52 protein-coding genes, 3 tRNA genes, 1 other RNA gene and 1 pseudogene are annotated in these 56,049 nt (G+C 60.7%); 36 read left to right on the top strand and 21 right to left on the bottom strand.

Going from position 1 to position 56,049, the window contains the following annotated elements; all coding sequences use genetic code 11:
- Window positions 1-123: 123 nt before the first annotated feature.
- Window positions 124-2,874, top strand: coding sequence for a DNA polymerase I (gene polA, locus ACQRC0_RS02795; protein WP_427727593.1), 2,751 nt, complete (start codon window positions 124-126; stop codon window positions 2,872-2,874).
- 272 nt (window positions 2,875-3,146) lie between these two features.
- Here the strand turns inward: polA and ACQRC0_RS02790 are convergent, their stop codons facing one another.
- Window positions 3,147-3,974, bottom strand: coding sequence for an HAD family hydrolase (locus ACQRC0_RS02790; protein WP_427727591.1), 828 nt, complete (start codon window positions 3,972-3,974; stop codon window positions 3,147-3,149).
- A gap of 553 nt (window positions 3,975-4,527) precedes the next feature.
- Between ACQRC0_RS02790 and ACQRC0_RS02785 the strand changes: the two genes are divergently transcribed.
- From ACQRC0_RS02785 to ndk, 4 genes are all read left to right on the top strand, one after another.
- Window positions 4,528-5,754, top strand: coding sequence for an argininosuccinate synthase (locus ACQRC0_RS02785; RefSeq protein ID WP_035138001.1), 1,227 nt, complete (start codon window positions 4,528-4,530; stop codon window positions 5,752-5,754).
- Window positions 5,755-5,986: 232 nt separating this feature from the next.
- Window positions 5,987-6,157, top strand: a complete 171-nt coding sequence (locus tag ACQRC0_RS02780; protein ID WP_154515301.1) for a hypothetical protein — start codon at window positions 5,987-5,989, stop codon at window positions 6,155-6,157.
- 118 nt (window positions 6,158-6,275) lie between these two features.
- On the top strand, window positions 6,276-7,706 hold the full coding sequence (argH, locus tag ACQRC0_RS02775; protein WP_427727590.1) for an argininosuccinate lyase: 1,431 nt from the start codon (window positions 6,276-6,278) through the stop codon (window positions 7,704-7,706).
- A 385-nt stretch (window positions 7,707-8,091) separates the two neighbouring features.
- Window positions 8,092-8,496, top strand: a complete 405-nt coding sequence (gene ndk, locus ACQRC0_RS02770; protein WP_055251725.1) for a nucleoside-diphosphate kinase — start codon at window positions 8,092-8,094, stop codon at window positions 8,494-8,496.
- Between the two features lie 228 nt (window positions 8,497-8,724).
- Here ndk and rpiB read toward each other — a convergent pair whose 3' ends face one another.
- Window positions 8,725-9,192 (bottom strand): ribose 5-phosphate isomerase B, encoded by a 468-nt coding sequence (rpiB, locus tag ACQRC0_RS02765; RefSeq protein WP_427727588.1) that lies wholly within the window; start codon window positions 9,190-9,192, stop codon window positions 8,725-8,727.
- 269 nt (window positions 9,193-9,461) lie between these two features.
- On the opposite strand from rpiB, the gene ACQRC0_RS02760 reads away from it, so the two are divergent.
- Window positions 9,462-10,784 carry a serine dehydratase subunit alpha family protein gene (locus ACQRC0_RS02760; protein WP_427727586.1) on the top strand — a complete coding sequence of 441 codons (1,323 nt, stop codon included), beginning with the start codon at window positions 9,462-9,464 and terminating at the stop codon, window positions 10,782-10,784.
- Between the two features lie 366 nt (window positions 10,785-11,150).
- On the opposite strand, the pseudogene ACQRC0_RS02755 reads toward ACQRC0_RS02760, so the two are convergent.
- The 5 genes and pseudogenes from ACQRC0_RS02755 to ACQRC0_RS02735 all read right to left on the bottom strand — a co-directional run.
- Window positions 11,151-11,321, bottom strand: a pseudogene (locus ACQRC0_RS02755) (helix-turn-helix transcriptional regulator); the annotation flags it as partial.
- A 146-nt stretch (window positions 11,322-11,467) separates the two neighbouring features.
- Window positions 11,468-11,821 (bottom strand): hypothetical protein, encoded by a 354-nt coding sequence (locus tag ACQRC0_RS02750; RefSeq protein ID WP_427727584.1) that lies wholly within the window; start codon window positions 11,819-11,821, stop codon window positions 11,468-11,470.
- Between the two features lie 100 nt (window positions 11,822-11,921).
- Window positions 11,922-12,542 carry a helix-turn-helix domain-containing protein gene (locus ACQRC0_RS02745; protein WP_427727582.1) on the bottom strand — a complete coding sequence of 207 codons (621 nt, stop codon included), beginning with the start codon at window positions 12,540-12,542 and terminating at the stop codon, window positions 11,922-11,924.
- A 346-nt stretch (window positions 12,543-12,888) separates the two neighbouring features.
- Window positions 12,889-13,080 carry an Arc family DNA binding domain-containing protein gene (locus tag ACQRC0_RS02740; RefSeq protein ID WP_117734980.1) on the bottom strand — a complete coding sequence of 64 codons (192 nt, stop codon included), beginning with the start codon at window positions 13,078-13,080 and terminating at the stop codon, window positions 12,889-12,891.
- A gap of 64 nt (window positions 13,081-13,144) precedes the next feature.
- Entirely contained in the window at window positions 13,145-14,164 is a 1,020-nt protein-coding gene (locus ACQRC0_RS02735) for an SPFH domain-containing protein (protein ID WP_117734981.1), read from the bottom strand.
- 394 nt (window positions 14,165-14,558) lie between these two features.
- Between ACQRC0_RS02735 and ACQRC0_RS02730 the strand changes: the two genes are divergently transcribed.
- Both ACQRC0_RS02730 and ACQRC0_RS02725 read left to right on the top strand, forming a co-directional pair.
- The gene (locus ACQRC0_RS02730) at window positions 14,559-15,809 is read left to right on the top strand and encodes an MFS transporter (protein ID WP_117799207.1); all 1,251 of its coding nucleotides are present in this window, start codon (window positions 14,559-14,561) and stop codon (window positions 15,807-15,809) included.
- Between the two features lie 257 nt (window positions 15,810-16,066).
- Window positions 16,067-17,179 (top strand): hypothetical protein, encoded by a 1,113-nt coding sequence (locus tag ACQRC0_RS02725; RefSeq protein ID WP_427727580.1) that lies wholly within the window; start codon window positions 16,067-16,069, stop codon window positions 17,177-17,179.
- A 37-nt stretch (window positions 17,180-17,216) separates the two neighbouring features.
- Here ACQRC0_RS02725 and ACQRC0_RS02720 read toward each other — a convergent pair whose 3' ends face one another.
- From ACQRC0_RS02720 to trpS, 3 genes are read right to left on the bottom strand one after another with little or no spacing between them, the layout of a single operon-like run.
- Entirely contained in the window at window positions 17,217-17,549 is a 333-nt protein-coding gene (locus ACQRC0_RS02720) for an MGMT family protein (RefSeq protein ID WP_427727578.1), read from the bottom strand.
- 51 nt (window positions 17,550-17,600) lie between these two features.
- On the bottom strand, window positions 17,601-18,431 hold the full coding sequence (locus tag ACQRC0_RS02715) for a Cof-type HAD-IIB family hydrolase (RefSeq protein WP_427727576.1): 831 nt from the start codon (window positions 18,429-18,431) through the stop codon (window positions 17,601-17,603).
- A gap of 1 nt (window position 18,432) precedes the next feature.
- The gene (trpS, locus tag ACQRC0_RS02710) at window positions 18,433-19,482 is read right to left on the bottom strand and encodes a tryptophan--tRNA ligase (protein ID WP_427727574.1); all 1,050 of its coding nucleotides are present in this window, start codon (window positions 19,480-19,482) and stop codon (window positions 18,433-18,435) included.
- A 298-nt stretch (window positions 19,483-19,780) separates the two neighbouring features.
- On the opposite strand from trpS, the gene ACQRC0_RS02705 reads away from it, so the two are divergent.
- Window positions 19,781-20,170 (top strand): hypothetical protein, encoded by a 390-nt coding sequence (locus ACQRC0_RS02705; RefSeq protein WP_233543837.1) that lies wholly within the window; start codon window positions 19,781-19,783, stop codon window positions 20,168-20,170.
- Between the two features lie 87 nt (window positions 20,171-20,257).
- Here the strand turns inward: ACQRC0_RS02705 and ACQRC0_RS02700 are convergent, their stop codons facing one another.
- Window positions 20,258-21,016 (bottom strand): HAD family hydrolase, encoded by a 759-nt coding sequence (locus tag ACQRC0_RS02700; protein ID WP_427727572.1) that lies wholly within the window; start codon window positions 21,014-21,016, stop codon window positions 20,258-20,260.
- Window positions 21,017-21,329: 313 nt separating this feature from the next.
- Between ACQRC0_RS02700 and rpsA the strand changes: the two genes are divergently transcribed.
- The 3 genes from rpsA (at window position 21,330) to ACQRC0_RS02685 (ending at window position 24,196) form a co-directional block, all read left to right on the top strand.
- Window positions 21,330-22,496, top strand: a complete 1,167-nt coding sequence (gene rpsA, locus ACQRC0_RS02695) for a 30S ribosomal protein S1 (RefSeq protein WP_154515317.1) — start codon at window positions 21,330-21,332, stop codon at window positions 22,494-22,496.
- 344 nt (window positions 22,497-22,840) lie between these two features.
- An RNA gene (gene rnpB, locus ACQRC0_RS02690) (RNase P RNA component class A) lies at window positions 22,841-23,202 on the top strand.
- Window positions 23,203-23,557: 355 nt separating this feature from the next.
- On the top strand, window positions 23,558-24,196 hold the full coding sequence (locus tag ACQRC0_RS02685) for a YigZ family protein (protein ID WP_427727570.1): 639 nt from the start codon (window positions 23,558-23,560) through the stop codon (window positions 24,194-24,196).
- 67 nt (window positions 24,197-24,263) lie between these two features.
- Here the strand turns inward: ACQRC0_RS02685 and ACQRC0_RS02680 are convergent, their stop codons facing one another.
- Complete coding sequence (locus tag ACQRC0_RS02680; protein WP_427727569.1) at window positions 24,264-24,770, bottom strand: C-GCAxxG-C-C family protein; 507 nt, start codon at window positions 24,768-24,770, stop codon at window positions 24,264-24,266.
- Window positions 24,771-24,940: 170 nt separating this feature from the next.
- Here ACQRC0_RS02680 and ACQRC0_RS02675 point away from each other — a divergent pair, with 170 nt between their 5' ends.
- From ACQRC0_RS02675 to ACQRC0_RS02665, 3 genes are all read left to right on the top strand, one after another.
- On the top strand, window positions 24,941-26,224 hold the full coding sequence (locus tag ACQRC0_RS02675) for an O-acetylhomoserine aminocarboxypropyltransferase/cysteine synthase family protein (protein ID WP_427719685.1): 1,284 nt from the start codon (window positions 24,941-24,943) through the stop codon (window positions 26,222-26,224).
- Window positions 26,225-26,711: 487 nt separating this feature from the next.
- The gene (locus tag ACQRC0_RS02670) at window positions 26,712-27,290 is read left to right on the top strand and encodes a xanthine phosphoribosyltransferase (protein ID WP_427727567.1); all 579 of its coding nucleotides are present in this window, start codon (window positions 26,712-26,714) and stop codon (window positions 27,288-27,290) included.
- A gap of 83 nt (window positions 27,291-27,373) precedes the next feature.
- Window positions 27,374-27,754, top strand: coding sequence for a peptide chain release factor family protein (locus ACQRC0_RS02665; protein WP_427727566.1), 381 nt, complete (start codon window positions 27,374-27,376; stop codon window positions 27,752-27,754).
- Between the two features lie 87 nt (window positions 27,755-27,841).
- Here the strand turns inward: ACQRC0_RS02665 and ACQRC0_RS02660 are convergent, their stop codons facing one another.
- The gene (locus ACQRC0_RS02660) at window positions 27,842-28,804 is read right to left on the bottom strand and encodes a diacylglycerol/lipid kinase family protein (RefSeq protein ID WP_427727564.1); all 963 of its coding nucleotides are present in this window, start codon (window positions 28,802-28,804) and stop codon (window positions 27,842-27,844) included.
- 87 nt (window positions 28,805-28,891) lie between these two features.
- Window positions 28,892-30,313: a chloride channel protein gene (locus ACQRC0_RS02655; RefSeq protein WP_427727563.1), complete on the bottom strand. Its 1,422-nt coding sequence runs from the start codon at window positions 30,311-30,313 to the stop codon at window positions 28,892-28,894.
- Window positions 30,314-30,523: 210 nt separating this feature from the next.
- Between ACQRC0_RS02655 and ACQRC0_RS02650 the strand changes: the two genes are divergently transcribed.
- The 14 genes from ACQRC0_RS02650 (at window position 30,524) to ACQRC0_RS02585 (ending at window position 41,831) form a co-directional block, all read left to right on the top strand.
- On the top strand, window positions 30,524-31,786 hold the full coding sequence (locus tag ACQRC0_RS02650; RefSeq protein WP_427727561.1) for a molybdopterin molybdotransferase MoeA: 1,263 nt from the start codon (window positions 30,524-30,526) through the stop codon (window positions 31,784-31,786).
- A gap of 10 nt (window positions 31,787-31,796) precedes the next feature.
- Window positions 31,797-32,276 (top strand): MogA/MoaB family molybdenum cofactor biosynthesis protein, encoded by a 480-nt coding sequence (locus ACQRC0_RS02645; RefSeq protein WP_427719679.1) that lies wholly within the window; start codon window positions 31,797-31,799, stop codon window positions 32,274-32,276.
- A 205-nt stretch (window positions 32,277-32,481) separates the two neighbouring features.
- Window positions 32,482-33,354, top strand: a complete 873-nt coding sequence (modA, locus tag ACQRC0_RS02640) for a molybdate ABC transporter substrate-binding protein (protein ID WP_427727559.1) — start codon at window positions 32,482-32,484, stop codon at window positions 33,352-33,354.
- A 115-nt stretch (window positions 33,355-33,469) separates the two neighbouring features.
- Window positions 33,470-34,951 (top strand): molybdate ABC transporter permease subunit, encoded by a 1,482-nt coding sequence (gene modB / locus ACQRC0_RS02635; protein ID WP_427727557.1) that lies wholly within the window; start codon window positions 33,470-33,472, stop codon window positions 34,949-34,951.
- Window positions 34,952-34,954: 3 nt separating this feature from the next.
- Window positions 34,955-36,025 (top strand): sulfate/molybdate ABC transporter ATP-binding protein, encoded by a 1,071-nt coding sequence (locus tag ACQRC0_RS02630; RefSeq protein ID WP_427727554.1) that lies wholly within the window; start codon window positions 34,955-34,957, stop codon window positions 36,023-36,025.
- A 108-nt stretch (window positions 36,026-36,133) separates the two neighbouring features.
- Window positions 36,134-36,484 carry a 2-hydroxyacyl-CoA dehydratase gene (locus ACQRC0_RS02625; RefSeq protein WP_427727553.1) on the top strand — a complete coding sequence of 117 codons (351 nt, stop codon included), beginning with the start codon at window positions 36,134-36,136 and terminating at the stop codon, window positions 36,482-36,484.
- 28 nt (window positions 36,485-36,512) lie between these two features.
- Window positions 36,513-36,932 (top strand): BadF/BadG/BcrA/BcrD ATPase family protein, encoded by a 420-nt coding sequence (locus ACQRC0_RS02620; RefSeq protein ID WP_427727551.1) that lies wholly within the window; start codon window positions 36,513-36,515, stop codon window positions 36,930-36,932.
- Between the two features lie 84 nt (window positions 36,933-37,016).
- Window positions 37,017-38,066 (top strand): selenide, water dikinase SelD, encoded by a 1,050-nt coding sequence (selD, locus tag ACQRC0_RS02615; protein ID WP_427727549.1) that lies wholly within the window; start codon window positions 37,017-37,019, stop codon window positions 38,064-38,066.
- A gap of 57 nt (window positions 38,067-38,123) precedes the next feature.
- Complete coding sequence (yedF, locus tag ACQRC0_RS02610) at window positions 38,124-38,750, top strand: sulfurtransferase-like selenium metabolism protein YedF (protein WP_427727548.1); 627 nt, start codon at window positions 38,124-38,126, stop codon at window positions 38,748-38,750.
- Window positions 38,751-38,769: 19 nt separating this feature from the next.
- Window positions 38,770-39,021, top strand: a complete 252-nt coding sequence (locus tag ACQRC0_RS02605) for a DUF3343 domain-containing protein (RefSeq protein ID WP_427727546.1) — start codon at window positions 38,770-38,772, stop codon at window positions 39,019-39,021.
- A complete protein-coding gene (locus ACQRC0_RS02600; protein ID WP_427727545.1) occupies window positions 39,018-40,157 on the top strand; it encodes an aminotransferase class V-fold PLP-dependent enzyme in 1,140 nt (379 codons plus the stop codon). The genes ACQRC0_RS02605 and ACQRC0_RS02600 overlap by 4 nt, the downstream gene beginning before the upstream one ends.
- 67 nt (window positions 40,158-40,224) lie before the next feature.
- Entirely contained in the window at window positions 40,225-41,583 is a 1,359-nt protein-coding gene (gene brnQ / locus ACQRC0_RS02595) for a branched-chain amino acid transport system II carrier protein (RefSeq protein WP_427727543.1), read from the top strand.
- 91 nt (window positions 41,584-41,674) lie between these two features.
- Window positions 41,675-41,751: transfer RNA gene (locus ACQRC0_RS02590), tRNA-Pro, on the top strand.
- Between the two features lie 6 nt (window positions 41,752-41,757).
- Window positions 41,758-41,831 (top strand) — tRNA-Gly (locus ACQRC0_RS02585).
- Window positions 41,832-42,907: 1,076 nt separating this feature from the next.
- Here ACQRC0_RS02585 and ACQRC0_RS02580 read toward each other — a convergent pair.
- From ACQRC0_RS02580 to ACQRC0_RS02550, 7 genes are all read right to left on the bottom strand, one after another.
- On the bottom strand, window positions 42,908-44,638 hold the full coding sequence (locus ACQRC0_RS02580) for a phage/plasmid primase, P4 family (RefSeq protein WP_427727541.1): 1,731 nt from the start codon (window positions 44,636-44,638) through the stop codon (window positions 42,908-42,910).
- Window positions 44,617-45,267, bottom strand: coding sequence for a hypothetical protein (locus ACQRC0_RS02575; RefSeq protein WP_427727539.1), 651 nt, complete (start codon window positions 45,265-45,267; stop codon window positions 44,617-44,619). Before ACQRC0_RS02575 ends, ACQRC0_RS02580 begins: the two co-directional genes overlap by 22 nt.
- Complete coding sequence (locus ACQRC0_RS02570) at window positions 45,260-45,508, bottom strand: helix-turn-helix domain-containing protein (protein WP_427727537.1); 249 nt, start codon at window positions 45,506-45,508, stop codon at window positions 45,260-45,262. Before ACQRC0_RS02570 ends, ACQRC0_RS02575 begins: the two co-directional genes overlap by 8 nt.
- A gap of 371 nt (window positions 45,509-45,879) precedes the next feature.
- Entirely contained in the window at window positions 45,880-46,683 is an 804-nt protein-coding gene (locus tag ACQRC0_RS02565) for a hypothetical protein (protein WP_427727535.1), read from the bottom strand.
- 144 nt (window positions 46,684-46,827) lie between these two features.
- Window positions 46,828-47,055: a hypothetical protein gene (locus tag ACQRC0_RS02560; RefSeq protein ID WP_427727533.1), complete on the bottom strand. Its 228-nt coding sequence runs from the start codon at window positions 47,053-47,055 to the stop codon at window positions 46,828-46,830.
- Window positions 47,056-47,067: 12 nt separating this feature from the next.
- Window positions 47,068-47,289: a hypothetical protein gene (locus ACQRC0_RS02555; protein ID WP_427727531.1), complete on the bottom strand. Its 222-nt coding sequence runs from the start codon at window positions 47,287-47,289 to the stop codon at window positions 47,068-47,070.
- Window positions 47,290-47,301: 12 nt separating this feature from the next.
- A complete protein-coding gene (locus tag ACQRC0_RS02550) occupies window positions 47,302-48,585 on the bottom strand; it encodes a tyrosine-type recombinase/integrase (protein ID WP_427727530.1) in 1,284 nt (427 codons plus the stop codon).
- Between the two features lie 519 nt (window positions 48,586-49,104).
- Here ACQRC0_RS02550 and ACQRC0_RS02545 point away from each other — a divergent pair.
- The 7 genes from ACQRC0_RS02545 to gdhA all read left to right on the top strand — a co-directional run bounded on the left by ACQRC0_RS02545 (window position 49,105) and on the right by gdhA (window position 55,859).
- Entirely contained in the window at window positions 49,105-49,359 is a 255-nt protein-coding gene (locus ACQRC0_RS02545; RefSeq protein WP_427727528.1) for a hypothetical protein, read from the top strand.
- A gap of 11 nt (window positions 49,360-49,370) precedes the next feature.
- Window positions 49,371-49,580 carry a hypothetical protein gene (locus ACQRC0_RS02540; RefSeq protein ID WP_427727526.1) on the top strand — a complete coding sequence of 70 codons (210 nt, stop codon included), beginning with the start codon at window positions 49,371-49,373 and terminating at the stop codon, window positions 49,578-49,580.
- A gap of 39 nt (window positions 49,581-49,619) precedes the next feature.
- Window positions 49,620-50,459, top strand: a complete 840-nt coding sequence (locus tag ACQRC0_RS02535; protein ID WP_427727524.1) for a formate/nitrite transporter family protein — start codon at window positions 49,620-49,622, stop codon at window positions 50,457-50,459.
- A gap of 140 nt (window positions 50,460-50,599) precedes the next feature.
- The gene (gene selA / locus ACQRC0_RS02530; protein ID WP_427727522.1) at window positions 50,600-52,057 is read left to right on the top strand and encodes an L-seryl-tRNA(Sec) selenium transferase; all 1,458 of its coding nucleotides are present in this window, start codon (window positions 50,600-50,602) and stop codon (window positions 52,055-52,057) included.
- Complete coding sequence (gene selB, locus ACQRC0_RS02525) at window positions 52,054-54,021, top strand: selenocysteine-specific translation elongation factor (RefSeq protein WP_427727521.1); 1,968 nt, start codon at window positions 52,054-52,056, stop codon at window positions 54,019-54,021. The genes selA and selB overlap by 4 nt, the downstream gene beginning before the upstream one ends.
- A 36-nt stretch (window positions 54,022-54,057) precedes the next feature.
- A tRNA-Sec gene (locus ACQRC0_RS02520) sits at window positions 54,058-54,154 on the top strand.
- 349 nt (window positions 54,155-54,503) lie between these two features.
- Window positions 54,504-55,859 carry an NADP-specific glutamate dehydrogenase gene (gene gdhA / locus ACQRC0_RS02515; RefSeq protein ID WP_154515369.1) on the top strand — a complete coding sequence of 452 codons (1,356 nt, stop codon included), beginning with the start codon at window positions 54,504-54,506 and terminating at the stop codon, window positions 55,857-55,859.
- Window positions 55,860-56,049 lie beyond the last annotated feature (190 nt).

The raw sequence follows: 56,049 nt of genomic DNA, 5'->3' as shown, positions 1-56,049 counted from the left end.
TGAGCCATCGTATCACGCGCGGGCTCACGGTGGCGGGGGAGCTTGATGCGCGGTGGCCGCGGGGCGGGGAGCGTGTAAACTGGAGTGAGCAAGCCGTGCCCAGTCCAAAGCGAGGTATTCAATATGTCTGACAAGCGCCGCACCTTTGCCGTTATCGACGGCAACTCGCTCATGCACCGCGCCTTCCACGCCGTGCCGCCGACCATGAACGCGCCGGACGGTCGCCCCACCAACGCGATCTTTGGCTTTCTGAACATGTTTCTTAAGATGATCGATGCCTTTAGCCCCGACGGTGTGGTCGTGGCGTTTGACAAGGGCAAGCCGCGCGTGCGCATGGAGATGCTGCCGCAGTATAAGGCGCAGCGCCCGCCCATGGACCCCGATCTGCATGCGCAGTTTCCCATGATTAAGGAGCTGCTCACGGCGCTCAACGTGCCAATTCTGCAGTCCGAGGGCTGGGAAGGCGACGATATCCTGGGAACCATGGCGCGCCTGGGTGAGGAGGCCGGCTGCGACATGCTGCTGGTGACCGGCGACCGTGACATGTATCAGCTTGTGACCGAGCACGTCAACGTGGTCTCGACTCGCAAGGGCCTGTCCGACGTGGCGATCATGACGCCCGAGAGCGTGGACGACCTGTATCACGGCATTACGCCGGCGCTCGTGCCCGATTTTTACGGCCTGAAGGGCGATACGTCGGACAACATTCCCGGCGTACCGGGCATCGGCCCCAAAAAGGCGAGCGCGCTCATCGCGCAGTACGGCAGCTTGGACGAGGTCATTGCGCATGCTGACGAGGTCAAGGGCAAGATGGGCGAGAACCTGCGTGCACACATCGACGATGCGCTGCTGAGTCGCAAGGTTGCGACCATCCGCACCGATGCACCTGTCGAGCTCGACTTTGACGCGACGTCCTTCCCATCGTTTTCTGCCGATGAGGTGTCCGCGGCGCTGGGCGCACTTGGCATTACGGCCATGCAGAACCGCTTCCTGGCGCTGATTGGCGGCGAGGGCGGGGTCGTGCCCGCTGCCAGCGCGCTCGAGATACCCGCGGTTTCGCGTGCCGCCGCCGGCGATGCTGAGGCACTTACTGCTGTGGCGGCCGAGATCTCTCGCGCGATTGAAGCGGGCGAGTGGGTCGCCGCCGTGGTGGACGATGACAAGGAGGAGGGTGCGCTCTTTGGCCTGACGCGTACGCTGTGGCTGGCGACGTCCAAGGGACTCTTTGCGCTCGAGGAAGCCGATGACGGCACGCCTGCCGCTGTCGAGGGCTTCAATTCTGCCCACGGCGTTATCGCTGGCGTGCTCGCGCGCCTGTTTATGGAGGGCCGCGTGGCGAGCCCGGACATGAAGGCGTTGCTGCATGAGCTTTCGCCCATCGATTCTTCTGAGCCCGAGCTCATGGACCCGCTGGCAGTCGATTCCGTGCGCATCTTTGATACCGTGGTTGCCGCGTACCTGTTGGATTCCGACCGCTCCGAGTTTGACGAGGCATATCTGGCCGATACCTATCTGCAGATGGCGCTGCCTGCGGCGCGCGGTGCGGATGGTGCTGGCGAGGACGCTCCTGCTCCTGCTGCCCGTACCGTGGCGTTGACGCTGGCACTCGTGGCGCCGCTTCGCGACCGCATGGCCCGCGAGAACGCCGCCAACGTGTTCGATGGCATTGAGATGCCGCTCGTGCCGGTGCTTGCCAAGATGGAGCGCGCGGGCATGCTCGTAGATCCTGACCGGCTGCGCAGCCTGTCCGAGGGCCTGGCGACCCAGATCACCGAGGTCGAGCGCAGCATTCGCGACCTGGCAGGTGATGAGACGTTTAACATCGGCAGTCCCATGCAGCTCTCGCACGTGCTCTTTGACGTTATGGGGCTTCCGACCAAGGGCCTCAAAAAGACCAAGCGCGGGTACTATTCGACCAACGCCAAAGTGCTGAGCGACCTTGCGCGCGACCACGAAATCGTGCGCCTGATTTTGGACTGGCGTGAGAAGTCCAAGATCAAGTCGACCTATCTGGACACGCTAGGTCCGCTGCGCCGTGGTGACGGTCGCGTGCACACCACGTACAACCAGACCATCACGGCAACGGGTCGCCTGTCCTCGAGCGACCCGAACCTGCAGAACATCCCGACGCGCTCTGAGCTGGGCCGTACCGTTAAGACGGCGTTTTCGGCAGGCGAGGGCAGTGTCTTTTTGGCGGTGGACTACTCGCAGATCGAGCTGCGTCTACTCGCGCATCTCTCGGGTGACGAGCACCTGGTGCGCGCCTTTAACGAGGGCGAGGACTTCCATGCCGAGACGGCCGCGCGCGTGTTTGGCGTTCCCGTATCCGAGGTAACGCCCGACTTGCGCAGTCGCGCCAAGGCCGTGAACTTTGGCATTGTGTATGGTCAGCAGGCGTACGGTCTGTCGCAGTCGCTACATATCTCGATGGCCGAGGCGCGTGGCATGATCGATCGCTACTACGAGGCCTACCCGGGCGTGCGCACGTTCCTCGACAACGTGGTGGCGCGCGCCAAGCAGACGGGCTACGCCGAGACCATGTATGGCCGTCGTCGCCATATTCCGGAGCTCAAGGCCAAAAACCCGCAACTCCGTGGCTTTGGTGAGCGTACGGCCATGAACCACCCCATGCAGGGCACCGCCGCCGACATCATCAAGATCGCGATGGCCCGCGTAAGCCGCCGCCTGGAAGAAGAGGGCTTTGCCGCCCACATGATCTTGCAGGTGCACGACGAACTGGACTTTGAGTGCCCCGTCGACGAAGTCGAGCGCCTCACCGCCATGGTCCGCGACGTCATGGAACACGTAGTAGACCTCCGCGTACCCCTCATCGCCGAAGCCAGCACCGGCATAACCTGGGCCGACGCGAAATAGGAAAGCAACCACAGTTCCAAAGTAACTAAAGGCAGAAGGGGGCTCCTTGCCAACAAGGAGCCCCCTTCATTCCAAAAAATCAGCCAAGTATCTAGACACCCAAGACGCCATCTAGGCGGCAAGCAAGTCAACATAGCCATGCCCGGGGCCGGCCGTTTGATTTTTGTAGATTCCGCACGAGCCGAAGGCCACTTAATGTGGCCTTCGAGCGAGCCCAGGACCTGACCGAGCAAAAATCAAACGGCCGGCCCCGGGCATGGCGACGAGATAGATTACCGAGCCGCCAAGATGGCGTCGATGAGCGTCAGTACGCCCCCGTCGTTGTTGCTCGGAATGCGCCACTTGGCGTGCGCGTTCATATGCTCCTCGGCATTGTCCACGATAAAGCTATGCCCGACGCGCTCGAGCATAGGGATATCGTTGTAGGTGTCGCCCACGGCGGCGGCATCGGCGATATCGATGCCCAAGTGCTCGCACAGGTGCGCGACGCCGGCGCCCTTGTCGACGCCCAGGTTCATAAAGTCGATCCACTCGCGGCCCGCATTGGTGACGTAGAGCTGATCCGAGAACGCGGGGTTATAGGTCTCGCGGAACGCAGGCTCGGCGTCGTAGGCGGGGAAGAAGATCGAAATCTTGTTGGATTCGACGTCAAGACCCTCAAAGGTGTCGATGTAGTTGATGGCAGAATAGTAGATGCTGATCTCGTCGTGGTACTTGTGGTCGCGCGCCAAAACGTAAGCATCGTCATAGCAGCACAGGACGGGAACGGCACGCGGGTCCTCCACGGCATGTGCCAGGACCTTGTGGTAGAGCGCCACATCGATGTTGCTCTTATAGATATAGTTGCCGCGATATATCACGCACGCGCCGTTATCGGGGCAAAAAGCGAGGCGGTTCTTGATGTCCTCGAACATCTCCTCGAGCTTGGGGGCGGGACGTCCGCTGGCGGGGCAGAATACGATGCCGGCTTCGGCGAGCTTGTCCAGGCGTTCGTCAAGGCCTTGCGGCAGCACGCGCTCGTCGGTCAGCAGCGTCTTGTCCATGTCGACGGCGATGAGCTTAATGTTTCCGATATTGGCGTCCGATTCGTAAGTTTGCATAAAACGCGCCTTTCGTTTCGAAATTGTTTCAGACGTTATAACCATCAACTCGTAACCAGGCGTATTTTCGCAGGAACGGAGCGTATTTGCACTGCATTTCACAAACTAATGAAAAAACTTTTCAGAAATTTGAATTTGTCGCTTGTGCAGCAGGCACTTTAGCGTAATATAGCGACCATCGAAAACGGAGGCGGCAAAAGAGCCGCTTACCGAGGAAAAGGTACCGTTTGCGATATTAGAATTGCGCCCGGCGATAGGTGAAAGGAGAGGCAGATGCAGTTCGTAAAGATCATCACCACTGCAGACAATGCCATCCGACGCCAGCGCGCAATTTCCCGACGACGATAACAATCGTCTCTGTCCGCATGGGGCGAATTGCCTCAACAGAGTCATTTTAAGGTCGTTGGGTTTTAGCACGACATTGCTGCATGTTTCTAGGGCATGTATGTGCTGATTTTTGCTATTTAACCTGATATTGCACGGTACGTGACCTTGAAATGACTTGCAACTGACCGATGTTCTAACTAGCTACCAAGGGCGAAAGGAAACAGCCATGAGCAAGGAAAAAGTCGTTCTCGCATATTCCGGTGGTCTTGATACATCCGTATGTGTCAAGTGGCTCCAGGACGAGAAGAATCTCGATGTCGTTTGCGTCTGCGGCAACGTGGGCCAGGAGGAGACCGGCCTGGATGCCAAGAAACAGAAAGCGCTCGACCTGGGCGTTCTTGATTGCCAGGTGCTCGACCTGCGCGATGAGTTCTCCGATGAGTTCCTGACCAAGGCCATCGCCGCAAATTCCATGTACGAGAACAAGTACCCGCTGCTTTCCGCTCTGTCTCGCCCGCTGCTCGCCAAGAAGCTTGTCGAGGTCGCTCACGAGTTTGGCGCGACCTACGTCGCCCACGGCTGCACCGGCAAGGGTAACGACCAGGTTCGTTTTGAGGCTGCCGTCAAGGCCCTCGACCCCGAGCTTAAGGTTATCGCCCCGGTTCGCGAGTGGGATCTGAAGTGCCGTCCCGACGAGGTCGCCTATGCTCACGCCCACAACGTGCCGGTTCCCGAGGGCGCTAACGACAACCCCTATTCCATCGACGACAACCTGTGGGGTCGTGCCATTGAGTGCGGCCACCTGGAGGATCCCTGGAACGAGCCGCTCGACGACGCCTGGGTTATGACCAAGAATCCCGAGGATACGCCCGACACCCCGACCTACACCGAGATTGAGTTTGAGGCCGGCAAGCCCGTCGCCGTCGACGGCAAGAAGATGAAGCTCTCCGAGATCGTCATCGCCCTCAACAAGATTTCGGGCGATAACGGCTTTGGTCGCCTGGACCTGGTCGAGGATCGCCTGGTGGGCCTCAAGAGCCGCGAGTGCTATGAGGTTCCCGGCGCCCTGACGCTTATCACCGCCCACAAGGCGCTCGAGGATATTTGCGTCGAGGGCGATCTGCTCAAGACCAAGATTAAGCTCGAGCAGGATTGGGCCACCGCCGTGTACAACGGCCAGTGGTACAGCCCACTCAAAAATGCACTCGACGCCTTTATGGCCGATACCCAGAAGTTCGTGACCGGTACCGTTCGTCTGAAGTTCTTTAAGGGCAACTGCCATGTTGTCGGCCGCAAGAGCCCCTTCAGCCTCTATGACTACGGTCTGGCCACCTACGACCGCGACACCACGTTTGACGAGAAGGCCAGCGCCGGCTTTATCGAGATCGACACGCTGTCGCTCAAGACGTGGGCTAAGGTTCAGGGTCCCAGCTCTGCTGCCGCGCAGGCTTAAGTCTTTCTCCCTTGGTATTCGCGCGGCCCATCCGCGTGATACATAACGGGCGCATGGGGTCCCTACCTTTCGTTATGCTTGCTGACACTTCTTAACATCGGTGGCCCCTACATTCCGCCCGCATATATGATGCCGCGTCTGCGGCTGAGTCCGAGCCCCGCCGGGGTTGTCCGGCGGGGCTCCTTCTATCAATTTGGCGGCTCTGCGCCTATATATATGAGGAGTATCCATTATGTTCAATGCTATCGCGCATGCTTTACTTGCCCTCGCGCCCGAGTTCGATGCTGCAAAGGTCGAGGATGTCCCTATGAGCCTGAAGGCATGGATTGACGGCTCGGCGAGCAACGGCTGGCGGGAGTCGATGGGCGCCAAGTGCCTGGTGCGTCACTTCTTTGCAAATTAGCCACATGGTCTCGCGCACGGCGGGGAATGTGCAAAACTAGCGGTTGATAAATCGCTTTAGCGACATGGCGCTTTGCTTTGGGCGCTTGTTTTGGTATTTGGAGAAAGGGGACGGTTCCATGGCTCTTTGGGGCGGTCGTTTTGAGACAGGCGTGGCCGAGGTCACGCAGGAGTTTGGCGCGTCGCTGCCGGTCGACAAACATCTCTATAAGCAGGATATCGCTGGCTCTAAGGCACATGCCAAGATGCTGGCGGCCCAGGGCATTATCAGTGCAAAGGACGAGCAGGCGATTGCCGAGGGTCTGACCGCAATCGAACAGGATATCGATGCCGGCAACTTTACCTTCGATATCAACGACGAGGACATTCATATGTCCATCGAGAGCGAGCTGACCCGTCGCATCGGCGAGGCGGGCAAGCGCCTGCATACCGGGCGTTCGCGCAACGACCAGGTGGCGACCGATACGCGCCTGGGCGTCAAGGCGCTGGCCAAGGAGCTCATGGAGGCCAATCTTGAGCTGCGCCACGTGCTGGTGAATGCGGCCAAACAGTACGACAAGGTGATTCTGCCGGGTTACACGCACATGCAGCATGCTCAGCCCGTGCTGCTGTCGCATCATCTGCTGGCGTATTCTTGGATGTTCGCGCGCGACTTTACACGCCTGAAGGCCGCCTTTGATGCTGCCGACAACTGCCCACTGGGCGCTGCCGCGCTTGCCGGTACGAGCTATCCGCTCGATCGTCAGATGACGGCCGCCGAACTTGGCTTTGCGGGCGTGATTCCCAACTCGCTCGATGCGGTTTCCGACCGTGATTTCCTCCTCGATCTGCATTACGCCGGCTCCGTCATGGCGATGCACCTGTCGCGTCTTTCCGAGGAGATCGTGCTGTGGTCGAGCTCCGAGTTTGGCTTTATCACGCTTTCCGACTCGTATTCCACTGGCTCGTCCATCATGCCGCAGAAGAAGAACCCCGATTTTGCCGAGCTTATCCGCGGCAAGAGCGGCCGAGTCTATGGCAACCTGGTGCAGCTGCTCGTGACCATGAAGGGCCTGCCGCTCGCTTATAACAAGGACTTGCAGGAGGACAAGGAGGGCGCGCTCGATACCGCCCATACGCTCATGCAGTGCCTGTCCGTTATGGCCGGTATGATTTCGACCTGGACCGTCAACGAGGATGCCATGGCGCGCGAGTGCGGCGTGGGGCACCTTGCCGCCACCGATGTTGCCGATTACCTGGCCAAGCGTGGCCTGCCGTTCCGCGAGGCCCACGCCGTGGTGGGCCATTTGGTCCTGATGTGCGAGAAGCGCGGCTGCAATCTTGAGGACCTGCCGTTTGAGGTGTTCCAAGAGGCTAGCCCGCTCTTTGAGCACGACATTACCGAGGCGCTCGACATTCCGTCGATTGTCGCTGCACGCACGACCGAGGGCGGTACCGCCCCTGCCGCCGTTGCCGTGCAGCTGCAGCGTGCCCAGGCACAACTCGTTGCCGACGAAGGTGTGCTTGGATCGCTGACCAAGGTCGTCGAGATGGGCCACGGGGCAAAGTAAGGGTTTAGTTGAAGCGGCTTTGGCCATTTATTGATAAATCGTTTTTGCTTTTACGGGCGTCTGTTGCTGCGGGCGCCCGTATTTTGTTGTAATGGGGAAGGGGCTTGTCGATAACTTCTGTAGGACCTTTGGGCAGGTTGTGAAGGGGCTACGTTCACGGGCGGCAACCGACCGTCCGCTCGGTTCGGTGCGGTTGATGCGCGGTCGGATGGTACTCTAATCGGGCTTCGAAACAGAAGTGACACATATGGAACGTTTTAATAAATTGTAGTGTTTCAATAAACAGTTTTTTGTTTAACTGCAGCTAAAACTCTGTTACGATGCAGTCCAGGCGGGTGCCGGAATGGGACTTGGGCACGCGCGAACCTACTTGAAAGGCTACCTTATGGCTATCGAGAAGACCTTCATTATGATTAAGCCCGACGCTGTGCGCGATCGCAAGATCGGCGAGATCGTCGCTCGCATTGAGCGTAGCGGCCTTGTCATCGAACGCATGGAGATGACCACGCTCGAGCGTGCTACCGTCGAGGAGCACTACGCCCATCTGGCCGACAAGCCCTTCTTTGGCGGTCTCTGCGACTTTATGACGAGCGGTCCGGTCGTCAAGATGGTCGTTTCCGGTCTCTCCGCCGTCTCCAAGATGCGCACCCTTATGGGCGCTACCAACCCGCTTGACGCTGCCCCCGGCACCATTCGCGGCGACTTCGCTGTCGATGTCAACGCCAACGTGATCCACGGCTCCGACTGCCTGGAGAACGCCGAGATCGAGATCAAGCGCTTCTTTGGCTAAACCAGCTTTGACTCCTCAAAGCTGTTAGCGTGTGGCTTTGGCGCCGCGGAATTCCATCCGCGGCGCCCTTTTTATTCCAGTAGATTTCTAGGTATATCCCAAAAATCTACTAAACAGCCCCCGTCCGGAACACACTGAACTGCCTCCCATTTCTCATGTCCAAGAAATGGGAGGCAGTTCAGTGTGTTCCGGACGGGGGCTGTCGTTAACGTATGGTGTTGTAGGTCTTTAAGCCTCGTCGACGACCTTGAGTCCGCGGGTCTGGTCAATCTCGTTGATGAGATTGACGCGACGCTCGTGGCGGCCGCCCTCAAACTCGGCGTCGAGCCACTCGTCGACAATCATCTTGGCGAGCTCGGAGCCCACGACGCGGGCACCAAAGGCGAGCACGTTGGTGTTGTTGTGCATGCGGGAGAGCTTGGCGCTGAAGGGCTCGGAGCACACGACGGCGCGTACGCCCTCGACCTTGTTGGCAGCCAGGCTAATCCCGACGCCGGTGCCACAGATGATGATGCCCAGGTCGACGTCGCCGTTGGCAACGGCCTTACCCACCTTGTAGCCGGCGATGGGGTAGTCAAAGCTCTCGGAGGTGTCGGTGCCAAAGTTCACGACCTCGCAGCCGCGCTCCTTCAGGTGCTCGGAGATGATGTTCTTGAGCTCGACGGCGGCGTGGTCGTTACCGATACCGATCTTCATGGATGCTTCCTCTCTGGTCTGTGCGGCGAGATTGCTAAAGGTTTTACCGCGTTCGACTGCATGATAGCGCGACTTTTGTGTAAACGCTCGGGCGTTTTTTGCTCAAACGCTTTAGCATGCAATAAGACCGGCTTATCATAAATAATGCCGCCAATTTGTGCTCGAGCGCCGTCCGCCGGAACCATGGTTGTGGTTTTTGATGCATTGTTATCAAATAAAATAACGAACTATTTTGAGAGCCCAGCCCGTTATACAAGTAGGAGATACCTATGCCTGCCGATTCCCTTCGTGATACCGCGTTTTGCGATGTTTTGAACCGCGAGCTTGTCTGTGCGCTCGGCTGCACCGAGCCCATTGCCGTTGCCTATGCAGCGGCGCTGGCGAGCCAGACGCTCGGCTGCGAACCCGACCATATGGATGTTGCCTGCTCGGGCAACATCATCAAGAACGTAAAGAGCGTGACCGTGCCTAACTCGGGCGGTATGCATGGTATTGAAGCCGCGGCCGTGCTGGGTGCTGTGGGCGGCGACGCCAAGAGCGCGCTCGAGGTGCTCGAGAGTGTTGACGATAAAGACCGTGCTCGCGTGGCCGAGCTCCTCGCCGATGCCGGCTACTGCGATGTGTCGCTTGTCGAGGGCGTGCCCAACCTCTACATCAAGGTGACTGCCACGGCCGGGGGGCATACCGCGGTCGTCGAGATTACCGACCACCACACCAATGTTACGTGCCATACACTCGACGGTATTCCGGTGTGCGGCAAGTCGGTGGGGGAGTGTGCCGCCTGCGCCGAGCGCGTCGTGGCCGAGCGTGCCGCCGATAACGCCGATACGCCCATGTCGATCGAGACCATCATCGACTTTATTGAGGACGGCGATGTTGAGGGCGCCCGCGCTGCCGTTGAGCGTCAGATTGAGCTGAACGGCGCTATTAGCGCCGAGGGCTTGGCGAACGCTTGGGGCGCCGAGGTGGGCCGTACGCTGCTGGGCGCTCGCGCCGACGATGTCGCCTGCCGTGCGCGTGCGCGTGCCGCCGCCGGGTCTGACGCCCGTATGAACGGCTGTGCGCTACCGGTCGCCATTGTGTGCGGCTCGGGCAACCAGGGTATTACCTGTGCGTTGCCCGTTATGGAATATGCCGACTACCTGCGCTGCGACCACGAGCGCCTGGTGCGCGCCGTGATGCTGTCCGATCTTATTGCCGTGCATATCAAGAGCTATATTGGTGCGCTCTCGGCGTTTTGCGGTGCTATTTGCGCTGCGTGCGGTGCCGGCGCGGCGATTACCTGGCTGTGCGGTGGCACGCGCGAGCAGATCGGCGCGACGGTCTCCAATACGCTCGGTAACGTGGGCGGCATCGTGTGCGATGGCGCCAAGGCAAGCTGCGCCGCTAAGATTTCCGCTGCCGTTGATGCGGCGATTCTGGGCCACGATATGGCCATGCAGGGCCGCGGCTTCCGTGCCGGCGAGGGCCTGATTCAGGATACGGTGGAAGAGACGATCGCCAGCATGGGCTATGTGGGCCGCGTTGGCATGAAGGATACCGACGTCGAGATCCTCAACATCATGATCGGCAAGACCATCGTCGACTGCTAGGGGCTCTGGGGCACTGCATCTTGTTGTTGAAACTATCGCGCTTGTGGCTGTAAAGCACCTGTCTGCATTGCGGACAGCGAGGATCTCGCGGTATGTCACCAGGTCGTTCTCGCGCTTGATGCGCTCGAGGACGGTCGCGACAACAAGCGCCGCTATCGCCGGCAGGAACGCCGCAGCCGCGGCGACGCTGGCGCCCCAGGTGCCCTCCATCCAGTTAAACGCCGGCGACAGTATCAGTGCGAACGCCACCGCCAGCAACGCGAGCATCAGCACGGCCAGCCATAGCATCCGCGTTCCCATGCGCTTGCGATCTCTTTCGACTGCCTCTTCCATAACGGTCACGTCTCCCTTCACGAGCGTGTCTATGGAGGTGTCGAATAGGATGCTCAGCATGAGCAGACTCTGGACGTCCGGATACGTCTTGTCCCGCTCCCAGTTGCTGATCGTCTGACGCGACACGTAGAGTTTCTCGGCGAGTTGTTCTTGGGAGAGCCCCATCGCCTCGCGCCGCGTCTTGATCTGGTTGCTGATGTCCATCGTCACCTCCCGGTCGTGAAGGAGCGTCCCGCGAACACGCCGGGTGCGCTATCGAATCTGTTGTACATCATATGCGGCAAGGCTTGCCGGGCGCTGCAAAAACTGTTTTGCACGGGGTTTACCTGCATGACTGTTGCTGCGATGGCTTAGCGATGTTGTCGAGCAGTCATCCAAGTGCGCAGGCCCATGGCGGCGTAGCCGATTGCGGTATAGGCAACCCCATGGAACGCAAGGTCCCGGCTGCCCTCGACCGCGAGGGGAAACAGGAGCGCGGATCCGATTCCGAGCGCCGCGGGTATCCAGAAGAGCGTCCTCGCGGAGTTCGCGGCGAGCAGGCCGAGGGCGATCGCAGTTACGGGGAGCACGAGGTAGATCAGCGTCATCATGGCGATCATGCCGGCATCGGATGGGACGACCCTCACCAGGAGGACGGGGATTGCCCAGCAGGCGCCAACGATTGCGATCAATGCGATGAGGGACGCGCGTACGGTGACGTTCATGGGGCACCTCCTAACGGGAATCGCCCCCATTCTGGCATACATCTTCAGAATGGGGGCTAAGGGGGATACCATTTCGGGGAACGGGTGCGTACCCGCGCTTTTAACTCAGCATCTTGGCGAGCATGCCGATGCCGACGCCCACCAGTCCGCCGGCGATGGCGCCGATGATGATCTGCACCGCGTTGCGCGTGCCCTTGACCCAAGGGTTCATCTCGCGCTCACGGCGCCCCTCGAGCGTGTCGCGATCGACCTGCTCGCCGCGGCTAAACGCCAACACCTCGCGGTACGTGACGAGGTCGTGCTGCTTCTTCATGCGTTCCATATACACGAACGCCACGAGCATCACGACGAGCGCCACGGCGGCAAACGCCGCGGTGGGCGCGATGTGCATGCCCCAGCCCCATTCGAACTGGAACGCCGCCCACGCGCTCAGCACCAAAAACACGACCGCGCTCACGACCGTGATTGTGGAGAGGGCGTTGTACTTCTTGACCGCTTTGTTCATTACCTGTGCCATGGTTTCCACATCTCCTTTGATGAGGGAGTCCACGGTCACCCCGAACACGTTGGAAAGCAGCAGCAGGCTCTGGACATCCGGATACGTACGGCCGCATTCCCAGTTGCTGATGGTCTGGCGCGACACGTAGATGCGCTCCGCCAGATCGTCTTGGGACAGTCCGAGCTCCGTGCGATGCTCCTTGATGTGCGAGCCCAGCTCCATGCGTTTGCTCCCTAGAGGGTCGGGGTGACCCCTGTCGAGAGCCACCATGTCATTGACGCGAGCATCGTACCATCAAAGGTCTTTATATTTGACCCCCACGGGGCAAAATCGAGCTGTCAAAAGGCTTTATATACGACATCTAGCTGGGAAAAGAACGGTCCCCAAAGGCGGATGCCTCCGGGGACCGGTTGGTGCGTATAGAGGGGGCGAGCTTGCTTTGGGTTGGTGTTGGCCCCGCCGCTCGGCTCGACTTTGGAGCGGCGGGGCTCAGCTCTGCCTCGGCGCTGGCGAGGCAGAGCGCGGCTTTGCCCCGACGTCGGCAGCGGCCGAGCCCTGTCTTCCCGGCTTAGCCCTCTTCGCCTTTGGGCGTGCCCTTGAACGAGGGCTCTTTCTTTGGCAGCCTTCCCGCGCGTTTGAGGGCGTCTCGCAAGATCCATTCCACCTGACCGTTGGCGCTGCGCATCTCATCGTCCGCCCAGCGTTGGACGGCCTCCCAGATAGCGGGGTCTATACGGAGTGGATACTGCTTGCGTGCCATGACGTGCCTTCTTGTCGAATGTGCAATTTTGCACCCGTCCCCAAATTACTCATTGGTGTTGGGGTTAGTACAGCGAGCCTGCGTTGAGCACCGGGTGCGCCTCGGATTCACCGCAGAGCACCACCATGAGGTTGCTGGCCATCTGCGCCTTGCGCTCGTCGTCGAGCTCGATGGTGCCGCCGGCAGCCATCTCCTTCACGGCCATGTCGACCATGGAGACCGCGCCCTCGACGATCTTCTTGCGTGCGGCGATGACGGCCTCGGCCTGCTGGCGGCGCAGCATCGCCTGGGCGATCTCGGGGGAGTAGGCGAGGTGCGTGAGACGTGCATCGTCGACCTCGACGCCGGCGGGCGCCAGGCGCATCGCGAGCTCGCGGCGCAGGGCTTCGGAGACCTCTTCCACATTGGCGCGCAGCGTGATGGCGCCGGCGGCATCGGACTCGTCCTCCAGGTGGTCGTAGGCGTACACGCTCGCCACGTGGCGCAGCGCCGTCTCGGCCTGCATGGCGACATAGCTCTGGTAGTCGTCGACGTCGAAGAGCGCCTTGGCGGTATCGGCGACGTGCCACACCACGACGGTTGCGATCTCGATGGGGTTGCCCATTTTGTCGTTGACCTTCAAGCGCTCGCCATTCAGGGTGCGCACGCGGGTGGAGATGGTGGTGGGGTTGCCCTTGGCGGCCTTCTGCGCCGCGGCCTTGGCGGCCTTGGAATCGCTCATCTCGAGCTCGATCATCTCGCCGATCCCGGCCGATCCGCCCATGCTCTTGCTAAAGAACGGGTTGGCCCAGAAGAAGCCCTCGTCGCGGACGGTGCCCACGTACTTGCCGAACAGGATGCACACGCGCGCCTGGCCGGGCTGCAGCGAGAAGAATCCGTTGAGTGGGATGAACCACAGGCAAAACGCGAGGATGCTGAGGCCGAGCCCCCATCCGTAGACTGCGGGCGCGTCGACGCCGTCGGGCGTGCTCGCGAGCCCGATGGTGCTCCAGATAAAGAGGCCGATGATGGCGATGAGCGCCACCGCCACGGCGACGAGCATGCCGTAGCCCGACTTGGCCTTGAGTTGCTTTTCCACGCTCATTGTGAGTTCCTTTCACGACTGCGCCGGCGTTTGCGTGACGTCCCCGGCGCCGCGCTCCAGATTGCGATGGGGAGGAGGCGAGTCCCCGAGCAGTCCGTGCGACTGCTGATTGCATTGTGATATCACATTGAGACCAAGTCAAGGAGAATCGGATGCCGTCTCTCATGGCATAAGTGGTTCGGGGCGCCCGGCATCTACGCTCCGTAGAGGTCTTCCTGTTGCATCTTGGCTCGCAAGTCCCTATAATAGCCCCACTCACGGCTGAAGGTTTACCTCGAGATTTGGAAAGGGGAGCTGCACCATGCTTGCTTCCATGAGGATTTGGCTCTAGCCACGGTCGCGTGAGCGACCGGTACTTCGCTGCATACCACCGATCGCATCAAAGGATTATTCCATGACACAACCGAATCCCTGCGCTTCTTGGAAGCGCTCGCTCGCCATCGTCTGGATCGGCGAGTTCTTCTCCGTGCTCACGAGCTCCATTCTGCAGATGGGTCTCATCTGGCACGTCACCCTCACCACCGGCTCCGCGAGCGCCCTGTCGTTCGTGAGCCTGGCGGCCTTCTTGCCCATGGCGCTCCTCGGCGCCTTCGCGGGCACCATCGTGGACCGCACGTCCATCAAGCGTCTCATGATCGGCGCCGATCTCTTCATCGCGGCCGTGAGCCTCACGCTTGTCTTCGGCTCGCTTCGGGGCGACCTTTCTGTCGCCGTTGTGGCGGCGGTGCTGTTCGTCCGTGCGCTGGGCAGCACGCTCCATACGCCCGCCTTCAACGCGCTCACACCGCTCATCGCCCCGCCCGAGGTGCTCGGCAAGCTGGCGGGCATGCTGCAGTTCATGCAGTCGGGTAGCTATATCATCGGCAACGCCATCGCCGCGGCGGTCTACCCGGCGTTTGGTCTGACTTTCATGATCGCGCTCGATGTCGCCGGGGCGGTGCTCGCGAGCATCGCGGTGGCGACCTCCGGCATCAAGACGCCGGCGCCCGAGCGCCATACGCCCGAGGAGAACGCCGAGGCGTCGCACCGCGCGGTGCGGGCCTTCCTATTGGAGACGGCCAACGGGTACCGCGAGCTCAAACGCCATCACGGTCTGTTCGCCATGCTCTGGATCGGCTTCGCCTTCTCGGTCCTGTTCTCGCCCATATCCGCGCTGTTCCCGCTCATGGTGTTCGACCATTTTGGGGGCACCACTACGCAGTCGGCTATCGCGGAGATCGCGTTCTCGGTCGGCATGATCGCGGCGAGCGGCTGGATCGGGGCGACGGGTGGCCTTAAGAACCGCGCTCTTTCGTGCACGCTGGCCATCGGCCTCTTCGGAGCGGGCACGCTCGCGGGCGGCCTCGTGCCCCCTTCCGCGCTCGTTGTGTTTCTGGGGCTTACGTTCGCGATGGGGGTCTCGAGTCCGCTGTACAGCGCGCCGCAGATGGCGCTCATGCAGGAGCGCGTCGATCCCGAGTGCATGGGCCGCGTCTTCGGTCTGTACGGAGCGGTCTGCAGCTGGGCTATGCCCGTGGGGCTCGTCGCATCGACCTTGTTCGCGGACGCCATCGGCGTAAGCGCGTGCTTCGTGCTCATCGGTGCTGCAATGGTGATCCTAGCAGGCATCACCTGGGCGATCCCGAGCATCCGCAAGATTGGGTAGCGCTCTGGCGGAGTGCGTTTCGTTTCGGACGGCTCGTAGGGTCGCTGCGACGTGAAGGGTGGTCGACGGTGCGCCTGCGAGGGCGCCGTCGACCACCCTTTTGTTTAATTCGTCTGGCCCGGCGCCGATCATCATCTGTTCGCCGGGCGATTGCGATGCCGCCGCTTGCCGATACGCGGCTCCTTACGTTGTGCGCATCCCATCGTTCTGGCAGCGTTTCCTGCAGTTAATCTCCAGAGCTCGAGGCGGTGGCCCCTATGAGTAATCTGCTCGAATCCATTCTGCGCGTCGGTATGACCGTGTTCATCGTCGGCCCGCTCACTGCATGGGTCGCCCGCCGCGGCGCGCGCGAGCGCAGCGAGGCAACGGACAGCCTCGATTGCTTCACGGTGCGCATGCCCGCAGCCATCCGCACGATCATCGCCTGCTGCGCCGTCGCGTTCGAACTGCTCATGCTGGGTGTCTACGTCTGGCAGGGCGTCTCGCTGGGCGAGTGGGACCACGAACTTGTGTGGTTCGGTCATGCCATGGCGCTCGCGGGTATGGCTATCTGGGCCTTGCTGAGCATCCCGCGTATCGACGTGGACGGTGGGCGCATTCTCTCGCGTAACGCCTTCGGCATCCGCAAGGAGACGACGTTTGGCAGCATCACCCGTGCAACGCTTCACGCGCAGATGATGAGGATCGACCTGTTCGAGGGCGACCGGAAGTTCTGCTCGATAAGCCTCGAGGGGGTGTGCTCGCTCAACCTCCTCGCCCGTCTGGAGGAAGAGGGCATCGAAGTCTCGGACGCCGTCGACGGTCCCATGACCAAGGCGGGCCTGTGTTGGTCTGCCATCAAGCCGTTGACGATTGTTTTCAACGGCATGGCCCTCGTCTTCTCGCTCGTCCTCGCCTTCATGGCGGTCTTCACCGACGAGGGTGCGCGCCTGCTCGTGCTCATCCCGTTCCTGTTCCTGTTCATAGGGGGGTTCCTGCCCCTGCTCATGCTCGGCATGCCGGCCCGCGGCATCCTCGAGATCGGCAGGCAGGAGCGCGCGCTCGGCTTCTCCTTCTCCGAGGAGATGGCAAGCCGAGGTGCCACGGGTACTTCGCTTGTCGATGACGATTGGTTCATCGAGATCAGCAACGCCCGCGTCGTGGCGTTTCGCCGCGATTACCTCAAGAAGATCACGGCGCACGAGAACAGCGAGAGCGGCGACCGCTGCACGGTGACCACGAGGGGTGGTCGCAAAATCAAGGTGTATGCAAGCGGGCAGCACGCTCGAGGACCTGCGCACGTGGTTCAAACAGGGTGCCAAGGTCAGAAGCACACTCGACCGCGCGGGGGACGCACTCGAGGCGACCGTTTGATTGGGTTGCCTGCCTAGGATCCAAAACGGGAAGGGGCGCTGTCGGCGCCCCTTGTCATACCAGGCCCGCTGGCCAGCGAGAGGCCTGCAGGTCGACATGTCCGTTGGCGAGGAAGGCAACGCCTTCGTCCTCGAGCAGTGTGCGCTGCGCCTCGGGCCCACCGAAGGCGAAGCCCGCAGCGAGGCGGCCGTCGGCAAACACGATGCGATGGCAGGGGATGACGCCCGGTTGAGGGTTGACGTGCAGGGCATATCCCACGTAACGGGCTCGCCTGGGCTCGCCGACGAGCTTGGCGATCTGCCCGTAGGTGGCGACCATGCCCGCGGGAACCTGTGCGACCATCTCGTAGACGCTCCCGAAGAAGCCCTCGCGGTTCCTATCAGCCATCACAAACCTTTCAGTGCGCGGGTATCGGCGCGCCCGCGAGCAGCGGACGCGCTACGCCTCCAAATACCTCTCGACAAGCTCCTCAAACGCGCCGTCCATGCCCGTGGTCTCGAGCGCGCCGTCGCAGTGGGGGCGCACGTCGTCGGTGACGTTCGCCACGCCCACGCCGAGTCCAGCGGCCTGGATCATGGAGAGGTCGTTGGCGGAGTCACCCACCGCGATGACCTCGCTCATGGGGATACCGAGCATCTCGGCCAGGCGCTTCAGGCCGGCTCCCTTGTTCACGCCTGCGGGCATGAACTCGAGGTAGCGCTTCGAGGAGAACGTGATCTCGACGCCAAGGCGCTGCGCCAGGGGCTCAAGATCACCCCCGAGCTTCTGCAGTGCGTCAAAGTCCCTGTTCACAAACAGGATCTTCACGATGTCGCGCCCATCCAGGAAGGACAGGTCGGGGTGGTCTGCGCTCGAGATATGCGTCACGCCGCTGATCGAGGTGAGGTACGCACGCTCGTCGTCGTCCGCATCGGGCACGAAGACGTGTCCGTCAGCGACGTTGATGTGCATGCTAAGCCCCAGCTCAAGGCCCTTTTGATAGAGCTGCTCGGCACAGTCGCGCGAGAGTCCGCAGGTGGTGAGCGGGCAGGGGTCGCCCACGCGGTTGATAAACCCGCCGTTGTACGACAGAACGTATCCGCCTTCGAGCAGCGACGCATCGACGGCCGCGAAATTGTGCATGATGGACGAGTACCAGCGCCCGCTTGAGGGGACGAACAGAACCCCCAGCTCCTTCATGCGCTTGAGCGCGCGGATGTTCGCCTCGGGGATGGCGTGATTGGAGTCGAGGAAGGTCTCGTCCATATCGCTTGCAACAAGGCGGTACATGCTAGTACACCATGCCCATGGCCTCGCGCACCTCGGCGAGCGTGGCCTCGGCGACCTCGTTAGCGCGGCGGTTGCCCTCGTGCAGGACGTCCTTGACGTAGTCCATATCCTGCACGAGCTCCTCGCGGCGCGCGCGGATGGGGGCGAAGTGCTCGTTCACGCTCTCGGTGACGTACTTCTTGAGCGCGCCTGCGCCGCCCATGCCGATCTCCTCGGCGATCTCGACCTCGGAGCGGCCGGTGCAGATGGCGGCGGTGGAGAGCAGGCCGGACACACCGGGACGGGCTTCGGGGTCGAACGTGATCATGCGCTCGCCGTCGGTCTGGCTCTTCTTGATGCGCTTGGCCGTCTCCTCGGCGGTCATGGAGATGTTGATGGCGTTGCCGTAGGACTTGCTCATCTTGCGCCCGTCAAGGCCGGGCAGCAGCGGCGTGTCGGACAGCAGCGCGTCGACCTCGGAGAACACCTTGCCGTAGCGGTTGTTGAACTTGCGTGCGATGGTGCGGGTGAGCTCGATGTGCGGCAGCTGGTCGCGCCCGACCGGCACCACGTTGCCCTTGCAGAACAAGATGTCGCACGCCTGGTGCACGGGGTAGGTGAGCAAAAGGCCGGTGAGCTCATGGCCGCTGGCCTCCATCTCGGCCTTGACGGTGGGGTTGCGCTGCAGCAGGGCCTCGGAGACGAGCGGCAAGAACGGCAGCATGAGCTGGTTTGCCGCGGGCACGGCGGAGTGCGTGTAGATCATCGTCTTGTCGGGGTCCAGGCCGCAGGCCAGGTAGTCGATGACCATGTTGTAGACGTTGTCCTGGATGTTATCGGTGCTGTCGCGGTCGGTGATGACCTGGTAGTCGGCGATGAGCACGTTGGTGTGCACGCCCATGTCCTGCAGCTCGACACGGCTCTTGAGCGTGCCGAAGTAGTGGCCCAGGTGCAGACGGCCGGTGGGGCGGTCGCCGGTGAGCATGGTGTACTTCTCGGGGTGCTGCGGCAGGTCGGCGCGGATCTGGTTGCTGCGCTCGAGGCTGACCTCATAGCTGAGCTCGTTGGGCATGCTGTCTCCTTTTGGGTTGAGTGCCTGGCCGGCATTGTCGGTCTTGGTTGAAGATGAAGCTACCAGAGAAACGGCGTCTCTTGCCGGAATCAACGATGGTTTTCGCCGTGTCGTCCCGCAGGGCCGTTTCCCTTCTTGGGAAGGAGCCCCTCGATATGCTCGAGCCGCTCCTCATGGGCCACGTGCGCCGCGCGCTCCTCGGCGGCGAAAGCGGGGTCTTCGGGCGTGACGGTCTCATCTCGCTGTCGACTCCGGTACCACCGCGACGGCGCTCCTGAGCCTGCTCGTCGACAAGCCGGTGACTATCTACACCACCAACGGCTATGCATGTCGGTTTACGGGCGAGCTTGCTGCTAAGGTGGTGGTAATTGGCGGCGACTTCAACCCCGTTACCTGCTCGCTCACCGGTCCTATGGTTGAGAGCGCGCTGCGCGAGCTGTACTTTGACCGGGCGTTTATAGGTGTCAACGCGGTGGACGAGGACCGCGGTATCATGACGCCAGGTTATCCCGAGGCTATCAAAAAACGTATCGTGATGCAGAATTCCCAGGCGAGTTACGTACTCGCCGATAGCTCCAAGTTCCACGTGTTTTCAAATGTAAAGGTGTGCGACCTGGAGGGCTTTACTGTTATTTCCGACAGGCGCGACTCCAAAATCGGCGAACGCGTCAAAATGATCACGGCCTAGGACACTGGGGCATCGCATCTTGCCCTCAAGCCGTTGCCCACGTAACGAAGCGTGGGGCAAACGTGCGCCCCATTCCTGATTTGGGGACTAGCTTAGTTCGTCGGCTATTTGGTGCTCGTAGAAGGCTTCTACTACGGCGTTAAAGTCGCGGGCGAAGTCTTCCATGGTTCCGCGCCAGGTGGCTCGGCCGGGCTTTCCTTGGCCCACATAGGCGGTTTGAATACCGCAGGCGGGGCTGGGGAAGTCGCGCTTGGGGTCGTTGCCCACCATAAGGACCTCGTGCGGTTCGAGCCCCATGGCCTGCAGCTGCTCCAGGTAATAGGTGGCATCGGGCTTGCAACGGGTGGCGTTTCCCATGTGCGTCACGAGCTCAAAGGGGGCGTCGGCCAGGTCACCCCAACCCATGCGGCATTCAATGGCCCCCTGGGGAAAGCTGGGGTTGGTAAAGAGTGCGCAACGCAGTCCTGCGTCCCGTACAGCCTGGAGTGCGGCGTGTGCACCCGGCATGGCGTGGGCATTGATGGCATCGTCATTCTTGTACGGGAGAACTTCGCGTTCATAGTAGGTAAAAGCCTCATAGATGAGTGGGTCCGAGAGGCAGATGCCGCACCTGCGCTCGACCTCGGTGCGGTAAAACTCAAGATTGGTGCGATTGTCCGTGCCGCTTCGGCGATTGGCGTTGAGGTCGATCAGGATGGTGCCGAGGCGTGCCATCGTACCACCGCGGCTGCATCGTCCGATATCCGCGAGCATTGACGAGACATCCTTAAAATAGCGAAGGATAAACGCGTTGAGATTGATGCTGAGAAGCGTCTCGTCCATATCGAAAACGACTGCTTTGAGCACGCGGGCACCTTTCTCGAAAAATCGTTTAGAACGTTGGCTCCGGATACTTTACCCCAAAGCCGTATACTCAACTGCTTATCGTCAACTTATGGAGACGGTCGTTCACAAGATTGCGAAAAAGTCTCCATACGAGTAAAAAATCGCAGTTCACGCTTGAAATCGAAGTGATTTCCACGTAACCTATACGAACGTGATTGCATAAGCGTCACATTAGTATCTGTCGGCTCCCGAGTGTTCCTAAACGTTGTGTGCTTGTCGCACCCTTCTGTAGGTCCTAGCAATCGGGGCCCCGTAGTTCGAAAGGGGTCCACCTTTGAGTGAGATTCAGAACTCGTCCATTTTCTCTCTTGACGATGTCAACGAGGAGGAGATGAACAACCTCATCGACGGTACGATTACCGACTTTGATGAGGGCGATCTCGTTAACGGTACTGTCGTTAAGATCGAGCATGACGAGGTGCTCGTTGACATCGGATTCAAGTCCGAGGGCGTTATCCCGGTCCGCGAGCTGTCCATCCGCAAGGACGCTAACCCTGCAGACATCGTTGCACTCGGTGATTCCATCGAGGCCCTGGTTCTCCAGAAGGAGGACAAGGACGGTCGTCTGGTCCTTTCCAAGAAGCGTGCCGAGTACGAGCGTGCTTGGAACCGCATCGAGGAGAAGTTCAACTCCGGCGAGAACGTCGAGGGCGAGGTTATCGAGGTTGTCAAGGGCGGCCTGATCCTCGACATCGGCCTGCGTGGCTTCCTGCCCGCTTCCCTCGTCGACCTCCGTCGCGTCAAGGACCTCACCTCCTACATGGGCACCCGCATCGAGGCCCGCGTCATCGAGATGGACCGCAACCGCAACAACGTCGTTCTCTCCCGTCGCGTCGTGCTTGAGGAGTCCCGTAAGGCCGAGCGTTCCGAGATCCTGTCCAAGCTTAAGTCTGGCATGCGTCTCCAGGGCACCGTTTCCTCCATCGTCGACTTCGGCGCCTTCGTCGACCTCGGCGGTATCGATGGTCTCATCCACATCTCCGAGCTCTCCTGGAACCACGTCAACCATCCTTCCGAGGTTGTCAAGGTCGGCCAGGAGGTCGAGGTCGAGGTTCTCGACGTCGATCTCAACCGCGAGCGCATCTCCCTGGGTCTCAAGCAGACCACCGAGGATCCGTGGCGCGCACTGGTCAAGAAGTACCCCGTCGGCGCTATCGTCGAGGGCACTGTGACCAAGCTTGTCCCGTTTGGCGCTTTCGTCGATCTGGGCGAGGGCATCGAGGGCCTGGTGCACATCTCCGAGATGGCCAACAAGCACGTCGACCAGCCTTCTCAGGTCACCCACGTGGGCGACAAGGTTCAGGTCAAGGTCATGGAGATCGACCTCGACCGTCGTCGTATCTCCCTGTCTATGAAGTCCGCTGCTGAGACTCTGGGCGTCGAGATCGAGGTTACCCCGCTGCCTTCCGAGAAGAAGGACGAGGAGACCGACGCCGAGTAAATCGGTTTGACGATCACTTGCTTTAAGGGATCCGTCCGCAATGGACGGGTCCCTTTTTTGCGTTTGCCGGTGAGGTGCGCAATGCTACTCGTGCGCAATGCTGTCCGGGCTGTTCACGGGGGCTATTGGGTTGTCGGTGCATGAAAATGCCGACATCCCGCCTCGGGGAGGAGGCGGGAACGCACCGAGTAGACGGAGGGGTGCGGAGCGCGGTCGCGTCTCGACTGGCGACGTTGCCCATCGACAACCCTATTGTACTGCATGGCATGGTTCTTGGTATATCGTGTCGAACGCTTGTGTTGTGCCTTTGCCTGCAGCAACGGTGTGTTACACTCTTGCACTGCTGAGTGGGCCAGACGGTCGCGCGATGTGCTGCTTGCGGCACGCGTGAGGAAAGTCCGGGCTCCAGAGGGCGGGATGCCGGCTAACGGCCGGGCGGAGTGATCCGACGGAAAGCGCCGCAGAAAAGAAGACTCCCACCTGCGCCGCAAGGCGTAAAGGGAAAAGCTGAAACGGTGGTGTAAGAGACCACCAGCGTCGTGGCAACACGGCGGCTTGGCAAGCCCCATCCGGAGCAAGCGCGAATAGGAACGCTATGGGCCGGCCCGGTCCGCGTTCGGGTAGCGTGCGTGGAGCTGCACGGTAACGTGCAGACAAGATAAATGACCGTTCACGACAGAACCCGGCTTATAGGCCCACTCGGCACTTTGTTGACGCTGCGAACCCGTCAGCGCGACAATCTGCCTTTCAAGCCTTCGGGCATGACCATAAGGTCAATGCCCTCGTCTTTCAAGGCACCTTGCTCGCGCTGACGGGTTCTCGCTTTCGTTGACGGAATCATCGGCGGTTCCGTTCTTGGCATCTCGCTGTTTTTGCCTGGTCATCGGCAGCCTCATTCCTGTTGCAATCTCGTCTTTCAAGGCACCTTGCTCGCGCTGACGGGTTCTCGCTGTTGGTGACGGCATCATTGGCGTTTTCGCTCTTGTTGGCGAGGACAACGGTGCTGTCTTTGCCGTATTATTGAGGCTGTTTGTTGCCGCGCTTAGTTTTGTTGAGGGGCTTTGTTGGACAGCTATTTTACCCTGCGATCGAATATTGAGGCTTCTGGCGAGTTTGTGGATCGCAAGAGCCGGTTTATTGCCCAGCTGGTCCATATTGAATCCGAGGATGAGGCGAATGCCTTCATCGAGATGGTTCGCAAGCGTCATTACGACGCTCGACACAATGTTCCCGCGTGGATTTTGGTCGATGGACGCGAGCGTCAGAGTGATGACGGTGAGCCGAGCCGCACGAGCGGCATGCCGACGCTCGAGGTGTTGCGCGGCGCTGGGCTCAAAAATGTTTGCTGCGTGGTGACGCGCTATTTTGGCGGCACGCTGTTGGGGCCCGGTGGCTTGGTGCGCGCCTATACCGCGGCGACGCAGGCGGCGGTGGCAGCTGCTCAGGAGGCAGGGCAGGTCGTTGAGATGACGAGCGTCGCGCCTGTTGACGTGCACGTGGCCTATCCGCAGTATGAGCAGGTGCTTCGTTTGGCGCAGGATTCGGGTGCCAAGGTTTCGGATACCGATTACGCGGATGCCGTGACGATTCATTTGGTGTTTAAGGCGGGGGAGCAGGAGCCTTTTTGCGCTAAGATGCGCGAGCTTATGGCGGGGCGCGAGGAGATTGAGGTCGGCGCTCCCAAATTTGCCGAGTTCTAACGGCGACGGCCGGCGTGCTTTTGGATGAATCCCAAGCACGCCGGCCGTCGTTTTCTGTTGCCGCCGTTTACTCGGCGAGCTGCTTTAGCACATCGCAGGCGATCTCGATGGCGTCGTCGATGCAGCCGGGGCAGCTGCGGAGCGGACCATTGTCCGATCCGATGCCCTTGAGCGTGCCGCAGACGGTCGTCGTGTTTTTCGTTTTAAAACGCTTGGCGATTTCGCGCGACAGCTTGTAAGTCTGGCCCTTGGTCTTGGGGTTATCCATGCCGTCGCTCATTACAAAGCCCATGATGGCCACGGCGCCCGAGATAGCGCCGCAGGTCTCGGTCATGCCGCCCATGCCGGCGCCAAAGCCCTCGGTGAGGATAAAGGCGGTCTGGGGGTCGAGCCCGACGGCGGGTGCGAGCGTGCAGGCGACGGCCTGTGCGCAGTTAAAGCCACGGGCGTGGTATTCGGCAGCCTGAGCCTGACAGGCGGTGATGTCGAGCTGGGCAGTATCGATTTGCTTCATCGTTGTCTCCTCGGTAACGGTGTACTCGCCTATGGTACCCTTGCCGATGCATTTGTTCATCGAAAGCCTCATGTATGCCTCATTTTTATCTATCGAATAAATGCCAAGATCTGCGATAAATGCCCCCGGTTGATTTGTCTCATAACCTACCTTGGGGATGGGTTGAGAGGGGTGCGGGGTAGCGGTATCGTGAACCGGATAAAAATGTAACCCAGGCAAGGGAGCTAGATATGAGCGAGCAGACCATCGGTACGACATGTGTTCAGGGCGGCTATCACCCGGGAGATGCGGAGCCGCGCCAGGTGCCCATCTACCAGTCCACCACGTGGAAGTACGACACGTCGGAGCACATGGGCAAGCTGTTTGACCTGGAGGAGTCTGGCTATTTCTACAGCCGTCTGCAGAACCCTACGTGCGATTTGGTTGCCGCCAAGATCTGCGAGATGGAGGGCGGCACCGCTGCGATGCTCACGAGCTCGGGCATGGCTGCGAACTTCCTCGCGATCTTTAACGTGGCCGGCGCCGGCGATCATGTGGTCGCAAGCTCGGCCATCTACGGCGGTACCTACAACCTGCTTGCCCATACCATGGGTCGTATGGGCGTTACCTGCACGTTCGTTGCCCCCGATTGCACCGATGAGGAGCTCGAGGCAGCCTTTGAGCCCAATACCAAGCTCGTCTTTGGCGAGACGATCGCCAACCCCGCCCTTGCCGTGCTCGATATTGAGCGCTTTGCCAAGGCCGCGCATGACCACGGCGTGCCGCTGATGGTCGACAACACCTTCCCGACGCCCGTGATGTGCCGTCCCTTTGAGTGGGGCGCCGATATCGTTACGCACTCCACCACCAAGTACATGGATGGACATGGGGCCTGCCTGGGCGGCGTGATCGTCGACCACGGCCAGTTTGACTGGATGGCCCATGCGGACAAGTTCCCGGGTCTCACCACGCCCGATGAGAGCTACCACGGCGTGACCTATGCCGAGAAGTTCGGTCGCGAGGGCGCCTTCATTACCAAGGCAACCGCTCAGCTCATGCGCGACCTCGGCCCCATGCAGAACCCGCAGGCGGCGTTTTTCCTGAACAGCTCGCTCGAGAGCCTGCATGTGCGCATGCCGCGTCATTGCGAGAACGGCCTGGCTGTTGCCAAGTTCCTGCAGAGCCATCCCAAGGTGCGCTTCGTGAGCTATCCGGGTCTGGAGGGCGACAAGTACTATGACCTAGCTCAAAAGTACATGCCCAACGGTACCTGCGGCGTTGTGAGCTTTGGCTTTAACGGTGGTCGCGCGGCGGCCGAGACCTTTATGAAGAGCCTCAAGCTCGCTCAGATCGCCACGCATGTGGCCGACGCCCGCACTTGCTGCCTGCACCCCGCTAACGCCACGCACCGCCAGATGAACGATGAGGAGCTTATCGCCTGTGGCATCTCCGCCGACATGGTGCGCCTGTCGTGCGGCCTCGAGGACACGGCCGATCTGATTGCCGACCTTGAGCAGGCGCTCGAGCAGTGCTAGGCTAGCGTTCGTGCAAGGCGCCGATGCCGGCAGAAAGCTTCGGCGACCTTTAGCTCCGATACCGTAGGCGGGGCCCCAATCGCGACTGTTTGCAGGCGATTGGGGCCCCGTTTTTGTGTTGCGCCACTCGAAAGGATGGATATGGAGAAACCGCAGAGCAACTGCGCCACGAACACATAGCTGTTGAGGGGGACACCCATGGCAAGAACAAATGGGCGATTCTGTTTACGGTGCTCATCATGACGTTTATGGTGTGTCTGGATTCGACCGTCGTGACCGTGGCGCTGCCCGTGATGCAAAAGGAGCTGGGCGTGGGCCTCGATCGCATTCAGCTGGTAAGCTCGGTGTATCTGCTTGCGGCTTTGCGGTGCGATGCGGCTTTGTGGTGCGATGCGGCTTGTAGGGCGGGCGGGGGTCGGTCCGTGGTAGACTATCGAGCAACGTTTATTAATCGCGCGGTATCGTTGCCGCGAGAAGGGGTTGCGCCATGCAGGAGCTTGAGGACCGTATTCGCCATGACGGCATCGTAAAGGCTGGTAATGTCCTTAAGGTTGATGCTTTCCTCAACCATCAGTGCGACGTTGAACTGTTTGACCACATGGGCGCCGAGTGGGCCCGTCTGTTCGAGGATGTCGAGATTAACAAGATCCTTACGATCGAGGCTTCGGGCATTGGCATGGCCTGCATCGCAGCCCAGCATTTTGGCGGCGTGCCGGTGGTCTTTGCCAAGAAGGCGCAGTCCATCAACCTCGACGGCGAGCAGTATGCCACGACCATCTATTCCTTTACCAAGCAGAAGGAGTACCCGGTCATCGTTGGCAAGCGCTTCCTGTCCGAGGGCGACAAGGTCCTGATTATCGACGACTTCCTGGCCAACGGATGCGCGCTCGAGGGTCTTATCAAGATCTGCGAGGCCGCAGGCGCCGAGGTGTCCGGCATTGGCATTGCGGTGGAGAAGGGCTTCCAGGGCGGTGGCGATAAGCTCCGCGAGCGCGGCTTCCGTGTTGAGAGCCTGGCCCGTATCGCCGATATGGACTGCGAGAACGGCGAGATCACCTTCGCCTAAGCGCGCAACACAAGCGATTGGTATGCGATGTGACAAAGGGGGTGTCCCTTTGTCACATTTTTTGTATGAGGGGAGGTGTTGATATGGATGAGAACACGATGGGATGGCGTGAGTATGCGCGCTATGCCGAGATGTCGGTCGAGGAGCTGGCGCGCGATTGCGAGGTGCAGGTGTTTCGCGCGACGGGTCCGGGCGGGCAAGGCGTGAACACGACGGACTCGGCGGTGCGCATGAAACATATCCCTACGGGGATTACCGTGACGGCGCGCGAGAGTCGCAGTCAGTTCCAAAATCGTAGCTGCTGTTTACGTAAGCTGCGCGCTGAGCTTGAGCGTCGCGGGCGTCCACCGCGTCGACGCGTAAAGACCAAGGTGCCTCAGCGCTCTCGCCAGCGCAGACTTAATGACAAGCACTTCAACGCCATTAAAAAGGCCAACCGCCGCAAGCCGGGCGGGGAGGAGTGATCTTCTCGATAAGTTGCGGTGAAATAGGGGCTGTTTTGCGGCTTTACCTGCATAAACAGTCCCTATTTCACCGCAACATAGGGGTGGTTAGCGGGTTGGACGCCAGACTTGGAGGGCGCCGGGTAGGATGTCGACTTCGATGCGCGAGGCGATAACAGGTTCGCCGTCGGCCTGAATGGGGTAGTCGGGCTCCTCAAAGGTGAGCTCGGCATGGCGGCAGCGGCGTATGCAAACCGGCGGCAACTTGGTATGGTGGCCGTCCTTGGCCGAAAGGAACATGGGAAGCGCGACCGCGCGCGGAACGGGGCCGCAGGCGTAGCAAACGTCGAGCATGCCGTCACACGGGTCGGCGTCGGGACAGATACGATAGCCCGAGCCATAGGTGGGGCCCAGCTGAATCGCCATGATGATCGCCCTCACGCGCTCGGCGGGCGCGCCGTCAAAGCTGACTGTCATGGGGTAGTTGCGATAGCGCAGGCCAAACTGTTCAAGTCCCGAGAGGGTGTAGAGCGGAGCGCCGGTGAGGCCCGTCTTTTTGCGCAGCTCGGTGGTGCCCAGGCCGATGGCGGCGTCAATACCGACGGAGAGCGTCTGGTCGTAGTACTCAACGGTAGCCTCGCCGCTACCGCTTGCGGGGTTCCATGAGCGAATGCGACCGATGTCCTGACGCTGCAGCTCGCAGGTGAGCAGCGCGGCAAAATCCTTGCCGGAGAAATCTTCTATACCGAGCGTTTGGGCAAAATCGTTGCCGGAACCCACGGGTAGGATGGCAAGAGCGGGGCGGGGGTCCTCCTTTTGTGCCATAAGCCCGTTGACGACCTCGTGGATCACGCCGTCGCCGCCAAGGGCGATAACGGTGCGATAGCCCTGAGCCTGTGCGGCCAGCTCCTTGGCGTGCCCCATGCACTCGGTCAATACCAGGTCAAACTGGGATGCGCGTGCAGTCATGTCCAAAAAGCGTTGCAGGCGCTCGGCAACTTCGCGCGCCGCACCCGATTGGGCGGCGGGGTTGGCGATGATGAGCGTGCGACCAAAATCAGTTGCGTGCATGGGCGACTCCCGGCATATGGCGTGACGGTGCGGTCGCGCTCGGGTCGAATTGCCCCCCGATTGTGGCTGCACGGCGAATACTTACGTCTACTCTATCAGGTCGTTGTGGCGCTCGATAGCATCCGCTACCGTACCGCCCTCATCCACTATAAGCGAACGGCGCTTGGGTGAGATGATGCGCTGGGCAGGGTACACGCCGCGGTGTCCGCCGGCGAGATAGCTGAGAAAGGCCACGATGACAAAGAACCCGGCGGCCGTGCCGTGGAACAGGTCGATGGCCATCATGCAGGTGGTGATGGGCACGTTAAGGCCGGCACAGAACACGCCGAGCATGCCGAGAGCCGCCAGAAAACTGGGGTCGAGCCCGGTAAGGCAACCGATCCAGCCACCGAGTGCCGCACCGATGCCAAACAGGGGCGTGACCTCGCCGCCTTGGAAACCGGCACCCAGGGTGAGTGCCGTTACGACGAGCTTGATGGCGGCGTCGGCGAGGGTGGTGTTGCCGGCAAACCCGGCGCCCGAAAGCCACGTGGAAAGGCCGGCGTAGTCCCAGGCGTCGAGGAGAGCATAGACAGCCAAAACCACGAGTGCGCCTATAAGTGCGCGAACGAGGTAATTGGTGATAAAGCGACCGTACAGGCTCTTGACGGTTCGAACCGACCAGGCAAAGAGGCGTGCCGTCAGACCGAAGATAATGGCGCTGATAACAACGATAACGACCGTTTTGGGCGTCATGGCGGGAACGCTGGCGATGGCATTCGCTTCGTACTCGGTACCCAGGGCGAGTGATGTAAAGTAGCCGGTAAACGAGGCGACCAGGCAGTAGATCCCTGCGGTGTAGTCGATCTTGCCGATAAAGCACATCTCCATGCCAAAGAAAGCTCCGGCAAGGGGCGAACCGAATACGGCGCCAAAGGCCGACGAGATGCCGGCGAGCATGAGGTCGTGGTGGTCATGCTTTTTGAGGTGGGCGAGGCTTGAGATGTTGCTGGCGATGGTGCCGCCAATCTGCACCGCGGCCCCCTCGCGACCGGCCGATCCGCCCGTTAGGTGCGTGAGCGTGGAGCAGACGAAGGTGAGGACGGCCATGCGCTTATGGATGAGGCGTGTGCCCAGAGCGGAGTCGATGACCAGGTTGTTACCGCGTTTGGCGGCAAGACCGTGGTTTTTGTACGCCCATGCGGTGGCAACGCCCACAACGGGAAGCAGCGCGTAAATCCACGTATGGTGCTCGCGATAGTCGGTCGCGATATTCAACGAGGCCAAAAACGCCCAAGCGGCAACGCCCATGGCGAGCGAGACGATGACGACGAGTACGAGCAACTTAGCGCTCGCGAGTAGGTTGTGGGCATTGCGGCGCGTGTCGGCAGCCAAGAGATGCTCGGAGCGGGTGAGCTGTTGCCTGCCTGCCATGATGACGTCGTTCAGGGAGAAAAAGCCGTCGTCGTCGAGCGGCTGGGAATGATCCTGCGCCTCGTTTGCGCTTTCGGGTTTGTCGGTAAAAGCCATACGTTCCTCTTTTAGGTTGCAACACGAGCATTATAGAACGTGCCAAACGTGACAAACCGGCAGGTTGGTTTCGGTTCTGTTTCGCGGCTTGCGGCCGACAGATGTATTCGAGAACGTGGGTCGTTTCGCCGTCGTGCGGCAGGGGATTATACTGAGACAAGCATAAAGAATTGGCGCCCCCGTTGTGCGCTGTGGCATTAAGAGGTGCATATGGCAGAGAAACTCATTCCGCTGGAGGACGCGCAGTCGATTGTTCTGTCGCACGTTGCTCCGACCGATTTCGTCGAGATTCCCGTGTGGCAGGCCGCCGGTCTTCCCTTGGCCGAGGACGCGGTGGCCGATATCGACATTTCGCCGTTTGCCAACAGCGCTATGGACGGATATGCCGTGCGCGCCGTCGACCTCGCCAAAGCGTCCACCGATGCGCCCGTGACGCTTTCTGTCGTGGGGCACGAGGCGGCGGGCCATGTCTTTGAGGGCGCAATCGGCGCGGGCGACACGGTTCGTATCATGACGGGCGCGCCGGTACCTGAAGGTGCCGATGCCGTGGTGAAGTACGAGATCGTCGATGTGCTCGACGGTGACGGCAACGAGGGTTCGCGTGTGAGATTCTCGGCGCCTGCCAAGGTGGGGGAGAACGTTCGATCGGCTGCTGAGGAAGCGCATACTGGCGACGTCGTGATGTACGCTGGAGAGGTTGTGGCTCCGGCGGGCGCCGGCTTGCTGGCGAGCGCCGGGTATGCGAGCGTGAAGGTGCATGCCGCGCCGCGCGTGGGCATTATCTCGCTGGGGACGGAACTGGTCGCACCGAGTGACGTGCCGGCGCGCGGGCAGATTCGCGACTCCAACTCGTCGGCGTTGATGGCCGAGGCGCTCGATGCAGGAGCCGAGCCCGTGTTCTACGGCATTGCGCCCGATGATGAGCAGGCGATTGCCGAGTTGGTGCATCGCGCCGCGCAGGAGTGCGATTTTGTCATTACGAGTGGTGGCGCCTCTGCGGGTGATTACGACTATGTGACGGCGCTCGTTCGGCGCGAGGGCGAGGTGCTGTTCGACCGCATCTCGATGCGTCCCGGCAAGGCCATCACGTTTGGCCTACTTGGGGGCAAGCCATATTTGGGACTTTCGGGCAATCCCGCGGCGGCGTATGTGGGCTTTGAGATGCTCGCCCGCCCGGCGATCCGCAAGATGCGCGGCTTTGCCGAGGGCGTGCGTCCCGTGCAGCAGGCGAAGCTCACACACGGCGTGAAGAAGCGACAGCATCGCCGCTTCTTCGATCGTGCCACGGTTTTGCGCGACCCCGAGACCGGTGAGCTGTTGGTGACCGAGGCCAAGACGCAGAATTCGGCGCTGCTCGGCACGATGCAGCGGGCCAACTGCCTGCTGCGTATTGACGAAGGCCCGTGTGACCTCAGGGCGGGCGACGTCGTGGATGTCGTGCGTGTCGACTTGCCTGAGGGCGCGGTGCTATAGGAGGAACGCTATGGAGTTGAAGATTTCGATTGTGACGTGCTCGGATACGCGCGATCTTGCCCAGGACGAGGCGGGTGCTGCGCTCGAGGAACTCATCGCGGCGCAGGGCTGGGCGGTCGCCTCACATGTGGTCGTGCGCGACGACATCAGCGAGATCGGTGATGCCATTGTGGAAGCGGCCGATGAGTACCACGCCAATGTCGTGCTTACCTGCGGCGGCACGGGCCTTTCGATGCGTGACGTGACGCCCGAGGCGACGCGTGCCGTCTGCGACCGCGATGTACCGGGTATTGCAGAGGCAATCCGTGCGTACTCCATGACCAAGACGCGCCGCGCTATGCTTTCGCGCGCCGTGTGCATGCAGCGTGGGCATACGCTTGTCATCAACTTTCCGGGATCAACGAAAGCGGCCCGCGAAAGCTGGGAGGCTGTGAGCGACCAGCTGGAGCACGCAGCTCAAATGACGGCGGGGGGCGGGCACGCCAAATAAGCGCATTACCTGCGGCGGAGTGACCTTACGGGCTGCTCCGCCTTTTTTATGCAGCGACAGTGCGGGCCGTCTCGTGGTTATCGGTAAAGGAAAATTATTAGACGAGAAATATTTATCACAAACACTATTCGTGCAAAAGTATAATCTAGTAACAGAATAAAGCTTGCGGCGGGGTGCCCGGGCGTAGCGTTCGAAAGGGTTGAACATGTTCGATACGGTTTCTCGCCGCGGGTTCGTTTCACTTTCCGCTGTCGCCGCTGCCGGCCTTGGCCTTGCCGGCTGTTCCGGCAACAAGACGTCTGGGCCGACTGGCTCCGATGCCGGCTCCTCCAAGATTTCGTCCAAGAAGGCTGTTGAGCTGCAGGTCTTTGCTGCCAACTCGCTCGAGAAGGCCCTGCCCGAGGTTCAGAAGCTCTATACCGACCAGACCGGCACCACGTTTGCCGACACGCAGTTTAAGGCGTCTGGCGACCTTGTCGAACAGATGCGCGCCGGTGCTGCGGTCGACGTACTCATCACGGCCTCCAAGGGCGCCATGGACGACGCCGAGGCCGCCGAGCTCGTCGACGCCGACACGCGTGAGGACATGTTCGTCAACGACCTCGTGATCATTCGTGCCGAGGGCTCCGATATCAAGGTCGAGGCCATCGCCGACGTCGCGAACCTGGACGGCAAGATTGCCATCGGCGACGCCAAGACCGTTCCCGCTGGCAAGTACGCCAACCAGGCCCTGGCCTCCGTGGGCCTCTACACCGGCACCGAGGGCGACGACGGCGAGTATGCACCCGATTTCGCCGACAAGGTGGCTCTGGCCGACAAGGTCGGCACCGCTGCGTCTTACGTCTCTACGGGCGATTGCGTGGCCGGTTTTGTCTACAGCTCCGATATCTTCCGCTACGACGGCATCGAGGAGACCTTCGTGTGCCCCGAGGACTCGCACAAGCCCATCGTGTATCCCGGCGCTGTCGACGATATCTCCGAGCACGCCGACGAGGCCAAGGCGTTCATCGACTTCTGCCTGACCAACAAGAAAGCCCAGAAGATTTGGGCTAAGTACGGCTTTGAGCTTTCCGCGTAGTTCGCAACATCGCTGCATAACGATATGCTTGAGGGCGGGCGTTCTCGCGATCGCCCGCCCTTTTGATTGAACCGGCGTGTCCGCGCGCCGTTGCCCTGTGTTTGAGGAGTCGCCCGTGCCAAGGAAAACGATTCGCCTGCTCGCCGTGCTGGCTGCGGTTCTGTGCGTGCTGACCGCACCGCCCGGGGTTGCTCGGGCCGAGGCACTCTTCACCACCGCCGATGGCCGCCAGGCGACCGAAGATTCCGCGCTTATCGATGGCGTCGGGTTTGGCCTCAACGCGTTTGAGCGCAATGCCAAGGGCACGGCCCGTGCGTTTGCGGGTCAGCCCGAGGGCTACCGTTTTCCTATCTACAAGAAGACGACCCTCGTGACGGTGACGACGCCTGAGAGCATCGTGGTCTGGCTCGACGCCCATGCCGCCAAAGACGCGGGGCTCGATATCTCAAAGGCAGATGACCAAAAGGCGCTCAAGAAGATGCTCGTGGGGCTCGACAAGTCGCACTCCATGGGTGGGGCGTTGCTGGAGGACTCTAATCTCGAATGGGTCTTTACCTCGGATAACGCGCTGGTGCAGAGCGATTACCGCTATCAGTTTAAGGTGAAGGGCGGCAACGGCGATTACTACACGGTAGTGAATGCCGCCGACGCCGCGAATGCCGAGCTAGATTTGGGTGACGGCGTCCTGTGGAGCGATAACGCCGCCCTCGTGCGGTATGCGGACGTGTCGACGACGGTGCCGCCGTCGCTGGCGGAGCGCGCCGCAGCCTTCTTTGGCGACATCGACTATCGCCCGTTTTGGGTGTCCATTAAAACGAGCGGCCTTGCCCTGCTGATCTCCTTTGCGCTGGGCCTGTTTGCCGCGTGGAAGACTATGGGTACCTCGAGTCGCATCAAGGGCCTGCTCGATTCGGTTTTTACGATTCCTATGGTGCTGCCGCCCACGGTCTGCGGCTTTTTGCTCCTCATGCTGTTTGGCCGCTCGACCGGGGTGGGCCAGTGGCTTATCGCGCACGGCATCTCGATCGTCTTTACGTGGCCGGCGGCGGTGATATCTGCCGTGGTGGTGTCGTTCCCGCTCGTCTATCGTACGGCACTCGGTGCCTTCGAGAGCCTCGACACGCAGATGCTCGATGCGGCGCGCACGCTGGGATGGTCCGAGCGTCGCATCTTTACCAAGCTCATGATGCCGCTCGGCTGGCCCTCCATCGCCGCCGGCACGGTGCTCGCCTTTGCCCGCGCGATGGGAGAGTTTGGCTGCACCCTGTTCTTTGCGGGCAACTACGCCGGTATTACGCAGACCATTCCCATCGCCATTTACTTTGAATGGATGGGCGGCAATACGTCGGTGGCCCTCTTTTGGGTCGTGGTCGTAATCGTGTTTAGTTTCCTAGTCATCCTGTTCATCAACATGTACACGGCGCATTCGCAAAAGTACCGCGAGCGCGGCCTTTCCCGTGCGGAGCGCAAGCAGGCCAAAGATCTCGCCGGACAGGGCGATTCGCTCGACCCGGCGGGCGGCGATGCCTTGCGTATCGATCGCGAGGCGCTGGCCGAGCTCATGCGCGATGACGCCGTCTCGGAGGGAAGTCGATAGGCCATGTCGCTCGTTCTGGATATCAAAAAGCACTATCCCGGGTTTACACTCGACATGCAGCTTGAGGCCGACGAGGAGCGTGTGGCGCTGCTGGGCGCCTCGGGCTGCGGCAAGAGCTGCACGCTGCGCTGCATTGCCGGTGTGGAGACGCCCGATGAGGGCAAGATCGTCGTCAACGGCGTGACCTATTTTGACTCGGCGGCGGGCATCAACCTGTCACCCCAGGCGCGCAAATGCGCCCTGCTGTTCCAAAACTATCAGCTGTTTCCCAACATGACGGTGGCCGATAACGTATGCGCTGGTGTAAAGGACGCGGGCGACGCCGCGGCGCGCAAAAGGTTGGCGGAGCGCTATCTGGGCATTTTCGGTCTGGCCGATTTTGCCGACCGCTATCCCGCGCGCCTTTCGGGAGGGCAGCAGCAACGCGTGGCGCTCGCCCGCATGGTGGCGGCGCATCCGGGCATTTTTATGTTCGACGAGCCTATGAGCGCGCTCGATTCCTATCTTAAGAGCGCCCTCGAGCAGAACATGCTCGACCTGTTCGACGTCTGTAACCGCACCGTGCTCTACGTGAGCCACGACATTGACGAAGCGTGCCGCCTCTGCCAGCGCATCTGCGTGATGCATAACGGGCATGTGGAGGAGATCGGCTCCGTCGAGGACGTGGTCCGCCGTCCGCAGACGCTGGCGGCGCTGCGCCTGACGGGGTGTAAGAACACGAGCCGGGCGCGCAAGATCGGCGACGAAGAAGTTGAGGCCCTCGACTGGGGCATGACTTTTAATGTGGGTCGCGAGGTTCCCGATAATGTGGTGTACCTGGGCATTCGCGCAAGTTACTTCCATGTTGACAACCGTGCCGAGCGGGGTCGCAACAGCTACGACCTGCATGTGGCCCGCGTGAGCGATTCGCGCTTTGAGCGGCTGGTGCTGCTGGACGTACCGCGCGTCGATGCGCCCACGCGCCTGCAGTGGAAGGTCAACAAGGTGGGCGTACCTGTCGACGGGCTGCCGCAAGCGGGCGAGACGCTGCGCATGCATTTTGATGCCAGTAGGATCCATTTGGTCTGTCGATAGCGCCGGGTAATGCCGTCGGGGATATAAGCCTCGGCGGCTTTGCCTTGCCGTTCGCCGAATAAGGGATGACAAACTCTTATCAATCAATTTATTAAACGACGGCACACGATGCTGTCGTACGACGATGCCGCGGGGGCTGCAAGCGTGGCTCTGTGCGGTACGTCCGACGAGGTGATTCCCGAGGGCGAGAAGGTGCTGCCGGCAAATCTGTGTCCGCTCATCAAGTCGACGTACGGCTTTGCCTACTCGCAAAAGTGCCCGTTTACGTACTTTAGCGACATGATCATCGGCGAGACCACCTGCGACGGCAAGAAGAAGATGTACGAGCTGCTGGGGGAGCTCAAGCGTACGCACATTCTGCATCTTCCTCAGGGTCGCGACCGCGCCTACGAGCGTGAAGGCTGGTACGAGGAGTGCCGCCTGCTCAAGGAGGAGCTCGAGGGCTTCTACGGCGGCTAAGGCCGCTGCGGTCGATGGGGTGGATTCGGTGACGTGGACCTGCGTGCAGCCAACCGGGTTCTCCTCGGTCGATGCTTCCGAGCGGCTGCGCGAGGCACTGGCAGCGGCTGGCTATGACGTGGCTGCCGACCTGGCGCGTTCCGGCGAGCCCACCAAGATCAGCAGCATGTGCACGGTGTTTGCCGAGAGCGAGGTCATTAGCCTGATCGGCCGCGGCGAGCCGCGCGAGAACATTGCGCGTGGCGTGATCGAGAGCGTCGTGTCGCGTGTGGCGACCATGGCCTCGCAAGCCGCGGGCGCCCCGTACTATCTGACCGGTGGTCTGTGCGAAAACGCCTATGTCGTCGAGCGTCTTGGGGCATTGGTGGGCTCGCCAGTCACCACCTCGCCCCAGGCCCGCTTTGCCGGTGCCATCGGCGCGGCCATTCGAGCCCAGGCGCTCGCGTAGGGGGCCGGTGCGATAAATTGCCCGCTCTCGGCGCCGTCATGCGTATACTGGGAGGAACTGATTGACCGATGAGAGGAGGTATCGATGGCTGACGATCTCATGAAGCTCACGCAGATGACTGCCGCGAGCGGTTGAGCCGCTAAGTTGGCTCCTGGAGCCCTCGCCCAGGTCCTGGGCGACTTACCCAATGTGCATAACGACAACCTGCTCGTGGGGTTCGATACCTCCGACGATGCGAGCGTCTTCCGCGTTGGCGATAACTTGGGCCTCGTGCAGTCCATCGACTTCTTCCCACCGATGGTCGACGACCCGTTCCTGTTTGGCCAGATCGCCGCGGCAAACTCGCTGTCGGACATCTACGCCATGGGTGGACGGCCGAGCCATGCCATGAACCTGCTTTGCATACCCAGTTGCCTGGGCGTTGAGGTTGCCGGCCAGATTCTGGCGGGCGGCGCCGACAAGTGCGTCGAGGCCTGCTGTGCCATCGCGGGCGGCCACACCATCAACGACGACGAGCCCAAGTACGGCCTGTCCGTGAGTGGCTTTGTCGCGCTTGACCGTATGCTCGCCAACAGCGGCGCACGCGTGGGCGATGTTCTGCTGCTGACCAAGGCGATCGGCTCGGGCATCATCACTACGGCCATTAAGGGCGAGCTCATCGAACAGGATGATGCCAGCCCGATGTTCGACTCGATGCGGACCCTCAACGAGGCTCCGATTCGTCTGGCCGAGGACCTCGAGCTTCATGGCTGCACCGACATCACGGGCTTTGGCCTGATCGGACATGCGTGCGAGATGGCCGAGGGCTCGGGCGTGCAGATTGAGCTTGTGTCGGGGGCGGTGCCGCTCTTTGACCAGGTGCTCGACATGGCACGCCTTGGCATTATCCCTGCCGGCGCCTACCGCAACCAGGACTTTTTTGGCCCGCGCGTGGCTGCCGACGAGGACCTGGAGCCGGGCATGCTGGATGCGCTGTACGATCCGCAGACCTCGGGTGGTTTGCTCATCGCGGCGCCCGCGAGGGATGTGGATGAGCTTGCGCGCCGTCTGCATGTCGAAGGACGTATCGCCTCCGTCGTCGGCCGCGTGTGCGAGCCGGTGCCGGGCGGTTCTGCCGTCCACGTTGTCCGTTAACGACGCGTTTATTGAACTTTGCACCGTTCTAAAATGATTTATTCGAAAGGAAAAGCTATGTCTACCAAGATTGAAGTCAATGCCATGGGCGATGCCTGCCCGCTGCCCGTCGTCAAGACGCTTAAGGCGCTCAAGCAGCTCGATGGCGAGGGCGTTGTCGTGACCTCGGTCGATAACGAGACCGCCGTCAAGAACATCTCCAAGATGGCGCAGGAGAAGGGCTGCACGGCCTCGGTCGAGAAGGTTTCTGACGCCGAGTGGCGCGTGACCGTGGCGACCGCCGGCGCCGTGGCCGTTGCGGACCCCGAGCAGGACGGTGCTGCCTTCTGTGATGCCAGCGCCGGCAAGGGCAAGCTCGTCATTTCCGTCTACACCGACTGCATGGGCCGCGGCGACGACGAGCTGGGCCACAAGCTCATGAAGGCCTTCATCTTTGCCGTGACGCAGCAGGAGGAGCTGCCCGCGACCATGCTGTTCTACAACGGCGGCGCCAAGCTCACCGTCGAGGGCTCTCCGGTGCTCGATGACCTGAAGGGCCTGGCCGAGCAGGGCGTCGAGATTCTCACCTGCGGTACCTGCCTGGACCACTTTGGCATTAAAGACCAGCTTGCGGTGGGCGAGGTCACCAACATGTACGTGATCGTGGAGAAGATGGAGCAGGCCGTACGCGTCGTGCGCCCGTAGCGTATTGGTTGGAGTTGCCATGAGGGAGAAGCGTCCGGCGCTTGTCATCACGTTTCCCACCACGGCGGCCGCCATGGGCTGCGAGTCCCTGTGCATCGAGCGCGGCCTCCCCGGGCGCACGATTCCCGTGCCCGGGGAGGTTGCTGCCGGCTGCGGCTTGGCGTGGAAGGCGTTGCCTGCCGATGAGGAACTGCTGCGCGCCGAGCTTGCCGCAGCTGGTGTTCCCACCGAGGGCTTTACGGTGATTGACATGTGGGAGGTCGTGCGATGATCTACCTGGATAACGCGGCGACGACCATGCTCAAGCCGCAAACGGTGATCGATGCCGTGACGCAGGCGATGTGCTCGCTCGGCAATGCCGGGCGCGGCGCCACGTCGGGTGCTCTCGATGCGGCTCGTACGATTCACGGTTGCCGTGCCAAGCTCGCGCGCCTTTTGGGTTGCCCCAGAGCGGACCATGTGTGCTTTACGCCCAACTCCACGGCTGCGCTCAACACCGCCATCTGTGGCGTGGTGCGCCCCGGCGACCGTGTGGTCACGACGGTGCTCGAGCACAACTCGGTGTTACGCCCGCTCAATCGCCTGTCGGCGGAACAGGGTGTGGCGGTTGAGCATGCGGGCTGCGACGCGAACGGCGTGCTCGACTACGACGAGCTCGAGCGGTTGGTGACGCCGGGAACGCGTGCTGTGGTGGTGACGCACGCCTCCAATGTGACCGGCAACGCGGTCGACATTGCGCGCGTAGCGGCCATGGCCCATGCGGCAGGCGCGCTGGTGATCGTCGATGCCTCGCAGTCTGCCGGCACGGCGAAGATTGACATGGATGCCATGGGGCTCGACGTGGTGTGCTTTACCGGCCACAAGGGGCTTATGGGACCTCAAGGCACCGGCGGCCTGGCCGTGGCGGAAGGCATTGACGTGGCACCGTGGGCCATGGGCGGCACGGGCGTGCACAGCTTCGATGCGCTGCAGCCGCTTGAGTGGCCCACGCGCCTTGAGGCGGGCACGCTCAACGGTCACGGTATCGCGGGCCTTTCTGCCGGCCTCGACTTTATCGAGGCACAAGGCGGGGTCGAGGCGATTGCGGCGCATGAGCGCTCGCTTGCAGAGCGCTTCCTTGCCGGCGTGCGCGAGATTCCGGGGATTAAGCTCTACGGTGCCTTTGACCAGCCGACGCGCTCGGCGATCGTTTCGCTTAACGTGGGCGATATCGACTCTGCCCAGATTTCGGATGCGCTCATGCAGGGGTGGGGGATTGCGACGCGCCCCGGCGCCCATTGCGCCCCGCTCATGCACCGCGCGCTCGGGACTGAGCGTCAGGGTGTCGTTCGTTTCTCGTTTGGGTATTTCAACACGGACGGGGAAGTCGACACCGCGATTGACGCGCTCCGCGATTTAGCCTGCTAGAGCGTATATACTTGCGGGACGGGTCTTTTGCCCGTCCCGTTTTTGTTTCGACCCGAAAGGTGGTCCCATGGCCTCATCCGCCCCGCGCGGCCTGCGCTCCGACCATGTCGTTACCGTCGGCATCGCCCTGTTCTCGATGCTCTTTGGCGCCGGCAACCTCATTATTCCGCCGCTGTTGGCGCTGCAGGCAGGCTCTGCCACGCCGCTCGCCATGCTCGGCTTTCTGATTGCCGCCATCGGCCTGCCCGTCATGGGCTTTATCGCCGTGGCGCTTGCCGGAACGGCGCGCGAGCTGGCCGGGCGTGTGCATCCTAAGTTTGGCGAATTCTTCGTTGCGGCGGTGTATCTAGCCATCGGCCCGTGCCTGGCTATTCCGCGCACGAGCTCCACGGCCTTCGAGATGCTGGTGCCGCTGCTGCCGGAGGGCGTCTCGCTCGGCACGGCACGTCTGGTGTTTGCCATCGGGTTCTTTATCGTCGCGTTTGTGCTCACGCTGCGTCCGGGCGTTATCACGCGCGTGCTCGGCCGCATTACGGGCCCCGCGCTCATTGCGCTCATCGTGCTGGTCGTGGGTGCCGCCGTGGTCTCGCCGTTGGGTCCGGCTGCCGCGCCGCAGGCTCCCTACGATGCGGGCGCCGCCGTGCAGGGCTTTCTGACCGGCTATCAAACCATGGACCTGCTTGCGTCGCTCGCCTTTGGCATTATCATCGCCGAGACCATCCACGAGCTGGGCGTGACCGATGACAAGCGCGTGGCCTTCGAGATCTCGCGTTCCGGTGTGATCGCCGGCGTGCTCATGGCCATCATCTACTGCGGCCTGGCGCTTGCCGGCATGCAGCTCGGCACGGTTGTGCCCGATGCCACCAACGGTGCCGCCATCCTTGCCCGCTCTGCCTCCATGCACTTTGGTCTTGCCGGCACGGTCGTGGTCTTTGCGATCTTTTTCCTCGCCTGCATGAACGTGTGCATCGGCCTCATCAGCTGCTGCTCGCGCTACTTCTGCGAGACGTATGTGGTCGAAGGGGGAGCGGAGGCTTCCGAGGAGGCTATGCGCCGCCCCTTCGCGGTTCTCGCCTTTGTGTTCGCGGCGTTTTCGTGCGTGCTCTCCAACGTGGGCCTCGACGCGATCCTCATGTTCTCGGTGCCTATGCTCAATGCCCTGTATCCCGTTGCCATCGTGCTGGTACTTATGGGCCTGGTGCACGGCTTTTGCGACGCTCATCCGCAGGTGTGGGTCTGGGTCGGCGGCGTCGTCGCGGTGCAGAGCGTGATCACCTCGGTCCGCGACGCGTTTTTTGCGGGCGCGTGGCTGCCATTCGATGCGCTGCCGCTGGCGGATATTGGAGCCGCGTGGGCGCCGGCCGCCGTTGTGGCGTTTGTGATTGGCCTGCTCCATAGCCAGTTTGTCACACATTCGAGGAGCTAGGGTATCGTCGCTTGCACAGGAGGGAAGTCTCCCCTATAATTTCCTTCGCTTTGGGACACGCAAGGTTTAGACCTTAGCTGCTCAACACCTTCGGGACGTGGCGCAGTTTGGTAGCGCGCCTGCTTTGGGAGCAGGATGTCGCAGGTTCAAATCCTGTCGTCCCGACCATATCTTGCGGGCGTAGTTCAATGGTAGAACCCCAGCCTTCCAAGCTGATGACGCGGGTTCGATTCCCGTCGCCCGCTCCAACAAAACAGCAGGTCAGAGGTATTAAAGCTTCTGGTCTGCTTTTTTAGTCGCAATGTTCGGTCGCAAAAAAGTCGCAAAATACTTTCCATTGGCGCTTTTCGATTGCGACTGTTTGCGTTGGGTGTGTTCCTCGGTGCGGTTGCTTGGCTGCTGTTCGCTCTCATCTCCGCATGGGAAACGTTCAGAGTGTGTCATGGGGTGTCATGAGGGATCTAGTATGCTTCGCTACCCACGCGTGATAGGTGGGGAGGGTACCCCTGCCTCCCCTCCGTAGCCCCCTCCGCGCTTGGGCTGGAATACCCCCCAAGAGCTCTTTTTTGATATGCGAACAAAAATGCAGGTAGATAGGCATAGGCGGGTATATACATGGGGAGGGGGTCGATTCACGCGAGCGTGCTGGGGCTACCCAGCGCCACACCCTGATTTTTTTATCGCTACGAAATTGGAGGTCGGTTACGCAACTGTTACGGAACGCCCAAACAGGCGTTGGGTTTTACCGTTGCATGTAACGCTAATTCCTTTACAAAGTACCCCAGAACGGGCTACCGATTTACCGTCATATATGACGCTAATTTCTTTACAGAGCGCCCCAGATAGCGGGGGAGCGCGACAGCACCATAGCCCTATGCAAGACCGATAGTAGAGCATTGGGGTGATGCTATGAAGAACAGGGATAGCGAAAGAGCCTACAAAGAGAAGTGCAGACGAGCGAACCGCGATGAGTGGTGGGCGCGATACGGAATGGATGCACCCGCGCCGAACGCCAAGACCAAAGAGGAACGCCGAGAAGCGAACCGCGCCGCTTGGCGTGCTAGGTAGGCGATAGCCCCATTCGTAACCGCCGCGTGCCGCGGCTTTTAGACCCCTTCTGTGTGTCAGTATGGGGTCTTTTTCGGCAAGCTGCCGCCATAGAAAAACGCCCCCGCTGTTGCTGCGAGGGCGCAATAGGGCTTTTGGTCGGGCTTGAACTAAAAAAGCGTCACACCTAAAAACAGCCATCTACCTGTGAAGATAATAATAACTGTGACGCTTTAGCTATATAGTGGTCATTATTTATAAGTAATTTCTTATAGGGTTATGACCGAAAAGCGGGTTTATCGCGCACATCGTCACACCCGCCATATCTGAGCGTCAGCCCGTGTATACGGTTGCGTACTGACTTCGTTCCCGAACCAGTCTCAACCCTTCCGCTGCTCCTTCGGTATCCCCTTCTGACCAACCTCTTATAGAAGTTGTTGGCGCTGGCTGGCTGATAGCCGTTATCAATGCTCCATGTCCTATATCTGCTGTATATCAACGAACCGTCTGTCATAATCCCGTCAACCTCGGTACATTCATCCTCGATGAACGCGCCGATAATATCCTCGTCCCTCGAATAGTCTTTTGCGAGTTCTTCGCATATGTCGGGAACCTTGCTGCCAATTGTCACAGCCCTTTGGTATCCCTCGATTATCCAATTGAGGACGCTGCTCGCAAACTTGGGTTCGCACATCTTTTGTTCAAGCCCGTAGTCCTGTTCGTTTTCTTCCCGAGTGTTGTAGAACGGTAGGATCACTACACGCTTTGAGGTGAATAGGGTTTCGTCCTTCATGCGTGGCTTAAAGTTAGTCGGCATGATGATTGTGCATATGGGCGTAAACGTGATGGGGTCTTGCCTGAGCGCTCGCGCGGTCAGCTCATCGCCGCCCGTGATTCGCTTTACCAGAGCAATGTCGAGTATCATGCCCTCCGCGAGTTCGGGAACGTCTACTAGGCGTGCGCCGCGCAGACAGGCGTAATCTGGTGATGCGTTCTGCGCCCTTCTGCTACTTTCCGTGAATGTTGCCGCGTCAGCAGTTGTCTTGTATTCTCCGAACACGTTTTTGATAGTGTTCACAGTCGTACTTTTACCTGTTCTGGTCTGCCCGATTGCAAGATAGAAGCAGTCTCGGGAGGTATCGCCTGCGAGGGCTAGACCCATACGCTCTTGAAAAAACGGTATGACTTTCTCGCGTCCTTTGAAAGTCTCCGATAGGAACTTGTCCCATTGCCCGTGCCCCATGTCTTTGTCGTAGTCACACCCCGCTACTTTTGTGAGCATGTCTTTAGGTGTGTGTGGATGGGTCTTTACCACTGCTCCAAGTTCTACGGTCACGTTGCGACAGTTTATGAGTTTGAGGTTGGTATCGAACTCTTTGATACTAGTGCTGAGTTCGCTGTGGCTGTCTCTGAGCAGGTTTCGACGTTTGGTGCTGTCGTTATATTTGGCTACCGCTTTCATGTTGACAATGCGTTGGTCTGGGTCGCTGCATGTTGCCGCCGCTATGCACAGGTCTCCCACGAACTCTTTCATCATGCCCTCGGCAAGCTCGTTACCGCCTGACGTGCCGTCAGCCCAGCGCACCCCATCGTAGCAATACCAGCATCGCGCTTCTTTAACCCATCGCAGACGGTCGCGGTAACGCTCGCCGAACAGCTTCGATAGCGACCTGTCGTTAATGCTTCTGGGTAGCTCTAGCCCCGCTTGTTTTGTATCGCTAGAACCATCGTTACGCTTTTCGTATTCGGGGTCACGCCCCTTGGGGTATTTCGTTGCGTTCTTAATTATCTTTTCGACTTCTCTTTCTGACAAAGGCGTGTCGCACCTCTCGGCGTTAGCCTGCCTTACCATCCGTTCTATGTCCTCATCGCTATACTCTTTGGCTTGAAGGTGGCTACCGTAATTAAAAAGTTCAGTGTTGCGCGTATGCTCTAATATGCGTTCGGGCAGCTTGTATCCTTGGTAGTTGGGGCTATGGGTCGGCTCTAAACCAGTGGTCGGTTCCAAGCTAAAACCTCCTTGTCGGTTCCGAAAAACAGTCTGTTTGATTGCGCGGTGGATTGATCGGCTTCTGGGTACGTTGCCAACAGCGCCGCGCCGAACGCCGCCGCTTCTTCTGGGTCGCTCGTCTCCGCGCCGCGTCTGAACATGAGCCTGTATCGCTCGCTATCGGCTGGGCAGTAGGGGTCTGGGCTGCTGCTGAAAGTCAGATAACTAATGACCAAAGGCAGGTTAGCCCTGAACGCCCTTAACACGGCTTCTGTGTAGGGCAAGGGGTCGTAACCCCGTTCCTTTGTTGCCGCGTCATTGTCTATGTCTATGCACCACAGCTGTTGCGACTTCCAGCAATTAGGGGAGCGCTTGCCAACGCATATGCCGCCGCATACCGTATAGCCGCACGAAATGGCTTTTGCTAGTGTCTCAACATTCGGGCGGTATAGGTGGGCGGGCTGGATTATTCGTCTGCTGATAGCCGCCACCTCGCCGCCCGTGGGCTTGCTGTCGTGCCTGGTGGGATCTAGAAGAACAGGGGTCTTTAGGTCGAGCGTTGTGCGGTCGGTTCCATCGTCCTCGCCGTATGTCGCTATCCTCTCCCCGTGAAAGTATGCGACCCCGTACAGCTCCGCGCTACTCATGGTCGGTCGCGCCCGCCGTGATTGGAATACCCGCCAACTCGAATAGAGCCGCCTTGTTGATACGCCACATCCCCATGACTTTTAGCGACTTCAATTTGCCCTGTTCGCACATGCGGGTGATGGTACGCGGGGAGCAAGCCAAGATAGCCGCCGCGGTGTTTGCATCCACCACGGGCGCGTTGCCTTCGATTGCAGCCGTGATTAGTTCGGTAGGGGCGATTCCCTTTGTGAGCGTTTTCATTGCCTGTTCTCCTTCTGATATGCGCCGATGGAGCCGCGTCCAGCGCCCTCGGCTTCTGTTAGTTGCGTCTAGACAACTTGGAATATAGACAAAGAAACGGACATGATTAACTGGGAAAATGCACCCTGAGGCTTGGCTCTGTTCGGTCGTTTTGCGAGTTTTGGCAAAATCGGGCGAACAGGGCTTTGAACGATGGAGGTCTATGGAACGCTACGGAAACCCATAGAAACCTATGGGAGCCTAAACAGAAAAAGGCGCGTTCGGTCTAATCCCGCTAAATTGCGAAATGAACCGAACCCGCCCTCTTGAAAACTATTTTCGGGAACAAGCAATCTACACAGTTCCCACTATCCCTCTGCGTAATCTGGGGTCTATTCCTCCGAAATGCCCACGTATTCCCTTAGCACCGTGTCAGCTGCGCTGCTGCCGTTCGTGGGTATCTGCTCCCCGTACTCGCCCGTCTCGTATACGTACACCACCTCGCCGCCTTGGTCTTTCAGCTCCGCTAGCGATAGACCACGCCTGCTTGCCACCATGCACGATAGCTCGTTGCTAGTCGCTCTTCTGCCGTTGCGTGTCCGCTCTAGGCTGTCGGCTATCAGCGCCCCGCGCTCACTGCCGTTAGCCCTGAGCATGTCGCCCATGATGGACAACAGGGTTTCCCTCTGCCCATCGGTCAGCGCCCCGTATCCCTCCGTTAGCGCCCTGAGCCGATATTCCTCTTGGAGGGCTTCTGCGTAGCCGTATGGTAAACGGTTCGGATCTAAAGCGCCGCTCGCGTTTGACAGCTCCGCTTGCTCGTTCCGTTCCGCTTCAATCTCGGAATCGTCATACGCGCCGCTTTCCGTCATGAATCGGTATTCGTACTCCTTTTCCCAGTAGAGGTTTTCCGCTTTCAGCCAAAGGCGCTGCGCCCTCTCTGCCGTGAGCTTCGAGGGGTCTTTGTAAAGCTCCGCGCCCTGCGTGCGTCCCAGTCCGAAATAGTCCCCAAGCGCCTTGCCGCTCTCTATGCCGATAGTTTTCAGCGCCGCGTGGTATCGCTCGACATACTCGGGCGTGTTGGGTAGGGGATAGCTCTTATCTTTCCGCGCGTCCTCCCTCGCCGCCTTTTCGCGGTACTTGGCTTTGAATCGCTCGGTTAGCGCGTGCGTCCCTTTGCGGGTATAGCGTCCCATGGTTCCACCTCGCAAAAACCCATGTCCGCGAGGTGGAGTAGAATGGGTTCATACATCCCCGCTCTTTTCCAATACCTCGCGCGGGGGTTGTTCCTAAGTAATGGGGCGCTCGGTTTCCTTTCCCCGAACGCCCCTTTGCGTTATCTATTCTATATCCTGCTTGGCGCTACCAGCGCGTTCCAGCACGTCTAAGATTGCATTCGCGCCCTCCATTAGGTCTGCCCCCAGCGCCTTAACGCTTACCTCGCCTAGCCCTCCTTGCTCTGGGGAATAGCCCCGCATAAGCTCTGACAGGGCTTCGAGGTGGAGCGCCGCGCCCATCAGCTGAGCCGCGTCCTTCTTTGTGAGCGTGCTTGCCGTCTTGGTTTCCATGTCTTTCCCTTCTTAGTTTGTCTTTGCGCTGTCTATCGCTTCTCTGACGCGCCTTAGCTCCCTGTCTATCAGCTCCGCTATATCGCCCAACATATAACCTTCGAGCGTTGCGCCGCTGTCGAACCCTCCAAGAAGAACTGCTATCGTCTCCAAGCTGTGCAGGGAACCCCGTAGCTCTTTCATCTCGGTATCGTCCAGAACCCACGTGGTAGCTCCTGCCGCCTTGCTATCCATGATGCTCCCTTCCTAGTTCTCTGTTCCGGTCTTGCCGAACTCGATAACTGAGCCGTCCTTGGCGTGCTGGGCAACGTCTGACATGTACGCTTGCTCAACCACAGCCGCGCCGCGCTTCTTGGCTTCTTTGTCGGCGCTCGCGTATATGTTCAGCGTCATTGCCGCGTTGGCGTGTCCCATCATGCTTGCTACGGTCTTAATATCCGTGCCTGCCGTCACAGCCGCCGTTGCGAACGTGTGGCGCAGGTCGTGGAACGTTGGGCGGTTGCCCTCCGTACCGATAAGCTCCAGAGCGTCAGCCGCAATCCTCCACCTATGCGAAAGATAGTGTGGTTGCATAAACGAGCCGTCAGCGCCGCCCGTCACGTACATGTTTTCATCGAACGGGACACCCAGCTCCAAACACTCGGCTTTGACGTTGGCTAGGCGTGCCGCGAGCATGTCGGCGATGATAGAGGGCGCGTACAGCTCGCGCCTGCTGCCGCCCGTCTTGGGTTCCTTCACGTACCACTTTGAGCCGTCACGCCCTATGGTGCGCTCGATGCTGACTGTTCCCTCGTTCAAGTCCACGCACTTCCACGTCAGTCCGCATATCTCGCCCTCACGCAAACCCATATACATTGCTAGGGCAAACCCAACGTTTAGCGGCTTCGCGGGGTCCAGGGCGATGAATTGGGCTACCTTTGCGCGTCCCTTTGCATCGAGGGCGTTGGGGTTCCTATGCGCCTGCTGAGGGTTCTTAACGCCGCGCGTTGGGTCTTTAACGAGCCTGTCGCGGTCTACAGCCTGTTTCATGGCAGAGCGCAGGTTGGTTAGGCACTTCTTCACTGTGGAGGGTGCATAGTCCTTGCTGAGCTTCGTAACCCACGCCGCCACATCGTCTGGGGTCAGTGCGTCCAGCTCGATAGTCCCGATACTGGGTGCTATATAGCTTTTGAGTATGCGCCTTAGCTCGTTGGCTGATGAACGCTCGATGCTGTTTGCGCGTTCCTCTACGTACTTCCCGAAATACTCGGCTACCGTCTCGCCGCTGTGGGGGTCTTTGACAGCCTGTTCGTTGAGCTGTTGGCGGATTGCTTCTGCTTCTTGGTTAACAGCCTTTTCTACCTGCTTAGAGCGCCCGTTGTCGCGCCCCTCGGTTTTGAGAGTGACGGTCTTTTTCTTCCACTTGCCGCTTTCGTCCTTGTATGGGTACTGGGCTTTCCACTTGTATACGGTCGTGCCGTCTTTGCGCACATAGTCGTGTTTGATTAGCGAATAGGTGGCGAACGTTTCCGCAGGTAGCAAGGTGTCCATGTCTCTCCTTTTTGGTCGCAATCTTGGTCGCAAAATAGTCGCAAAATGGCGTTGACTGAACTATAAAACATAGACGTTTTAGACGCAACAGACGGAAAAACAGCAGGTAGAGCGTCCGCGTTTTCGCAGGTAGACAGCCCAGTGCAAAAAGTCGCAACACTTCCAAGCTGATGACGCGGGTTCGATTCCCGTCGCCCGCTCCATAGGATAGTTTTAACGGCTTTGGCTCTATTTGGTGCCAGAGCCGTTTTCATAAGCGTGCCGGGCGACGGGAATCGAACTCGGCAGGGTGCGAAGCTGAGAAAATGCGTGAGCATTTTCCAACGCAGCACGCAAGGGCCAATGGCCCGCAGCAAAACAAGGGTTTGCGAAGCAAACCCTTGGACTTCCCGTCGCCCGCTCCATAAGATTGATGAATGGCTCTGCTTCCTTTTGGAAGCAGAGCATTTTCATATACCTGCCGTGGACCCCACATCCCCTCCTAAGTTGCGGTGAAATACGGACTGTTTTCCGGCTTTTATGGCCCATGTAGTCCGTATTTCACCGCAACTTGCACCTGAGCTTCAGGTTGAGATTGCTCGGCCAGGAAACGCCGGCTATTATCTGGCAGATTATGGTTGGCACGTGCCGTCGCTACTCGAGGCCTGCGATGCGCTGCTCGACGAGCGCGGTTTTCGCGGGTCGGCCAAGGCCGGCATCTCGGTGTTTGACGACGACTTTGGCCTGCATGCCCAGCAGGTGGCACCATCCGCCTGCTCGACAAACGCGACGTAGCCCGCAAGTCGATGTTTACCACGCATTCGCTCCCTTTGTCGATTCTGATCGAAGAAATCGAGCAATCGTGCGATGATATCTTCTTCATAGGGATTCAGCCGGGCGACACGGAGTTCTACAATCCCATGTCCCCGGAAGTCTTTGACGCCGTTGACGCCGTGTACGACGCCGTGGCCGCCAACGACTTTTCCCACTTTGTCCGCTTGGGACAGGAGCTGTAGCAGCGCTTGTCCCTGGTGATTAGGAAAGAAGTGATTGACATGGCAGATTCCAAGGTGGAGTACCCTGCTCCCGATTGCCTGGCGCCCGCCGCGATCGAGGCCAAGACCGAGGCCGCCGGTGTGACCAAGGCTAACCTGTCGGTCGATAAGGCCTTTCTGTTGGCAATGTTCGCCGGTGCGTTTATCGCCTTCGGCGGTCTGTTCTTTACGGTGTTTTTGAGCGACAGCACGCTGGGCTGGGGTGCCCAGCGCGTCGTGGGCGGCCTGTGCTTTTGCCTGGGCCTGGTGCTGGTGCTGGTGTGTGGCGCCGAGTTGTTCACCGGTAATTCGCTTATGGTCTGCGCGCTCAAGAGCAAAAAGATCACCCTGGTCCAGATGCTCAAGGCTTGGGTCGTTGTATGGCTTGGCAACTTTGCCGGTGCCTTGTTCATCGTCTTTTTGGTGTACATGGCCGGCATTTACAAGCTCAACGGCGAGGCGGTCGCCAATTCCATGGTGAGTGTCGCCGCCGGCAAGGTGACGATCGACTGGCTGACGATCTTCTTCCGCGGCATCCTGTGTAACATCTTTGTGTGCCTGGCCGTGTGGATCGGTACCGCCGGCAAGACCGTGGTCGATAAGGTCGTGGGCATTCTGCTGCCCATCGCCGCCTTTGTGGCCTGCGGTTTTGAGCACTGCATTGCCAATATGTACTTTTTGCCCATGGGTGCCGTGATGCACGCGTGCGGCTATGGTGCCGACGTCGCCGGTGCCGATGCGCTCAACGCCGCGGGCATTGCGTTTAACCTGTCCGCCGCCACGTTGGGCAACATCGTGGGCGGTGCGGTTCTGGTCGCGCTCGGCTACTGGTTTATCTACGCCAAGAAGTCTGAGGCGTAGGGTACCGTCTGTTTGACGTTGGACCTCCCGCGGGGCGTCGCCGTGCGGGGATAATAGCGATTGATTGATTCAGCCGATCGAATCGGCCGATAGTTTGACGTTCGAACGATTGATTCACCTTTGGTTTTGAAAGGCCGCACATGAGCGATAGCCAGAACATGTCCGATGAGGTTCGCGCCCGCCTGCGCGCCATTCCCTCCGTCAACGAGCTGCTCGCCGAGTGGCCGGTAGTGAAGGCGGCGGGGGAGACCTGCGACGCGGTGGTGCATGCCGCCGTCACGGCCGAGCTCGACGAGGAACGCGCCGCCATTCGCGCCGGTGCCGTCCCGCGCTCTAAGCGCGACCTGGCCTCGGCGATCGAGTGGCGTGCGCACCGCTCCGCGCTGCCGAGCCTGCGCCCTGCCGTCAACGCCACGGGCGTGGTCATCCATACCAACTTGGGCCGCGCCCCGCTCGCGGAGTCGGCGGCAAAGGCCGTGGCCGAGGTTGCGCGCGGGTACAGTACGCTCGAGTACAGCGTGGACACCTGCTCGCGCGGGTCGCGCAAGGAGCACGCCGCGCATCTGATCCGCTCGCTCACTGGTGCCGAGGACGCGCTTGTGGTCAACAACAACGCCGCCGCGGTGCTGCTGGTTCTGGCGACCCATGCCGCAGGCAAGGAGGTCATCGTTAGCCGCGGCGAGCTTGTCGAGATCGGCGGCAGCTTTCGCATCCCCGATGTCATGGCGTCTTCGGGCGCCAAGCTCGTCGAGGTCGGCGCCACCAACCGCACGCACCTAGCAGATTATGAGCAAGCCATCACGCCCGATACGGCCATGATTCTCAAGGTCCATCCATCCAACTATCGTATCGAGGGCTTTCACGAGGAGGTGAGCTCTCGGGAGCTTGCGGCGCTTGCTCACAAGCATGGCCTGCTGTTCTATGAGGACCAGGGTTCGGGCGCGCTCCTGCCCGATGACATCCTGGTACGCGGTGGCGAGGAACCCACGCCGGCTTCGGTCGCGGCGGGGCTCGATATCGTGTCGTGCTCGGGCGATAAGCTGCTGGGCGCGGCGCAGGCGGGCATCATCATGGGCCGTCGCGATCTGGTCCAGGCCTGCGGCGCACATCCGCTCATGCGCGCTCTGCGTCCGGGCAAGTTGGCGCTTACGGCGCTCGAGGCCACGCTGCGTATCTACATGGACGGCGCCGATGTTGCCCATCGCGATATTCCGGTGCTCAGCATGCTTACGCTGCCGCAGGCCCATTTGGAGCGACGTGCCCGCAAGCTGCGCGATCGTATGGTCGCCGGGCTCGATAAGGCCGGTTGCCCGTGCGCCGTTCAGGTGGAGATCGTCGAGGAATCGTCGACCCCCGGTGGCGGCTCGCTGCCTACCATGGAGTTGCCCACGATGTGCGTTGCCGTGCGTCTTGTTGACGCGCGCCTGACGGTCGATGCGCTCAAGCGCTCGCTTGTCCAGGACTTCGACACGCCGGTCGTCACGCGAACCTCGCACGATCGCATTTTGTTTGACGTTCGTACGCTCGTGGGCGACCGCGATATCGAGACGGCGGCGTCGACGCTTGCCGCATGCGTTGAGAAGGCGATTGCTCGATGAGTGAGGTCCAGGCGCTGGTGGAGTGTCCCGTTATCGTTGGCACGGCGGGCCACGTCGACCACGGTAAGTCGGCATTGATCGAGGCACTGACCGGCAAGAATCCCGACCGTCTGGAGGTTGAGCGTCGTCGAGGTATGACCGTTGAGCTTGGCTTTGGCGAGCTGGCGCTGCCGAGTGGCAAGATTGTCGGCCTGGTCGACGTGCCTGGCCATGCCCACTACCTGCGCGCCATGGTGCAGGGCGCCACGGGTATCGACGTGGCCGTGCTGGTGGTTTCGGCCGTCGAGGGCGTGATGCCGCAGACCCGCGAGCACGCGCATGTGCTGGAGCTGCTGGGCGTTACGCATATGGTGGTCGCGCTGACGATGTGCGACCTGGCCGATGCCGAGATGACCGAGCTTGCCGAGCTCGATGTCGATGACTTTTTGTCGGGTACCGTGTTTGCGGGCGCGCCGATTGTGCCCGTGTCGTCCAAGACGGGCGAGGGGATCGACGGGCTGCTTGCGGTGCTCGACGAGCAGGTAAGTGCCTGCTGGAATGCTTGCCGCGACCGTTCCGATCGGAGCGATGCCTCGTCTCGCCTGCCGATTGACCGCTGCTTTACGATCAAGGGTGTCGGCACCGTCGTTACGGGAACGCTGCACGATGCGCCGGTTGCGGTGGGCGACGAGCTGATGGCTTTGCCGTCGCGTACGGTCTGTCGTGTGCGCGGGATTCAGGTGCATGGCGATACGCCGCGCGCGCTGCCTGGGCAACGCGTGGCGCTCAACCTGGTCGGTGACGGTGTCGCGGCGCTTGACCGTGGTGAGATGCTGGGCGTGGAGGGTCGCTTTGGTCAGACGTTGAGCTTTATGATGACGTTTACCTACCTGGGCCGCGAGGGCGCCAAGCCGCGCGTGCTCGAGTCGGGCGCGCGCGTGCACGTGATGGCCGGCACGGCCGAGGTCGTCGGCCACGTTATGCTTTTGGAGGGCGAGGCCCCCATGGCGGTGGGCGAGACCCGTACCGTGCAGGTGCGCCTGGAGGAGCCATTGCCGCTGCGCGCCGGAGACCATGCCGTGGTGCTGTCGTATTCGCCCGTTATGCTCATCGGCGGCGGGCGTGTGCTGCTTTCGCGCTGCCGTCGCTCGCGCGAGCTTTCGGCCGGCGAGCGTGCGCTGTTTGCGGCGCTTGAAGCCGGCGATGCCGTTGCTGGCGTAGACGCGTGGCTGGCGCTGCAAGCGCTGCCGGTTGCGGCGGCTGATGTTGCCGAGGCGCTCGATCTTGTTGCCGGTGAGGTCGATGCCGCACTGGGCGAGTTGGTGGCGCGAGGTGTTGTTTGCGAGCTTGCCGGCTCGGGCGGCACGTTGTATGCGAATGGCGCCGTGCTCGATGCCGCCATGGACGTGCTGGCGGCGACCCTGTCTGCCATGCACGCGGCGGCTCCCTGGGAGACGGGTTTTACGCCCGGCGCCGTTGCCCATGCTGCGTGGCCTGCCGCCGATGAAGGCGTTGCCGCGGCTCTGATTGCCGAGGGCTGCTCGCGTGGCGTGTGCGCCGCCGAGGGCGCCGAGATATTCGACCCGCACTCCGTTGCCGCCGCGGCGCGTGTGGTGCGCGAGGCGTGTGAGCGCATTGTGGCGCTGCTCGACGGGGCCGGCCTCGATGCGCCGACGCTGCCCGAGGTGGGTGAGCGACTGCAGCTCGACCGCGACACCATGACGCGCGCCCTGCGCGAGCTTTCGCTCAACCGCTCGATCGTTAAGGTCGAGCGCGACGTTGCCCTGTCTGCCATCTCGGAAGCCCATGCGCGCGAGCTTGTCGCCGCTGCCATTGAGGCAGCCGGCGGCGCTGCCACCACGAGTGTGCTGCGCGAGGCGCTGGGCGTGTCGCGCAAACGTGCCATCAGCATCTTGGAGCACCTGGATGCCGTGCGCTTTACGGTGCTCGACAAGGAAGCCGGCGGCCTGAGGTCCCTACGCTAGACTGGCTGCTCGGTTTGGTAAAATACCGCCGCACTTGGGAACGGATGGGCTCCGGTGGGCTCCGCGGTCCTCAAAACCGTTGCGAGGCGTGCAAAACGTCTTGGATGTGTTCGATTCACATACGTTCCCGCCACACGCCACCAGCGCTTTTGTGCTCGCGGTCTTGCTGCGTGCCGCAAAGGCGCTGTTTTGTTTTTGTGCGGGTCGGCCGTGTCGTCTGTCTTGCCGCCGGTGTGCCCGGGCGCATCATGTGTCCCCAATGTGGTGGTTTGGAACATGTGGACGAAACAGCTTCGAAACACGCGATTTGTACGTCGGGTGCTCAAAAACGCTTCTACCTGCATCGTAATCAAAACGAAACATCTGCTCGTCGGCTTATGCGAAACTTTGCTGCAACAGTGCGATATTATCCATACACGATAAAGTTCGCGGCGCATGGGGTGCCGTGACCGACATTTTCGTTTCCCATCATTGGAGGAAGCATGAGCTACACGCAGAAAGTTCTCGAAGAGCTCAAGGCCCGCTATCCCGAGCAGCCTGAGTTCATCCAGGCCGCGACCGAGATCCTCGGCACCATCCAGCCGGCGCTCGACGCCCACCCCGAGTACGAGGAGGCCGCCCTGCTGGAGCGCCTCGTCGAGCCCGAGCGCATCGTTATGTTCCGTGTTCCCTGGGTCGACGATCAGGGCAAGGTTCAGGTCAACCGCGGTTACCGCGTCGAGTTCAACTCTGCCATTGGACCCTACAAGGGCGGCCTGCGCTTTAACCCGACGGTCACCCTGGGTATGCTCAAGTTCCTGGGTCTGGAGCAGATCCTCAAGAACAGCCTGACCACCCTTCCCATGGGCGGCGGCAAGGGCGGCTCCGACTTTGACCCCAAGGGCAAGTCCAACAACGAGATCATGCACTTCTGCCAGTCCTTCATGACCGAGCTCTATCGCCACATTGGCCCCAACACCGACGTTCCCGCCGGCGACCTGGGCGTTGGCGGCCGCGAGGTTGCCTACATGTTCGGTCAGTACAAGCGCCTGACCAACGAGTGGACCGGCGTCCTTACCGGCAAGGGCCTCTCCTTTGGCGGCTCGCTCGCCCGTACCGAGGCCACCGGTTACGGTCTGGTCTACTTTGTGGACGAGTACCTCAAGAGCCGCGGCGACTCCTTCGAGGGCAAGAACGTTGTCGTTCACGGCTCCGGTAACGTCGCTATCTACGCGGTCCAGAAGGTCGCCCAGCTCGGCGGCAAGGTGCTCGCCTGCTCCGATACCCACGGCTGGGTCGAGGATCCCGACGGCATCGACTACACCGTGCTCGAGCACGTCTACAACAAGAAGCGCTCCGGCCACGACAAGGGCGTTACGCTCGCCATGTATGTTGACGAGAAGCCCAACGCCGTGTGGCACGAGGGCGACGGCCGCGGCGTGTGGCAGCTGCCCTGCGACATCGCGCTGCCCTGCGCTCGCGAGAACACGCTGCTGCTCGAGGACGCCCAGGCGCTCGTCGCCAACGGCTGCAAGGTGGTCGGCGAGGGCGCGAACATGCCCACGACCATCGAGGCCACGACTTACTTCCAGGAGAACGGCGTCGCCTTTATGCCCGGTAAGGCTGCCAACGCCGGCGGCGTGCTCGTGTCCGGCCTGGAGATGAGCCAGAACGCCGAGCACCTGTCCTGGACCTTCGAGGAGGTCGACGGCAAGCTCGAGCAGCTCATGCGCGGCATGTTCCACAACGTGGACGACACCGCCAAGGAGTACGGCCAGGAGGGCAACTTTGTCATGGGCGCCAACATCGCCGGCTTCCTGAAGGTCGCCGACGCCATGCTCGCCCAGGGCGTCTGCTAAATCTTCGCTCGACATAGCATGTGATGAGGCTCCCAGCCATCCGGCTGGGAGCCTTTTTCTATGGTGGCGAGGGCTGTGCGCCCTCGTTTGGTACACTTAGAGGTACTGGACAAGTGAAGAGATGGGGGAGAACGTACTCAAGTTCGGTACCTACGTTCGCGTTGGAAACGCGGCCGAAGCCTATGAGCTC

The sequence above is a fragment of the Collinsella sp. SGI.033 genome, assembly GCF_050315135.1.
GTDB lineage: Bacteria > Actinomycetota > Coriobacteriia > Coriobacteriales > Coriobacteriaceae > Collinsella.
The sequence above is the reverse complement of the archived record's forward strand: the minus strand, read 5'-3'. Positions and strand labels throughout refer to the sequence as shown.

What these genes read in the sequence shown, in the direction of transcription:
- ACQRC0_RS02630 (WP_427727554.1), top strand. Translation starts at nt 34,955, where the DNA reads ATGTCGCTCGTTCTGGATATCAAAAAGCACTATCCCGGGTTTACACTC.
- ACQRC0_RS02675 (WP_427719685.1), top strand. Translation starts at nt 24,941, where the DNA reads ATGAGCGAGCAGACCATCGGTACGACATGTGTTCAGGGCGGCTATCAC.
- modA (WP_427727559.1), top strand. Translation starts at nt 32,482, where the DNA reads ATGTTCGATACGGTTTCTCGCCGCGGGTTCGTTTCACTTTCCGCTGTC.
- yedF (WP_427727548.1), top strand. Translation starts at nt 38,124, where the DNA reads ATGTCTACCAAGATTGAAGTCAATGCCATGGGCGATGCCTGCCCGCTG.
- ACQRC0_RS02605 (WP_427727546.1), top strand. Translation starts at nt 38,770, where the DNA reads ATGAGGGAGAAGCGTCCGGCGCTTGTCATCACGTTTCCCACCACGGCG.
- ACQRC0_RS02745 (WP_427727582.1), bottom strand. Translation starts at nt 12,542, where the DNA reads ATGGAGCTGGGCTCGCACATCAAGGAGCATCGCACGGAGCTCGGACTG.
- ACQRC0_RS02735 (WP_117734981.1), bottom strand. Translation starts at nt 14,164, where the DNA reads ATGAGCGTGGAAAAGCAACTCAAGGCCAAGTCGGGCTACGGCATGCTC.
- ACQRC0_RS02760 (WP_427727586.1), top strand. Translation starts at nt 9,462, where the DNA reads ATGCCTGCCGATTCCCTTCGTGATACCGCGTTTTGCGATGTTTTGAAC.
- brnQ (WP_427727543.1), top strand. Translation starts at nt 40,225, where the DNA reads ATGGCCTCATCCGCCCCGCGCGGCCTGCGCTCCGACCATGTCGTTACC.
- selA (WP_427727522.1), top strand. Translation starts at nt 50,600, where the DNA reads ATGAGCGATAGCCAGAACATGTCCGATGAGGTTCGCGCCCGCCTGCGC.
- ACQRC0_RS02535 (WP_427727524.1), top strand. Translation starts at nt 49,620, where the DNA reads ATGGCAGATTCCAAGGTGGAGTACCCTGCTCCCGATTGCCTGGCGCCC.
- ACQRC0_RS02570 (WP_427727537.1), bottom strand. Translation starts at nt 45,508, where the DNA reads ATGAAAACGCTCACAAAGGGAATCGCCCCTACCGAACTAATCACGGCT.
- ACQRC0_RS02680 (WP_427727569.1), bottom strand. Translation starts at nt 24,770, where the DNA reads ATGAACAAATGCATCGGCAAGGGTACCATAGGCGAGTACACCGTTACC.
- ACQRC0_RS02560 (WP_427727533.1), bottom strand. Translation starts at nt 47,055, where the DNA reads ATGGAAACCAAGACGGCAAGCACGCTCACAAAGAAGGACGCGGCTCAG.
- ACQRC0_RS02785 (WP_035138001.1), top strand. Translation starts at nt 4,528, where the DNA reads ATGAGCAAGGAAAAAGTCGTTCTCGCATATTCCGGTGGTCTTGATACA.
- ACQRC0_RS02720 (WP_427727578.1), bottom strand. Translation starts at nt 17,549, where the DNA reads ATGGCTGATAGGAACCGCGAGGGCTTCTTCGGGAGCGTCTACGAGATG.
- ACQRC0_RS02670 (WP_427727567.1), top strand. Translation starts at nt 26,712, where the DNA reads ATGCAGGAGCTTGAGGACCGTATTCGCCATGACGGCATCGTAAAGGCT.
- ACQRC0_RS02540 (WP_427727526.1), top strand. Translation starts at nt 49,371, where the DNA reads ATGTTTACCACGCATTCGCTCCCTTTGTCGATTCTGATCGAAGAAATC.
- ACQRC0_RS02660 (WP_427727564.1), bottom strand. Translation starts at nt 28,804, where the DNA reads ATGCACGCAACTGATTTTGGTCGCACGCTCATCATCGCCAACCCCGCC.
- polA (WP_427727593.1), top strand. Translation starts at nt 124, where the DNA reads ATGTCTGACAAGCGCCGCACCTTTGCCGTTATCGACGGCAACTCGCTC.
- ACQRC0_RS02645 (WP_427719679.1), top strand. Translation starts at nt 31,797, where the DNA reads ATGGAGTTGAAGATTTCGATTGTGACGTGCTCGGATACGCGCGATCTT.
- ACQRC0_RS02790 (WP_427727591.1), bottom strand. Translation starts at nt 3,974, where the DNA reads ATGCAAACTTACGAATCGGACGCCAATATCGGAAACATTAAGCTCATC.
- ndk (WP_055251725.1), top strand. Translation starts at nt 8,092, where the DNA reads ATGGCTATCGAGAAGACCTTCATTATGATTAAGCCCGACGCTGTGCGC.
- ACQRC0_RS02545 (WP_427727528.1), top strand. Translation starts at nt 49,105, where the DNA reads ATGGCCCATGTAGTCCGTATTTCACCGCAACTTGCACCTGAGCTTCAG.
- ACQRC0_RS02550 (WP_427727530.1), bottom strand. Translation starts at nt 48,585, where the DNA reads ATGGACACCTTGCTACCTGCGGAAACGTTCGCCACCTATTCGCTAATC.
- gdhA (WP_154515369.1), top strand. Translation starts at nt 54,504, where the DNA reads ATGAGCTACACGCAGAAAGTTCTCGAAGAGCTCAAGGCCCGCTATCCC.
- ACQRC0_RS02600 (WP_427727545.1), top strand. Translation starts at nt 39,018, where the DNA reads ATGATCTACCTGGATAACGCGGCGACGACCATGCTCAAGCCGCAAACG.
- rpiB (WP_427727588.1), bottom strand. Translation starts at nt 9,192, where the DNA reads ATGAAGATCGGTATCGGTAACGACCACGCCGCCGTCGAGCTCAAGAAC.
- argH (WP_427727590.1), top strand. Translation starts at nt 6,276, where the DNA reads ATGGCTCTTTGGGGCGGTCGTTTTGAGACAGGCGTGGCCGAGGTCACG.
- ACQRC0_RS02575 (WP_427727539.1), bottom strand. Translation starts at nt 45,267, where the DNA reads ATGAGTAGCGCGGAGCTGTACGGGGTCGCATACTTTCACGGGGAGAGG.
- ACQRC0_RS02650 (WP_427727561.1), top strand. Translation starts at nt 30,524, where the DNA reads ATGGCAGAGAAACTCATTCCGCTGGAGGACGCGCAGTCGATTGTTCTG.
- ACQRC0_RS02665 (WP_427727566.1), top strand. Translation starts at nt 27,374, where the DNA reads ATGGATGAGAACACGATGGGATGGCGTGAGTATGCGCGCTATGCCGAG.
- selB (WP_427727521.1), top strand. Translation starts at nt 52,054, where the DNA reads ATGAGTGAGGTCCAGGCGCTGGTGGAGTGTCCCGTTATCGTTGGCACG.
- trpS (WP_427727574.1), bottom strand. Translation starts at nt 19,482, where the DNA reads ATGCCCAACGAGCTCAGCTATGAGGTCAGCCTCGAGCGCAGCAACCAG.
- ACQRC0_RS02715 (WP_427727576.1), bottom strand. Translation starts at nt 18,431, where the DNA reads ATGTACCGCCTTGTTGCAAGCGATATGGACGAGACCTTCCTCGACTCC.
- ACQRC0_RS02565 (WP_427727535.1), bottom strand. Translation starts at nt 46,683, where the DNA reads ATGGGACGCTATACCCGCAAAGGGACGCACGCGCTAACCGAGCGATTC.
- ACQRC0_RS02725 (WP_427727580.1), top strand. Translation starts at nt 16,067, where the DNA reads ATGAGTAATCTGCTCGAATCCATTCTGCGCGTCGGTATGACCGTGTTC.
- ACQRC0_RS02555 (WP_427727531.1), bottom strand. Translation starts at nt 47,289, where the DNA reads ATGGATAGCAAGGCGGCAGGAGCTACCACGTGGGTTCTGGACGATACC.
- ACQRC0_RS02750 (WP_427727584.1), bottom strand. Translation starts at nt 11,821, where the DNA reads ATGAACGTCACCGTACGCGCGTCCCTCATCGCATTGATCGCAATCGTT.
- ACQRC0_RS02625 (WP_427727553.1), top strand. Translation starts at nt 36,134, where the DNA reads ATGCTGTCGTACGACGATGCCGCGGGGGCTGCAAGCGTGGCTCTGTGC.
- ACQRC0_RS02655 (WP_427727563.1), bottom strand. Translation starts at nt 30,313, where the DNA reads ATGGCTTTTACCGACAAACCCGAAAGCGCAAACGAGGCGCAGGATCAT.
- ACQRC0_RS02730 (WP_117799207.1), top strand. Translation starts at nt 14,559, where the DNA reads ATGACACAACCGAATCCCTGCGCTTCTTGGAAGCGCTCGCTCGCCATC.
- ACQRC0_RS02740 (WP_117734980.1), bottom strand. Translation starts at nt 13,080, where the DNA reads ATGGCACGCAAGCAGTATCCACTCCGTATAGACCCCGCTATCTGGGAG.
- ACQRC0_RS02780 (WP_154515301.1), top strand. Translation starts at nt 5,987, where the DNA reads ATGTTCAATGCTATCGCGCATGCTTTACTTGCCCTCGCGCCCGAGTTC.